Here is a 57,671-nt window from a genome sequence, read left to right as displayed (position 1 = left end):
GATCAGAGTCTGCGGCTGTTCTGCCATCCCGGGCCAGTTCATCTTCGATGAAATGGAACCGTTTGGTGAATTTGTGGTTGGCACCGCGCAGTGCGACTTCGGGATCAACACCGATCTTGCGGGCCAGATTGGCCATGACAAACAGCATGTCCCCCAATTCATCCTGCAAACGCGCCGGATCGGGGTTTTCGGTCATTTCGGCTTTAAGTTCGTCAATTTCCTCGTGAAGTTTGTCAAAGACTTCGTCGGTGCTGGGCCAGTCAAAGCGAACGCGGGCAGCGCGTTTGGTCAGTTTTTCAGCGCGCATGAGTGCGGGCAGGGCGCTTGCGACACCGTCAAGGGCGCTGTGGCGTTCGTGGCCTTTGTCCTCTGCCTTGCGGGCGCGTTCGGCAGCCTTGATCTTTTCCCAGGTCTGATTGACGCCATCGGTCGTGGTGGCGTCGCCATCACCAAACACGTGCGGATGGCGGCTGATCATTTTTGAAACGATGCTGTTGGCAACGTCTTCGAATTCGAAATGGCCGGCTTCCTTGGCCATCTGGGCATGAAAGACGACCTGAAGAAGAAGATCGCCTAACTCGTTGCAGAGTTCGGGCATGTCGCTATCGGCGATGGCGTCGACGACTTCGTAAGCTTCTTCGATGGTGTAGGGGGCAATAGTAGAGAAATCCTGCTCCAGATCCCACGGACAACCACCATCCGGGTTGCGCAGCTTTGCCATGACGTCGAGAAGTTCGTTGATGGCTTTGCTGTTATGCGTGGTCATGGTGAATGTCCCGTCTGCTTTGTTGGTTTTGCCCTGTTTGCTTCTTTAAGTCCTATCGCGCTGCACCACGACTGACAAGCAGATGATGCAGGCAAAACAAAACCCGCAAGGCCGGAATGGCACTTGCGGGTTTTGCTGTGATGTCAGGATGCCCAATGGCTGTGGTTGGCTTATGCTGCCTTGAGCTTTTCCTGTGTGGTAGCGCTGTCATCGTTGGTTTTCTTCGATGATGCGCCACTCTCTTTCTTGCCTTCGACGAGGCCGCGATGCAGGGCAACGATTGCCTTGTTGAAGTCACCTTCGGCAACAACAAACTGCAGATCAACGCGGCGGCTCGGATAGTGGGAAGCCACCAGTTCAACACCGGCATCATCTAGGATCGATACCGCACGGGCAAACAGACCCGGCTGTTCGATATTGGCACCGATGACCGAAACAATCGCGACCTTGCGGGTCTGAACGGTTGCCTCGGGCTGGTTTGCCTCGATCTCGTCAACGCAGCGGCGGATCTGCTTGAGCGGTGCCGCAACATAGTGCGTGATCGTATTGGCATTCAGGTTCTTGGTGACGGTCGGAACCTTGTAACGTTTCAGAACGTTCAGGAGCGCTTCCTCGCCACCTGGAACACCAACCATGTCCTGATTGAAGACTTCAATCTCGAACGCGGTCGGGACACCGGTCACGATTTCTACACGGCTGTTTTCCGGCTCCCAATGATCGTCAATTACCGTACCCGGATGTTCCGGTTCAAAGGTGTTGGCAATCCGAAGCGGAATGTCGTTCTGGCGAAGACCTTTGGCTGCACGCGGATGGATGGCCTCCATCCCCATGTTCGACAGCTGATCGGCAACGTCATAGCTGGTGCGGCCAATCGGGCGTACGGCATCTTCACCAACGATGCGCGGATCGGCACTCGACAGGTGGAATTCCTTGTGAATGATCGCTTCGCGCGCCTGGGTCAGGCAGGCAATCCGCGAGAAGGTCACTTCACTGTAACCGCGGCCATAGATGCTCATCAAACCTTCGCTGCACTGGGCGTAACCCGTTGCAATCGCAAGCTGGCTTGAAAGGTCGATGTCTTCAAAGACCTTGTTGATGCGACCATCAAGGGTGGATGCTTCTGGCTCGCGCCAGCCCGAAAGGTCGGCGAACACGGCGTTCACGCCCTTGGCGCGAAGCAGCAGCATGGTGTTATGCGCACTGTGGGCTTCACCAATGGCCGAAAGCATTTCGCGCACGGTCAGAAGGTGCTTTTCGAGCTTGAAATGACCGAAGCTGCACAGGCGATGAAGGTCCATCAGGCAGCTGCGCGTGCCTTCGATGCGTTCCTGCACAAAGGCATTGGCCAGTTTCAGTTCCGGTGCGTCGCCAAAGATTTCTTCGTTGATCGCGCACATTTTTTCGGAAACTTTGGTCAGGGCATCGCCCCAGGCCCAATCGGTCTCCGAACCGGCGTAAAGCTGATAGACGCCTGCTTCGCCGGTCTTTTTGTTTTCAAGCAGAAGGTCGGTAAAGCCGCCATATGCCGAAACGACAAAGACACGGTTATAAAGTTCGTCTTCTTTGCGATTGCCGACCAGAATGTTGTCCATGACCGCATCAACCTGGGTCATCGACGTACCACCGATCTTGTGAACGCTATGCCCAGCGTCCTTATTTTTCTGGGCTGAAAGCATGTTGCCTCCTTTAGGGGCGTTTCCTTTAAAAAATATGCTCAGTGTTCGGGGCGGTCATTGGCTGGCCGCCCCGAACGAAATGTTTAGCTGGCGAGTGCTTCGCCATCGAGCGGGTAGACGCCGTTTTCATCATGGACTTCGCGACCATTGAGCGGCGGGTTGAAGGCACAAGCCACAACCATGTCCTCGGTGCCGCCACGCAGATAGTGACGGTCATGTTTGTCGAGGATGTAAACCGTGCCCGGCTCGATCTTGTATTTCTTGCCATCGGCGATAGTTTCAACTTCGCCGTTGCCCGAAATGCAGTACACCGTTTCAAAATGGTTGGCGTAGCAGATCTCGGTTTCGGTGCCGGCATAAATGGTGGTGATGTGGAACGAGAAGCCCATACCATCTTCGGCAAGCGACAGACGGGTGCTTTCCCAGTTATCCGAAACCACGCGGCGACCGGATGCTTCACATTCTTTCAAAGTACGAACAATCATTTTTAACTCTTTGATCTAATTAAGTTGTGGGGCGGGGCGGCACACACAGCGCCGCCCCAACTTTTGTTACTCAGCGGCTGCTTTGGCCGGGGAGACTTCCTTGCCCATGGCTTTGGCGGTTGCCAGTTCAAGGATTTCCAGACCATGTGCAAGATCCTGCTTGGAGATGATCAGCGGGACAAGACATTTGACCACTTCATCTTCCGGGCCACTGGTTTCGATCACAAGGTTATGCTTGAAGCATTCGTTGGTGACCTTGGATGCCAGTTCGCCACTTTCAAAGCAGATACCCTGCATCAGGCCGCGGCCCTTGCGATAGAGTTTGCCATCGCCATAGCGATCAACGATCTCCGTCAGGCGCGTTTCAAGGAATGCAGCCTTGTCGCGAACATCAGCGGCAAACTTGTCATCCGACCAGAAGTGCTCAAGGGCAGCAGCGGCAGTGACAAAGGCGTGGTTGTTACCACGGAAGGTGCCGTTATGTTCACCCGGATGCCAGACATCAAGTTCCGGCTTCATCAGCAGAACAGCAAGCGGAAGACCATAAGCCGAAAGCGATTTCGACAGCGTGATCATGTCAGGCTTGATGCCTGCGGGCTCGAAGCTGAAGAACGTACCGGTACGACCACAACCTGCCTGAATGTCATCAACAATCAGAAGGATGTCGTGCTTGCGGCAGACCTTCTCGAGGTTCTTGAGCCAACCGAAATCAGCTGCATTCAGGCCACCTTCACCCTGAAGGGTTTCAACGATGACCGCGGCAGGCAGGGCAATACCACTGGAGTTGTCCGAAAGGACACGGTCCAGATATTCGGTGGTATCGGCACCATCACCCATGTAACCGTCAAACGGGACGGCTACAGCGTTATCAAGCGATACGCCAGCAGCGCCACGATGGTGTTCGTTACCGGTGATGGCAAGCGAACCCAGGGTGCAGCCATGGAAACCATTGGTGAATGAAATCACGGTTTCGCGGCCTTTGACGCGGCGGGCCAGCTTAAGGGCGGCTTCGACGGCGTTGGTGCCGGTCGGGCCGGTAAACTGAACCTTGTATTCCATGTCACGCGGCTTGAAGATTTTGCTTTCAAGCGCTTCAAGGAAGGCTGCCTTGGCCTTGGTGTGCATATCGAGACCATGGGTCACGCCGTTTGATTTAATGTAGTCAATCAGCTTTTCCTGCAGGACAGGATGGTTATGGCCATAGTTCAGGCTGCCGGCACCGGCAAGGAAATCAAGATAACGGTTGCCGTTATCATCGGTCAGCCAGGCGCCTTCTGCCTTTTCAAAGGTTACGGGGAAGGAGCGTGCATAGCTCTGAACTTCCGATTCAAGGCGATCAAATACAGTCATGGTTCCCTCTTTCATATTGGGAAAAATCAAGTCCACCTGTCATGCCAAACGTTCCGGCCTGCCGGATGTTCCAAAAATGGCCGTGCCATTTCGTGCATGAAAGGTGGGGAAAGTTGGTCAGCCGGCTTAGGCGGCGACGCGTTCGACGTCTTCGCGCTCGAACGGACCGATCTGCCACAGAATTTCGCTGGCAGCGGCGCCTTCAAAGTGCGTTTCGCGTTCGAACTGGACCTTGCGTTTGACGTCAGCACCCAGTTCACGTGCAACAGAACGGAAGACACCCTGCGACGGTGCGTTCGTCGAGGTGATCGTCGTGTTCAGCTGCGAGACGTCATGGCAGGACGGACGATCCAGAATATCAAGGATCAGACGCTTCGCCAGACGCAGGCCACGGGCCTTGGGCGAAACGGCAACCTGCCAGATGAAAAGCTGTTCAGGTTTATCAGGAACGATGTAACCCGAAACGAAGCCGACAGCTTCGCCATTCAGTTCGGCAATCGCGCATGTGTCCGCGAAATGCGAGCACTGCAGCAGATTGCAATACATCGAGTTTTCATCCAGCGGCTTGCAGTCGGCGATAAGGTTGTTTACCGCAGCGCCGTCTGTGGCCTTGGGTTTTCGGATAATCAGGTTGGCTTTCTGGCCGGTATTGCCGTTTGTGTTGGCAATTTTCATCGGTCTGCCTGCTCTGTTATTTCGATACACGATCATTTATGTCGCGAAGGATATATAGAACAACGATGGAAATGGATCAACCCCTTCTATGTGACTTTCCTGTGAAATGCAGTAATATATTGAAAATCAACAAAACAATGATAGATCGCCCTTCGATAGGGATAATATTCTTTCGATGAAATATTGTTTCCTCAATGAAGCGAATATCGATGGAATAAATGATCGGAATTCGATATAAAAGTGTCTTAAAGCGTTGCACAGCCCACTGTCTGCGGCTAAAACAGCGTTTGCTACAGGAAACAGAAGATGCCCGGAAAATAACAATGGATAAATTGCATGAAGCGTTGATCTCGATCCGCCGTATTTTACGCGCGAGTGATATCCACGCCAAAAAGCTTGGCAAGATTACCGGACTGAAAACGTCCCAGCTTCTTGTTTTGCAGTCACTGGAGGAATTCGGCGAGATGACGGTTGGCCAGATCGCGGCCAAGGTCAATCTGGCCCAGGCTTCAACCACCGCCCTTGTCGACAAGTTGCAGGCGATGGAGCTTGTCACGCGCGAGCGTGGGGATAGTGACAAACGCAAAGTCTTTGTGCGATTGACCGATCAGGGCAGGGCAATTCTGGATCGTGCGCCGATGGCGCTTCATGACCGTTTCTCCGAGAATTTCAACGGCCTCGAGGAATGGGAGCAGACATTTTTGATTGCAGCCCTTCAGCGTGTTTCGGGCATGATGGATGCCAGTGACATCGATGTTGCCCCGGTTCTTGATCACGATGTGATTGTCGAACGCGTGACAGATCGCCGCTGAAGAGGGCACTTTTGAAGTTTCTGCCAAGGCGCTGCAATTAAACAAGAAAGCCAAAGAGTAAACGTCGTCGCGACAACTGGATATTGATGAAATATCCGGTGCGTTTGGTGTGCGCATGTTTCGGCAAAGTGTGTTTTTAGGTTGACCAAATCAACCATGAGTGCATTCATTCAAAAAAACATATATGTGGAGGATGCAATGTCTGGAAACGATTTTTGGTCGCGTCGTGATGTTCTGAAATCTTCGCTGGCGCTGGCCGGCATGGGGGCGGCCGGGATGTTTCCCGGAGCCGCATCGGCGCTTGGATCCCTGAAACTTGGGGCGTCTGACATCACGGTTATCTCGGATGGTAATCTGATGTTACCGCTATCATTTGCCTTTCCTGACGTGGCCCAGGATGAACTTGTTGCCTTTCTGAAAGCCGCGGGCCAATCGACCGATGCGTTGTTGCCCGATTGCAATATCACCGTGTTGCGGCATGGCGACCGGGTGGTGATGTTTGATGTCGGTGCGGGGCCGAATTTCATGCCATCGGCGGGCAAGCTGATGGACAACATTGATGCGGCCGGCGTCAGCCCCGATGAAATCACCGATATTGTCTTTACCCACGCCCATCCCGATCATCTGTGGGGGCTGATCGATGATTTCGATGAGCTGATCTTTGCCGATGCGCGCTATCACATGAACCGGGTCGAGTGGGAATACTGGCAGGCTGAGGATACGCTTGAGAAAACGCCAGAAGCGCGCAAAAGCTTTGTTGTCGGGGCGCGCAACCGTATGGCGTTCCTCGAAGACCGTATCGAGTTGTTCGAATATGGTGCCGAAGTGGTATCGGGTGTCGAGGCAGTTGATACCGCCGGTCATACACCGGGCCATACGTCTTTCATGATCCATGACGGATCAAACAGTGCGCTTGTTGTTGGGGATGCCATCACCAATGTGGCAGTATCGCTGGCGCATCCTGAATGGCCAAGCGGATCGGATCAGGACGCTGAGAAAGGCATCGCCACACGCAAGATGCTGCTCGATCGCCTGGCAACAGATGGATCGCGGATTATCGGCTTCCATATGCCACATCCGGGTTTGGGCATGGTCGAGCGGGATGGTGCTGCCTACCGGTTTGTCGCGGCCGGGTAATTGATTGGCCTTCGGGTCTTGGTTGTTAACCGTGCCAGCGCAGGGAGATCGCGCGCAGGAAGCCAAATGGTGATCCTTCAAGCAGAACGCCAAGACCCACACGCGCGCCGATTGCGATCGAGATCATGACAATCGGTGATGAGATCGCCAGGGTGGAAAAGGCACTAACCCCTTGGCCGATGGTGCAACCGAGGGCGAAAACGCCACCCGTACCCATCAAGAACGCGCCCAGAAGATGGCGGCCCAATTCACGTGCATCGTCGCAGGCTTCCCAACGCAAATCGTTGCTTTTCCAGGCCGCCAGTGCCGCACCAAGAAACACCCCGATCACCAGACCAACCCCGTAATCGGGCAGAATGCCGGTGACGGTGATGATCTGCATGATGGTATCGCCGACCGGGGTGACGAAGGATCCGGCTTCGATCTGTGTTTCAACGAAGCGATACTGCGCAAATGTCGTCGTCCAGACCCAGCCAAGCGAAATGCAGGCCCCGATCACAATAGCGCCAAGCGCCTTGGCCCGTTCAGCGCGGAAATCAGAACTACGAAACACCCACCAAAGCCCGACAGCGCTGGCCAGCAAGGCAATCGGGTAGTGCAAATCAACACCGCTTGCATGCGACAGGATGGCACCGATGGATTGGGACCCGGCAGAGGTAAATTCAATCGATAGCGGGTCAAGGAACCAGACGCGAAAATGGCCGGTTACCCCGCGCAATGCGGCAATGGCGGCAAGCCCGATGCCGGTCAGGACGACCAGTGCGCGCAAATTACCACCGCCCAAACGAATGATGGCGCCAAAGCCGCAGGTGCCGACAAAGGCCATACCAAAACCAAACATTAACCCGCCCAGAATGCTGCCGGCAATTGGCAGGGTCGGGGTGATGTAAAAACTGTTGGAAAGATTGATCACGCCAAGGGCGACGAATGTTTGGGTGCAAAGCAGGGCGGTGATCGCCGCCAGAACCCAGGCGCGCAGGCCGATGCTGTTGGCGGCAAACCAATAGCGTTCAAGAGCTGCCATCGTGCAAAAATGTTGTCGGCGTGCGACAAATCCCACCACAATCCCGGTCAAGATACCGGCAAGCGGCAGGGCCCAGGGATTATCCAAACCCAGCATGACGTTTTCCTCCCGCCTTGTTGATTGTAATTTTTTGCCAAGGCGCTGGCGGAATCGTGACGTTTTTTTTGTTCTAATTCAAGAGAGCTTTTCGATCAGTGGTTGCTGCTTATTCAGCAGCAGCTTTTTCGTCTTCGCGGACCGGGGCACAGAACAGGTCATAAAGCGTGCCAATGATCGTCGCCATTTCGGTATCGACAATGCGGTAATAGATCATGCGTCCATCACGCCGGGCCGAGACCAGACCATCAATGCGAAGCCGTGCCAGTTGCTGGGAAACAACGGCCTGGGGCATGGAAAGAATTTCTTCGAGATCCGATACCGATTTTTCGCCTTCCTGCAGGATGCACAGAATCAGCAAGCGCGTCTCATGCGACAGCGCCTTGAGCATTTCGCTGGCCTTGCGCGCCTGTTTGAGGAGAGCTTCGGCTTCGGTCGAGTCCATGTCTTGCTTGAAACGTGGTAGGGCCATCGTTTGCTGTGCTCATTGGTTGTGGGGCCAAAGCCGTTAATGTCCAAACTATACGGACATCTAGGTCAATACACGATCCGTAGCTGTGCTTCAAACCGAATATACAGTTTTCCTAATCGTTCGGCAATTGGGAGAGCATGTCATCAAGCATGGGCCAGAAAAAATGATCGCCGGGATAGCCGCGCAGACGGGCGACTTCCTGATTGTTGCTGATCAACACGAATGTCGGTGTAACACGTTCGCGCGCGATGTGGTCAAGGTCTTCGGGCCATTTATGGATATCAACCCGACGAAGAGGGGCCTGCTTGCCCTGATTGGTGTTGGGATAGGCTTCGCCGATCTCCTGATGCCAGCGCACGCACCATGCACATCCCTTTTGTTCAAGCATCAGTAATTCGGTCGCAAACGCCGATCCCATCCAGATCTGGGATGCGAAAAATATGGTTAAAGTAAGCCGGATTACACCGGAAATGTGCGGTTTTTTCATGTGTTTAAATTCTACAGAAACTTGTGATTGAATTATATATATGAAAAAGACTATGCTTTGAAAAGGCGCTGATAAACAAATTGCAAAATCAGCTACCCACAGCGCCGGGAGGAACATGCATTGCTTGATATCGGTTTCGGCGCAGCCTTCCTTGCGGGGGTGCTGTCGTTCTTTACGCCATGTGTTTTGCCGATTGTTCCGCCATACCTTGCCTATCTGGCCGGGGTTAGTGTTGCGGATCTTGATGATCGTACGGTCGCGAGTGCGAAGTCACGTCAGGTGTTCTTTACCGCACTGGCATTCGTTGCGGGCTTTAGCACGATTTTTGTCGCACTCGGGGCGACGGCAAGCGTCATCGGCCAGTCGCTGGCCAGCTATTTCGACATTTTATCGATCATTGCCGGGATCATGATTGCCATCATGGGCCTGCATTTCATGGGTGTTTTCCGGATATCGCTTTTGTATCGCGATGCGCGGATCAATGTTGCGAACAAGCCTGCGGGGCTGGTCGGGGCCTATGTGATGGGGCTTGCCTTCGCCTTTGGCTGGACACCATGTGTCGGGCCGGCACTGGCCGCGATCCTGTTTGTTGCCGGGGCCGAAAGCACGGCACTGCGCGGGGCAGGGTTGCTTGCGGTCTATTCGCTTGGTATCGGCTTGCCCTTTGCTTTGGCGGGGCTGTTTGCCGGCCAATTCGTGGGCTGGTCGCGGAAATTCAAACGTCACATGCACAATGTTGAACGGGCGATGGGGCTGTTGCTTGTGCTGACGGGGATTCTGTTCATGACCGGACAGATGTCTGCCATCGCCCAGTGGTTGCTTGATACTTTCCCTTCGCTTTCGACCCTCGGATAGGAGTTGCGTCATGAATATGCGTCATCTGTTGCGTGGAGTGCCTTTGGCGAAATACCTGGTTGCCGGATTTCTGTTGGTCAGTTGGCCGCACGGATCAGAAGCAGCCCCGGTCGGCGAAGACGGTCTGCACAAGCAGGACTGGTTTTCGATCACCTTTCGTGACATTGCCGATGATATTGCGGCTGCACGTGATGAGAACAAACGTCTTGTGATGATCTTTGAGCAGCGCGGCTGCATCTATTGCGCCAAGATGCATACCGATCTTCTGAGTGATCCTGAGGTCTCAGACTACATCAAGGAGAACTTCAAGGTCGTTCAGTACAACATGTTTGGCGACGAAGAAGTCATCGACCTTGATGGCGAGGTGCTTAGCGAAAAGACAGCCGCGCGCAAATGGGGATATGTCTTTACCCCGACCATCGTTTTCCTGCCGGAAGAAGCGCCTGAAGATGGCAAAAGTGCCGCGGAAGCAGCGGTTGCGACCATGCCCGGGGCGTTTGGCAAATGGACGTTTCTGAACATGTTTCGCTGGGTAAATGAGAAGGGCTATGAAACCGACGAGCACTTCCAGAAATACCATGCCCGCATCATCCGCCAGCTTCAGGAAGAGGGCCGTTTAGGGCAGTAGCAAACGCCCGGAGAGCCTTGAAAAATCATAATTCAGCACATAACACATTAAAAATATCATATTTATGTGTTGAATTAAAAGTTGAGTTTGAATAACTTGAAGTAAAGGCGCCGTTAGAGCAGCCACATGTCAGACCGGGGATGTTCATATGCCACACAGAGGGCAGGGACATCGTCACAGGAGGAAACACAACGCCATGTCTTGGAAACCAAGAGCCTTTCTTGCGTGCCTGCTCGTTGGCCTTCCGGCCCTTGCCGCAGCTGATGAACTTGCACCCGCCGATGTCAAATTCGATGACATGTCTGTATCCCAGCCACTGACCAGCCAGCCGGGGGACCCGGAAAACGGGCGCAAGGTCTTTGCCAATCGCAGCCTTGGCAATTGTCTGGCATGTCACGCAGTCAAAGAGCAAATCGAACAGCTGTTCCACGGCGAAGTGGGCCCGCCCCTTGACGGTGCTGCTGATCGCTGGAGCGAAGGCGAACTTCGCGCAATTGTTGCCGACGCCAAAGAGGTCTTCTCTGAAGAGACCGTGATGCCGGGCTTCTATTCACTGAATGTCGGCGTCGATGTCCGCGAGGATCTGGTCGGCAAAACAATCCTGACAGCCCAGGAAGTTGAAGATGTCGTGGCCTATCTGACGACGCTCAAAGAATAACAACCACCGAGGAAACAAGATGAATCTCACACGACGCCAAATGCTTTGCGCATCGGTCGGTGCAGCTGCAGCCGGAGTGTTCGGCTTCTCGCTGTCCGCCTCTGCCACGCCGGAAGCCACAGCCGAAAGCATCAAAAACTTTGCCGGTGGTAAAGAACCCGCGATGGGCGGCGACCTGACATTGAATACGCCGGAAATTGCCGAAAACGGCAACACCGTGCCGGTTGAAGTTTCTGTCGCAAGCCCGATGACCGATGACGACTACGTTGAATCGGTTGTCATCTATGCCGAAGGCAACCCCAACCCTGATGTCGCTGTCTTCCACTTCACGCCGATGAGCGGTGTAGCCGAAGCGAAAACCCGCATGCGTCTTGCGAAAACCCAGAATGTGGTTGCTGTCGCCAAGACCAACAAAGGGCAGGTTTTCATGGATAAAAAAGAAGTCAAAGTGACCATCGGTGGTTGCGGCGGCTGATCGGATCGGGAGCAAGTCAAATGGATAATATCAAGCCGCGTGTAAAAGTGCCGAAATCCGCATCGGCTGGTGAGGTCATCACCATCAAGACCCTGATTAACCATCCGATGGAATCAGGTTTGCGCAAGGGCAAGGATGGCAATCTCATCCCGCGCCAGATCATCAACAAGTTCACATGTGAATTCAACGGTAAGCCGGTGTTTTCCTGTGAACTCGAGCCGGCAATTTCCGCCAACCCCTATATCGAGTTTTCCGCCAAGGTCACCGAAGCGGGAACATTCAAGTTCAGCTGGTTGGATGATGACGGTTCTGTCTACGAGACTGAAAACAAGATCGCCATAAAATGATTCGGGACGGGTCCGTTGGTCAGGTGATCACGGGCCCGCCACTGTATCGGGAGGGAATGTCTTGAGAAACCAAATCATAGCCAAAGCTGTCGCGGTTGCCATGACCGCACTTGTGCCGGGGATCGCCTTTGCCGGTGGGCCGGTTGACGATGAACTCGTCATTGACGGCGAAATCCAGATGATCACCCGGGCTGCACCGCCAGAGGGACACCCACTTGACGAGGTGCTGTCAGGCTGGTTGTACCGCACCGACGAAACGCGGATGCTGGAAACCGACACCTTTGAAAACCCTGGAATGCTTGAAGTGCAGGATGGTGCCGATCTTTGGAATACGGTTGACGGAACGGCCGGGAAATCCTGTGCATCTTGTCACGGTGATGCCGAGGAAAGCATGGCCGGTGTCGGGGCACGCTTCCCGAAATGGGATGAAGCATCCAACCGTCCGATCAATGTGGAACTTCAGATCAACAAGTGCCGCACCGAGGAAATGGGGGCTGAGGCCTACAAGTTTGATGCCCGTGAGCAAAAGGCACTGACGGCCTATGTCAAACATCAGTCTTTGGGAACGCCCGTCGCGATCGATCTTGCCGAAGGCCACATGCAAAGCTGGTGGGATCGCGGGAATGAGCTTTATTACACCCGGACCGGACAGCTCAATCTGTCTTGTGCGTCCTGTCATGAACAGAATAACGGCAACTACATTCGTGCCGACCATCTCAGTCAGGGCAATGTGAACGGGTTCCCGACCTATCGCCTGAAGCAGGCCAGCCTGGTGTCACTGCATAACCGTTTCCGCGGTTGTATCCGCGATACCCGCGCGGAATTCCCTGCGGCGTTTTCTGACGAACTGATGGCGCTTGAGGTCTATGTGACCTGGCGTGGGACCGGCCTGTCTGTTGAGACACCGGCGGTTCGCCAATAAGGCCAAGCAAGTTACTAAAGGGGTGATTGGTTTATCCTCCCGGTTGCCCCGCCTTTTTTCTTTAAATGCCTCGGCCGTGCTGCCGAACAGGTGAATATTGCCCGGAGGCCACCAATAAATGTTTTCGCGCCGTCAATTTTTGCAATGGGCTGCTGTGACCACCGCAGCGACCGGCTATATGGGCAATTTGACCCGTGTGGCTGCCCAACAGCGTCTGACCCAGGACGATCTTTTGAAATTTGATAGCAAAGGCACCATCACGCTTTTGCATTTCACAGATGTTCACGCCCAGCTAAAGCCGGTTTATTTCCGTCCACCATCAGAAAACTATGGTGTCGGGGCGTTTGAAGGCATTCCGCCACATCTGGTTGGTGAGGAATTCCTGTCTCACTTCGGTATCAAGCGCGGCAGTCCGCTGGCTTATGCGCACACCATGGTCGATTACGTCGATATGGCGCGGACCTATGGCCGCCTTGGTGGCCTGGATCGCACGGCGACCTTGGTTAAGGCGATCCGTGCGGAACGCGGGGATGGCAATGTTCTGTTCCTTGATGGTGGCGATACCTGGCAGGGGTCCTATACGTCGCTTAAGACCAACGGGCAGGACATGGTTGATTGCATGAAGCTGCTCAAGCCCGATGCGATGGTCGGCCACTGGGAATTCACCTTTGGCGAAGATCGGGTCAAGGAGATCGTCGAGGATCTCGGCTATCCGTTCCTGGCCAGCAACGTCTTTGACACTGAATGGGATGAACCGGTTTTCGAACATACTGCGTTTTATGAGACCGGCGGGCACAAGGTGGCCGTGATCGGGCAGGCGATGCCTTATACCCCGATTGCCAACCCGCGCTGGATGATCCCGAACTGGTCGTTTGGTATTCGCCCGGAAGTCATTCAGGCCAATGTCGATGCCGCGCGCGAAGCAGGGGCCGCTGTTGTGGTCCTGTTGTCGCATAACGGATTTGACGTTGACCAGAAACTGGCAACCGTTGTGAACGGCATTGATGTGATCCTGACCGGTCACACCCATGACGCGGTGCCCGAAGCGATCAAGATCGGCAAGACCTTGCTTTTGTCGTCAGGCTCGCACGGCAAATATCTGGGCCGTGTTGACCTGGAAGTTAAGGATGGTCGTGTAACGGATTATAATTCATCACTTATTCCAGTCTTCTCGGACGTAATTGATCCTGATCCGGAAATGACCGCCAAGATCGACGAGGTCCGTGCACCTTACGAGGATGAATGCAATCGCGTTCTGGGCAAGACATCTGGTCTGCTGTATCGCCGTGGCAATTTCAACGGCACCTGGGATGACCTGATTTGTCAGGGCATCATGGAAGAACGCGATGCCGAGCTGGCATTTAGTCCGGGCTTCCGTTGGGGAACGACGTTGCTTCCGGGTGACGATATTACGGTCGATGATCTCTATAACCAGACCAGCATGAATTACCCGTCGGTGTATCGTCTGGAATTCACCGGTACGCAGATCAAGGAAATCCTCGAAGACGTTTGTGACAACCTGTTTAACAAGGATCCGTTCTTCCAGCAGGGTGGTGACATGGTCCGGGTTGGAGGCATGGCCTATAGCTGTGCACCCAAGGAAAGCATCGGCAACCGTATTTCGAACATGACCGTGATCAAGACCGGCGAGGCGATTGAAGCCGATCGCAGCTACGTTGTCGCCGGCTGGGCATCCGTCAACGAAGGTGTTGAAGGACCGGCTGTCTACGATCTGATGGAAAACTACATCACTCGTCACAAGGTCATTGATATTCCACGCAATGACACTGTGAAAGTGATTGGAATGAACTAGGTGAAATCACCTGGCCGGTTCCAATGACCGGGCAGGGCATTTTTCGCCTCAATATATATAAAATTTGGAATATGTAGGGAGGACACAAAGAGCCATGTCCCAACAACCAGAAAAAGATAAGAATTTTGTGCCAAGCCGGCGCAGTTTTCTTCAGGGTGGGCTGACTGCTGCCGGTGGTGCGGCTGTTGCTGCAATCGGTGGTGGTGCTGCGTTGGCGGCCGGAACACCGGACCCGGCGATTACGGAACTTAAGGACTGGAACCAGTATTCCGGTCCGGGCGTGGATGCAGCCCCCTATGGTGTGCCGTCACCGTTTGAAGCCCATGTTGTGCGTCGTGATGTGCCTTGGCTGACGGCTGATCCGATATCATCGATCAACTTTACGCCACTGCATGAACTTGATGGCATCATCACGCCGAATGGTCTTTGCTTTGAGCGCCATCACAGCGGGGTTGCCGAAGTGGACCCGGCCGAGCATCGACTGATGATCAATGGTCTGGTGGACAAGCCGCTTGTCTTTACCATGCAGGATCTGATGCGGTTCCCGCGTGAAAACCGGGTTTACTTCCTTGAATGTGCGGCGAACTCCGGCATGGAGTGGCGTGGTGCACAGCTTAATGGCTGCCAGTTCACGCACGGCATGCTCCATAACGTGATGTATACCGGCGTTCGGTTGCGCACCCTTTTGGAAGAAGCGGGTGTAAAACCATCCGGGAAATGGATCCTGGCCGAAGGTGCCGATGCTTCGGGGATGGGTCGTTCGATCCCGATTGAAAAGGCGCTTGATGATTGCCTTGTTGCTTTCAAGATGAATGGCGAGGCGCTTCGTCCGGAACAAGGATATCCGGTTCGTCTGTGCGTTCCCGGTTGGGAAGGCAATATGTGGGTGAAATGGCTGCGCCGGATCGAGGTCGGCGACAAGCCATGGCAGCTGCGTGAAGAGACGTCGAAATATACGGACCTGATGCCGGATGGCCGTGCGCGTCGCTTTACCTGGGCGATGGATGTCAAATCCGTCATCACCAATCCAAGTCCGCAGGCACCGATCACGCATGGTCGTGGCCATACGATCATCACCGGTGTTGCATGGTCCGGTCACGGCAAGATCAAGCGCGTTGATGTGTCAATTGACGGTGGTCGTAACTGGCAGCATGCCCGGATTGATGGCCCAAGCCTGAGCCGGTCATTGCATCGGTTCTATTATGAATTCAACTGGGATGGATCGCCGCTTTATCTGCAATCGCGTGCGATTGATGAGCATGGCTATGTCCAGCCGACCAAGAATGCCTTGCGCGCGGCGCGCGGCGACAACTCGATCTATCACAATAACGGTATCCAGACCTGGTATCTGAAGTCGAACGGAGAGGCGGAAAATGTCGAAGTTTCTTAAGTTTACCGCAAGCATCGTTCTGCTGGGGGCAGCATGGGCAAGCAATGCCGGTGCACAAGATGCCGATGCCGGCGAAAAGGTTTTCCGCAAATGTGCTGCCTGTCATGCTGTGGGTGACGGTGCCAAGAACAAGGTTGGCCCGGAGCTTAATGAGATCTTTGGCCGTATTGCCGGGTCGCATGAGAATTTCAAATATTCCAACGCGATGGTCAAAGCAGGCGAAGAAGGTCTGGTCTGGGATCATGACAGCCTGACGCAATATCTGGCCAAGCCGCGTGACTTCGTCAAAGGCACGCGCATGGCGTTTGCCGGTCTGAAAAAGGATGACGAGATCGCCAATGTGATTGCCTATCTCGCCACCTTCTCAGCCAGCGCCGAGCAGGCGGCAGCGGAACCCGCGCCAACAGCAGCCGAAGGTGGTGAAACCGCACCAGTTGAAGCCGCCGAGGCACCGGCGACGAACGCAGCGGATGCCGTCATCCCGGAGCATGGCATTTATCACCTTGGGCGTGAAGCACTGCCGGAAGAGGTGGCTGCTTGGGATATCGATGTCCGTCCCGACGGTGTCGGGCTGCCGGTTGGTAGCGGCACCGTGGCCGATGGCGGTGTTCTGTATGATGAGAACTGCGCGGTGTGCCACGGCGTGTTTGGCGAGGGCGAGGGACGCTGGCCAGTATTGGCAGGCGGTTATGATACCCTGACCGCGGATCGTCCGGTCAAAACCATCGGGTCATACTGGCCATTTGCATCGACGATTTTTGATTATGTCCATCGGGCGATGCCGTTTGGCAATGCCCGGTCGCTGGATGCGGATCAGACTTACGCGATCACCGCTTATCTGTTGTATCTCAACGATATTGTTACGGACGAGGATTTCGAGCTGTCCAACGAAACCTTTAGCGAGGTTTCCTTGCCCAACGAAGAAAACTTCTATCCCGATGATCGTCTGGAAGAGGCCAACTTCGCGACCAATGTCGAACCCTGCATGGAAAACTGCGGTGATGGTCCGGCCGAGATCGTGATGCGGGCGCGTATTCTGGACGTGACGCCCGATGGCGACGATGAAAGCGGTGCCGGGGGCATTGATTAATGCGGACCTGTCACCGGAAACCATATGAAACCGATGGTGGCGACAGTAAGACAGCGCGCGGATTTAGGGCGTTGGGTATCCATAAAATCTGGCTGTTTGCGGCGTGCGGGATCTTTTTGATCCCGCACTTTTCGTTTGCTGACTCAGGTGCGCAACCGCCGATCCCCGATATGCCGCTGGGCGAGGCCATCGGGCAGGTATTGGCAATTCCGGGTGACGGGGAATACGGCGCGTATCTGGCGAGTGAATGCGTGACATGCCACCAGCAGCATTCAGCCAACCATGCGATCCCGGTGATCGACGGACTGCCGCGCGAGTATTTTGTCGAGGCGATGCTGGAATACAAATACCGCCTGCGCGACAATTCGGTGATGCAGGCCATCATGGGAAGCCTTGGCATGGAGGAACTTTCTGCGCTGGCAACCTACTTTTCGACCAAGGACTAGAAGCTTGAGTTTGTGAAACGTCATTAATCAACGGATCAGGAACAAGAAAATGAGCAGTGTCACAAGGAGAACGTTCAACAAGTTGCTGGGTGCCGGGGCAGGTGCCATGGCAATGCCGGGGTTTTTGCGTGCGCAAGAACGCAAGAATGTCGTGATTGTCGGTGGTGGCGCGGGCGGTGCAACGGTCGCACGCCATCTGGCGGAAAAGGCCAACGGTGCGATTAACATTACCCTGATCGAGGATTCCGAGAAATACACGACCTGCTTCTTTTCCAACCTGTATCTGGGTGGGTATCGCGATTTTGCGTCGATCACCCATGGCTATGATCGGCTGGTCAATGATTATGGCATTCGCAAGATTACTGCGCGGGCCGAGGAAATTGATCGCAACAACCAGCATGTCCGCACATCAACTGGTGAAACCATCCCTTATGACCGACTTGTGCTGTCGCCCGGTATTGATCTGATGTTCGATAGTGTGCCGGGATATTCGAGGGAATTGGCAGAAATCGCCCCACATGCCTGGCAGGCGGGGCCACAGACGCAGTTACTGAAATCAAAGATCGATGGGCTTAAGAATGGCGATCAGGTGGTGATGGTTGCGCCACCCAATCCGTATCGCTGTCCGCCGGGACCGTATGAGCGTGTTTCCATGATCGCCCATACCCTGAAATCTCGCGGGCTGAATGACTGCACCATCGTGGTTTTGGACCCAAAAGAGAAGTTCTCAAAACAAGGGCTGTTTACCGCAGGGTGGGAAAAATACTATCCGGGTATGGTCGAATGGTATGGACCCAATATCCATGGCGGGATCAAGGGTGTGGATGTTGAAGCCGGAACTGTTGAAACCGACTTTGATACCTTTAGCGGTGCGTTGCTCAACATCATTCCAGCCCAACGGGCCGGAACTATTGCCATAAGTGCGGGGCTTTCCGATGACAGCGGTTTCTGCCCGGTGGATGCCGAAACCATGCGGTCCAAACGGGATGAAAACATCTTTGTCATAGGGGATGCGTCGATTGCCGGTGCCATGCCGAAGTCGGGGTCTGCTGCCAACAGTCAGGCGAAAGTGGTGGTGATGCATCTGATGGGCGATCTGACCGATGCGCGCGTGTTCCCGGCGCGCTACCTTAATACCTGCTGGAGCCTTGTTGAAACCAATGACGGGATCAAGGTGGGCGCACAATATGCCAATGTTGATGGCGCAATTGCCAGCACATCGTCCTTTATCAGTCAGCCCGATGAAAGTGCCGATATCCGCAGGCAGACCTTTGAAGAGTCTGTTGCCTGGTATGACGGGATTACCAAGGACATGTTTGGCTGATCAGCCAAAGGCCACGGCGGGATCAGTTTAATTCCTGCCGGGCGGCCTTCTTTTGCATGTGGCGTTGAAACCACTTGGCGAGGATCGGCGCAAGCAGAACGATCTCGAAAATGCGCACGATATGGTGGAAGGCGACAAAGCTTGGCTCGACATTCAGGGCCAATGCAATCAGCGACATTTCGGCCACACCGCCCGGTGCGAAGGCCAGCAACACGGCAATAAAATCAAGCTCAAGCCATTGCGACACAAACCATGCGACACCGCCGGTAAAAGCCAGAACAACAATTGTTGCCAGCACGGAATAACCGGCAAGCCGGACAAGAACTGCCATCTTGACGCCAGAAAAGCGGCTGCCGATGGCTGATCCCAGGATCAGAAGACTTCCCGCCAGCAACCAGCCCGGCAGGTTTCCCTCGACGACACCCGTGACATGCAGAACCATACTGGCCGCCATGGCGCCGGTCATATAGGACGCGGGCACGCGGAGCTTGCGAAACACCAGAACGGTGACGATGGCGCAGGCTGCGGTCAGAATGCCGTCACCGAAAGTCATTTGAATGGCTTCGCCATCCCCGTGCCCGTTTGCCACCACACCCGTGATCATAAGGACAATCAATGGGGCCGACATCACAAGCAGCAAAACACGCAGACCCTGGGTCAGGGCGATTTCCTGTTCATTGCCGCCTGCAGCAGCGCCGAGAACAACCATCGGTGTCAGGCCGCCCGGTGTGGCGGAAAACAGGGCGGTCGCCGGATCAAGGCGCGCGATGCGCGAATAGAACCAGGTGATGACAAAGGTAATGATCGGCACATAAAGCAGTACGGCGATCATGCTGATTGGCCAACGTGCGGCCTGATCCAGCGTATCGGGGGTAAAGGACGCGCCTAGAAAAATACCAATGATCCCCAGAATGCCGGAACGAAACTGCATCGGTACACCCATTGGCACCCGCATCAAGCTGGCGACAAAAGTTGCCAGCATCGGGCCCATCATCCAGGCAAGCGGCATATTGATGAAATGGGCAATCAGGCCGCCGATCAGGCCAATCCCCAAAGCAACGGACAGTTTTTTGAAAAACTGGGGTGTCAAAACACCGGAAATGCGATTGATCCAACGGGTGTTTGAAGGATCGTCCGGTGTTCTGCTCATTATGCTTGGGCCTTGTTCTTTTCGATCTGATCAAGGAAGCCATCAATTGCGTTGCGCAGTTTGGTGGCTTCGTCATTAAGGGTGCTGGTCGCACGGGTCACGTTTGCTGACCCGTTGTGAACGCGTGCAGTTTCACCATCAAGGGCGCCAACGGCCTCTGCCACGGTGCGCATGCCGCCATTGGCATCCTGAATGCTATCGGAAATGCCAGCTGTCGATGCCTGTTGTTCTTCGACCGCAGCCGCAATGGCCGCAGCGGATTGATCAACCTCGCCAATCACATCGGCAACACCGTGCAAGGCATTGACAACATTATCAGTAAGGCCCCGGATTTCTTCGACCTGACTTGCGATGTCTTCGGTTGCACGCGCGGTCTGGGAGGCAAGGTTTTTGACTTCACCGGCAACCACGGCAAAGCCCTTGCCGGCGTCACCGGCACGGGCGGCCTCGATTGTGGCGTTAAGGGCTAGAAGGTTGGTCTGGTTTGCGATGTCTTCGATCAGGCTGACGATGTCGCCAATCCGCTGGGTGGCGCCGGTCAGCTGTTCGAACAGGGCGCGCGATTGTTCGCTTTCGGAACGGGCACGACCGGCAACCTCGGCCGAATTTTGCGCCTGCTGGCCGATTTCGGCGATGGCATCAGACAGGCTTGCGGTTGTTTGCGAAACCGCTTCGATGTGACGCAGCACCTGTTCGGAATGCTGGTTGGCATCGGCGGAACGCGCACTGGCAAGGGTCGCGATCTGTTCCATGTCACTGGCAGAACCGTTAAGCGAGCCGAATTCCTGGTCAAAGCCGGAAAGGGCTTCCTGCACAACGCGCTGGAAATGGTTGGTGGCATCAATCAGGTTTTGCTGACGCTGGCCTTCAAGGTTGCGGACACGTTCGCGTTCCTTGCGCAGCATTTCGGCTTCTTTGGACTGATCGCGCAGTACCGTGACAGAGCGGGCAACCTTGCCGATTTCATCGGCACGCTGACTGCCGCGAATATCTACATCGAGATCACCATTGGAAATCTGTTCGATCAGTTCGGCCAGATCGGTCATCGGGCGCGAAATACGGCGCGAGACAAAGACCGAAACGATCACTGCAACAACGACCACGATCAAGGCAACGATGACAAAGACACGCTGCAGTGCTTCGGCCTGCGTGTAGGCATCTGCAAATGAGGTCGTAGCGATTTCGTGGGACTGGGCAAGAATATCGTTCAACGGAACCTGAAGGGCCTGGAAGGTTTCATCGGCCTGGGCAATGACTTCAAGCGCGCCATAAATGTTCATTTCGCTTTCAACAAGGAATTGGCTGACCTGTTCCATGTATTTGGCGTAGTTCTGGGTGAAGGCATCACCGCCAGCCGCGGCAAGGCGTTCGGCAAGCGGGGCCAGTTCGCCTTCAAGCATGGCGACCTGTTCACGCAGATCGGGGACCACGGCGGCATTAATGCCGTTTGAGTCCCAGGTCAGAATACGAAACAGCGACCCGTGCGCTTCGTTCAGTGCATTGCTGAGCGTCAGTGCATCGGATCGCCGTTCATAGGCTTCGACGCGAAGGCTGGTAAGCGTGTCTTTCTCGCTTTCGAGCGTTGCGACAGTGGCAATCCCCATTGCGATAATGACGATCATCAGGAAGACCGGGACCAAAAGGGTTTTGGGCCCGATCGAGAGATTGTCAAGAAAGCGCATTCCAGTTTCCTTCGCGTCGCTTAGAGACAGATTTTAGATTTCACCATCGTTCGGAACAGTCGCCTTGCGATTGGCCAACCAGCTGCGCAGGTTGCCAATAAGCGGGGCGGCCAGGAACAGGATGCTGATGATCAGAATGACCAGGGTGATCGGACGTTCCCACAGGAAGGAAATCGAACCGTCACTGATCGCCAGTGCACGACGCAGGTTTTCTTCCATCATCTTGCCGAGAATGAAGCCAAGCAGCATCGGCGCCATCGGATAGTTCAGAAGTCGCAGGCCGATCGCGATGCCTGCGGCAATCACCATCATGTGGATGTCCATGGTGTTAAAGGTCACCAGGTAAACACCAACCAGCGAGAAGAACAGAACGAACGGCACCAGAAGCTGCTGGGGCAGGGCAAGAAGACGCGAGATATACGGGATCAGCGGCAGGTTCAGAACCAGCAGCACGATGTTACCGATATACATCGAAATGATCACCGACCAGAACACGTCAGGCTGTTCAACAAACAGACGCGGGCCCGGCTGAACACCATAGGAAATCAGCGCGCCCATCATGACGGCCGTCGTACCCGAACCCGGAATACCGAGGGTCAGAAGCGGTACGAAGGAGCCGGAACATGCTGCGTTGTTTGCGGTTTCCGGTGCAGCAAGACCACGGATAGAACCCTTGCCAAAGCCGAGTTTTTCCTTGGCAGACGCAATGTTGCGTTCCATGCCATAGGCTAGGAAGGATGCAATGGTGGCACCAGCACCCGGCAAAACGCCGGTAAAGAAGCCCAGAACCGAGGAACGGCCAATGACCGGCACCATGGTTTTCACTTCTTCTTTCGACAGCTTCATGGAGCCCAGGCTTTTCAGCGCCTTTTCTTCTTCGGAACGGGTGTCTTTGGTCGGACGCAGGATCGAAAGAAGGGCTTCGGACAGCGCGAAGGTCGACATGGCCAGCAAAAGGAAGCTGATGCCGTCAACAAGGTCCATGCTGCCAAATGTAAAGCGCGCAACGCCGGCGGCAGGATCCGTGCCGATGGTCGACAACATGATCCCGAACAGGGTCATGGTGATGGCTTTCAGAACCTGACCCTTGCCAGCGAAGGCAGAAACAGCCGTCAGGCCGAGCACCATCAGGGCGAAATAGTCACCGGACTGGAACGAAAGCGATACTGAGGCCAGTGCCGGAGCGGCAACCAGCAGGAAGATCGCAGCAATCGTACCGCCAGAGAAAGACGAGTAGGCGGCAATGGCAAGTGCCTTGCCAGCCTGACCTTTCTGCGCCATCGGGTAACCGTCAAAGGCGGTCGCAACCGTACCGGCAACACCCGGCGCATTGATCAAAATAGAAGAGGTCGAGCCGCCAAAGATCGCCCCGTAATACACGCCCGCCATCAAAATAAGGCCGGTGGACGGATCAAACCCGTAGGTGATCGGGATCATCAGGGCAATGGCGGTGATTGGGCCAAGACCGGGAAGCATCCCGATAAAGGTGCCTGCGAAACAGCCGACCGCAACCATCAGAAGGTTGATCGGCATAACAGCGGTCGAAAGACCGGAGAAAATTCCCTCAAGCATCGTTTGACATCCAACCGAGATAATAGAAGAAGTCGCCCGGGGTCAGATAGATGCCCATGGCATACAGCAATCCCCAGAAAGCAAGCGTGACACCAACAGACGTCAGGATCAGAACCAGCGGGCGGCGTTCGCCAAGCGTATAGAAACCGCCCATCAGGAAGAGCGATGTCGAAATCGGGAAACCAAGCTGGCGGATCGTGAGGCCATAGAAGACCATCAGCGCAGCAAGGATGACCACGCGTTTCCATTTAAGGCCACGGAACGCGTGTTCGAGACTGCCAGCCTCTCTGTTGGTCGGCAGTATCAGTTGAACGAAGGAAACCACACCAAGCAACCATGCAAGGGCGTTAGGGAGGGTTCTGGCATTGAACGGGGCATCCTCGTCGCCAAACAGCAGCGGAATGTCACCGACATAGAAGCCATAAATCAGCGCAAGGCAAAGAAATAGCAATGCGCCGAATTTGTCGCGATTGATGGACATGGCGTGGTTTCCTTCGGAGGTCTTTTTACTTGTGTTTTAGTGGCTTATTTCAGGAAGCCAAGGTCTCGCATCAGGTCGCCAACGACCTTTTCCTGTTCTTCCATGAAGGCAGAGAACTCAGCACGCGGCTTGTAGATTTTTTCCCAGCCATTACGGGTACGAACGGTTTCCCATTCCGGGGTCGCCTGAACGTCCTTGAGGATCGCCGCATAGGCATCGGCTTTTTCAGCCGACAGGGACGGCGAACCGAAGTAACCGCGCCAGTTGATGAATTCAGCATCAATGCCGAGTTCGCCAAGCGACGGAACGTCCGGAGCAGCTTCAACGCGTTCTTTCGAGGTTACAGCCAGAATGCGAACCTGACCTGCTTTTGCAAGTTCAAGCAGTTCGCCCAGACCGGTCGACAGAACTTCGGTTTCACCCGACAGAAGGCCAGCGATTGCTTTGCCGCCTGCGTCATACGGAATGTATTTTACCTGTTTGGCATCGCCGCCGCCCTGCTGAACAGCGTAGGCTGCAACGATATGGTCCATACCGCCACGAACCGAACCGCCACCGAATTTAACCGAAGACGGATCAGCTTTGACCGCTTCGACAACGTCGGTGAAGGATGCATACGGGCTGTCAGCCGGTACTGCGAATGCAGCATATTCAGCAACAACGGCTGCAATCGGGGTCAGGTCGCGGAAGGACTGCGGGAAGACACCGGTCAGCGAACGCACGATGATCGGGGTGGAGTTGACCATCAGGGTGTTGTCAAGGCGATCAGCAGCTTCGATCATGTAGGCAATGGCTTTACCGCCGCCGCCGCCAGACATGTTTTCGTAGGACGCGGTGCCAACCAGACCGGATTTGGTCAGGGCTTCACCGGTACCACGTGCCGTGCCATCCCAGCCGCCGCCTGCGCCGCCCGGAATGACGAAGTGAATTTCGTCCATTTCTGCAGCTTTGGCATCCATTGCACCAAAGGCAGCAGTCGAAACAGCAACAGCCGTGGCTGCTGCGATAAATCCGCGACGCGAGAACATCGACAGTTTGTTCATCAGGGTCTCCTCCAGACACTAAAGCAATTTCCCAGCCACCCGATTGGTGGCAGGCCGATCAATGGAACAAAGCTTTCAGCAAGGGCGTATCCGAAAACCGCTTTCAGAGGCGAATTGACCAACTGACCCCGGAATTTTCACCGTCCTCCCTTGCCGAATTTTATTCTTGTTTGTTCCGGGGCCAATTTATGACTCACGGATCGGCAGTGGCGGGACGGTAACAGGCAAACCTGTCACCAACCTGTCATTGGCAAAAAATGGGTGAAAAAAGTTCACATGATTTATGCGTTCAGGGAAAAAATAAGCGATTACTTGTGATCACGATGACATGCGTTTGCCGCAATCTTCTGCACGTGATTGTAGAGATTGCAGGCATTTCAGTCGCTTTTCAGGGGTAAACCGACTGATCGGACCGGAAAGGGCAAGCGCGCCCAGAAGATGGTTCTGTCGATCAAGAACAGGAACGGCAATTGCGGAGATATCCGGGTCACGTTCACCTTCACTAAGTGCGAATTTGTCTTCAAGGACCTGCAGCGATCTGTCATCGACACCATCGCCCCAGGCGCGGATGACATGGCCGGCAGCCCCGAACTCACAGGGAAGGATCGCACCTTCTTCTAGATGGTGACGCAGGCTGCTTGGTGAGTTTTCGCGAAACAGGCACAAGCGATTGGGGCCTTCGGGAACATAAAAGGACGCGGTTTCACCGCTTTCGGAAACCAGCATGGACAGGTGCGGGCGGACAATATCATCCATGCGGTATGATCGCTGGTAAATAGATCCCAAACGCCAGAGAGCCGGGCCCAGACGATACCGACCACGCCCGGAGAGCATCAGGAAACCGCAGGACTCGAGTGTCCCAGCCAGTCTGGAGATCGTGCTTTTATACATTCCGGTACGCTCTGACAGGTCCTTAAGCGACAGGTCAGGGTCCTGATCGGTAAAGGCATCAAGAATTCCAAGTGCCCGTTCGACTGCCGTAACGTTTTGTTCTGACATGGGTAAATCCGTTTCAGTTCGGTGTGTCGCCTTTGCAAAGCCTCCAACACCATTTTGCTCAAGCCTAAAATTCTATATAATAGAACATAATTCTACTAGACAGAATTTAGGAAATCTCCATGAGCGGACCAAACTCTCTTTCCGGAACCACGGTTCTTGATCTGACCAATGTGCTGGCCGGACCATTTTGTTGTCACCAACTGGCCCATATGGGAGCGGATGTCATCAAGGTCGAAGCGCCGGGGCGCGGTGATCTTGCCCGCCAGCTGGGTGCAGATATGGAACTGAATGAAAAGCTGATGGGCGTTTCATTTATGGCGCAGAATGCCGGGAAACGTTCGATCACGCTGAACCTCAAGGATCCGCGCGGCAAGGAAATCCTCAAGAAGCTCGTGGCCAAGGCCGATGTGCTGGTCGAGAACTTCCGGCCCGGTGTGATGGACCGACTTGAGCTTGGCTATGACGTACTGTCAAAGGTTAATCGGGAGCTTGTTTATTGTGCGATTTCCGGATTTGGGCAAAGCGGTCCGATGAAGAAACTGCCGGCCTATGACCAGATCGTTCAGGGTCTTTCGGGCATCATGACCATCACCGGCGAGGAAGATACCGGAACCTATCGCGTCGGTTATCCGATGGCCGATACCATCGGCGGCATGACCGCGGCCTTTGCCATCAGTTCGGCCCTTGCCGGGCGTGCGATGGGCAACAAGGATGCCAAGGGCAGCTTCATTGATATTTCGATGCTGGAATCCGTAATTGCCACGATGGGGTGGGTAGTGTCGAACTATCTGATTGCCGGCAAGGAACCGACGGCCAATGGCAACGACAATTTCACGTCTTCACCATCCGGCGCATTCGCGACAGCCGATGGTCAGATCAATATCGCAGCAAACAAACAGGAACAGTTCGAGGCCCTGTGTGGTGTTCTTGGGCTTGAGCCGCTTCTGGAAGATGCACGGTTCGTAACGCGCAAGGAACGGCTTGAACACAGATCAAACCTGACAGAGTTGCTGGAAGAAGTGCTGGTGACCCAGCCAACGGATTACTGGGTAGAAAAGCTGAATGCGGTCGGGGTTCCGGCCGGTGCGGTTCTGACCGTGCCGCAGGCGCTTGCCCTGCCGCAAATTGCCGATCGCGGCATGATGGCGTCTTTTGACAACGTTCCGGGTGCCGATCGCGATATCCGAATTCTTCGGACCGGGATCAAGATGGATGGTAAAGCGCCGTTGGTAAATTCACCGCCGCCCGAACTTGGCCAGGACAATAATGACATTCTGTCGTCGCTGGGCTTTTCCAATGACGAGATCGATAACCTTGCCAAGGAGGGCGTGCTGTGAGTTCGAAAACCGTTGAAGACGTTGAAAACGAAGTACGCGACTGGTGGCAGACCGGCATCATCGATATGGAGCCGGGCAAAATTCATTACGGCGGGTACGCGATCGAAGAACTGATCGGCAATATCAGTTTCCCGACCATGATCTGGCTGATGACACGCGGTGACTTACCGTCCGCACCACAGGCCAAATTGCTTGAAGCCGCCCTTGTTTCCGCCGTTGACCACGGACCACAAGCGCCCAGTATTGCAATTGCCCGTATGGCAGCGACCTGTGGTGTGGGCCTGAATAATGCAATGGCCAGTGCGGTCAATGTGCTTGGCGATGTGCATGGCGGGGCCGGCGAACAGGCCGTGGCCCTATACCATGACATCGCGGCACGCATGGATGCCGGTCAGGATTTGGCTGCGGCGGTTTCAGATGGCCTTGATCATCAGATTGCCGAACATGGCAAGCATGTGCCGGGCTTTGGTCACCGTTTCCATCCCATCGATCCGCGTGCGCCGAGGTTGCTCGCACTTGTCAGCGAAGCGGCAAAAGAAGGTCATGTTTCAGGACGATTTGGCGAGATTGCGAGCGGGGTAGAAGCAGAACTTCTGGCACGCAAGTGCAAGCGCATCCCGATGAATATTGACGGTGCGACTGCTGTTATCTATGCCGAATTGGGCTTTGCCGCCGAATTGGCACGCGGGCTTTTCTGTCTGTCACGTTCGGTTGGCATTCTTGCTCATGCTTGGGAGCAAACCCAGCAAGGCGTGCGGAATAAGGGCCCGATCCCGCGTCGGATGATCTGGAACTATACCGGTCCGGATCGCCGTCCGGTGCCCGATAGTGCAAAGTCCTGACCGGATTACCAATCAGGTGGGCAGGGTGTGTTATCTGCGGTTTAGCAGTGCATCCTGCCACCGGCGCAGGAAACGCTGGCGCTTGGCCTGATCAAGGTAAACCAGCAAGCCCGGGCCAACCGGGAAGGAACGCACGCGTTCGCCATAGCGATCAAAGATCAGCGAAGAGAACGTGCTTGGCGGCACGTCGGAGCGGACCGGGTTGAAGTTGCCTTCATTTTGCAGGACGCTTTGCCCCTTGATTGACAGCATGAAATCAAGAAAACGTCCGCCAAGGTCGGGGTTGCGTGCGCCGCGCGGAATGATGGCGATGCGTGAATAAACGACAATGAAATCATCCGGCAGGATGACGCCAAGGTTTTGATTTCGCTGATTGAAGGTTTCCGCATACGATCCCAGCAAATTGTAGCCAAGCACCACCTGGCCAGACGCGATCTTTTCAAGCATCGGGGATGTGTTGGAATAAAGCTTTACCTTTGCTTGCCCAAGGGTGCGGACAAAATCCCAGATACCGGGAAAGAAGCGTTCATCACGGGCCAGAAACAGGAATCCGACACCGCTGCGTTCGATGTCATATGTCGTGACTTTTTCGCTAAACAGCTCGTCATGGTTAACAAGCAGGCTGATGAAATCTTCGCGGGTTCTGGGCGGTTCCAGATCATTCTCGCGGAAAAACTCGCGGTTATAGGCAATGACAGCCGGCTCCTGGGTGACGGCAAAGGCCTCGTTGCGCCAGCGGGCCCAATGGGGCAGGGCGTCTGTCTCGCTGCTTTGATAGGCTGTGGCATAGCCATCATTGGCAAGCTTCATCTGCAGATCCATCGAGGAGCTGATGATCAGGTCTGCATTTGCTTCGCCATTGGCACGCTGGCTTTGGGTAATGTCATACATTTCAAGCGTTTGCAGCTGATGATACTCAACACCGATAAACGGGTTTTCCTGCTGAAATGCTTCGATCACCGGCACAAACGCACCAATATCGGCGGATCCATAAACAATGGCCGTGGGTTGGGTATTGGTCAGCAGGGATTGTTCGGGATCAGATGCTTGCGTCGTACGAAGGGCCGGATAGGTGAAAACTTCGGCCATGGCAGAAGAAACTTGCATCGCGAGCGCGATGAAACTTAAACCAATACAGATACGGCCCGAAATCATGCTGCAATACTCTGTGTCGCGGATGGTCATTGGCATATGGTGCGAGAACGATGATATCGCTTGTTCTCAAATGCCTTTGCCGGGAAAATGCCGGAATGTAAAACACCTCTAACGAGGTTTATCAGGGAAAAGTCACGCAAACAATGAGAGTCCTTGTCGTCGAAGATCATGCTGCATTGGCCGATGGAATTGCGCGCTCCTTGCGCCAGTCCGGCTATGCTGTGGATTTGATTGCCGACGGCGAGGAAGCCGATGATGTTTTGCGCACCCAGGAATATGACCTTGTGGTTCTTGATCTGAACCTTCCAAAGCTTGACGGGCTTGAGATCCTCAAACGTTTGCGCCATCGCGGGGCGGAAAGTGCTGTGCTTATCCTGACAGCGCGCGGCGATATTGAAGACAGGGTCAAGGGGCTGGATCTTGGCGCGGACGATTATCTTGCCAAACCGTTTGAACTGGTGGAGCTTGAAGCACGGGTGAGGGCGCTGATGCGGCGCAATGCCGGCACGCACAACACCCAGCTTAAATGCGGTACGCTGAGTTTCGATACCGTGGCGCGCCGGGTAACGATAGACGGTGCTGATGTCGATATCCCCAAGCGAGAGCTCAACATCCTTGAGATCTTGCTGATGCGGATTGGTCATGTTCTGAGCAAGGAACAGATCGTTGATCAACTTGCCGGGTTTGAAGACGATATCAGTGCCAACGCGGTAGAGCTTTATATCAGCCGGTTGCGCAAACGTGTTGAGGCAGCAGATGTTAAAATCCAGACCGTGCGTGGTTTGGGTTATCTGTTGAAAAAGACATGAAATGGCGTAACCGGTCGCTCCGGCGCAGGCTTGTGATTTCGCTCCTGATCCCGCTTTTGGTGGTCAGCTCCCTGATGCTGCTTGAAGTTCGTAGTAATGCAGTTAACTCGACAAATCAGGCGTTTGATCGTGCACTTTTAAGTTCTGCATTAGCTATTGCTGATCGTGTTGTCCTGATCGGTGGCAAGATCGAAGTCGATGTGCCGTATGTCGCGCTTGAGATGCTGACCAGTGCGGCAGAGGATCGTGTTTTCTATCAGGTCAGTACCGCACAGGGCGAATTCATTACCGGATATGAAGACTTGCCGCCGGTACCCGAACGGTTCCTGCCGCTCCGGGAAGAACCGGTTTTCTATGATGCGGTCTATAATGGCGAGACTGTACGGATTGGGGCGCTGTCGCGTTATGTGGCCAGTGTCCGAAAAGCCACGCGTTTTCAAGTGCTTGTTGCCGAAACGATGGGAACGCGCACGCGATTGAGTGAGGATATTCTGGCCAGTGCTGCGGCCCGGCAGATTTTGCTGATTGTGATTGCGGCGATGATCGTCTGGTTCGGGATCGGGCAGGGCCTGAAACCGTTGGCACGGCTTGAAGAGGCACTTAACCGGCGTTCACCTAGCGATTTGCGGCCGATTTTACACGATGTGCCGATCGAGGTGCGTCATTTGGTTGGTGCGATCAACCAGCTTTTCGGGCGACTGGAAAACAGCCTCAAGACCATGCAGCGCTTCACAGCGGACGCAGCACATCAGCTCAGAACGCCGTTGGCAGCGCTGAGAACCCAGGCAGAACTTGGCCAACGAGAAGAAGATCCGGAGAAAGTCCGTCAGATCATGGAAACTATCGCGGCCTCGACGCGCCAGACATCGCATCTGGCCAATCAGTTGCTGGCGTCTGCACGCGCAGCCCCGGAAGGCCTTGCTGGCCGGCCGTTTAACAAGATTGATCTTTATGAAATTACCCGTGCGGTAACCGGTTCAAAGGTTCCGGTCGCAATCGAACGCGGCATTGATCTTGGCTATGAAGGCATCACGGAGCCGACATTGATCATGGGCGATGCGACCCTGATCGAGGAGCTTCTGAAGAACCTTGTCCACAATGCGCTGACATATTGCCCAACGGGCAGCGCTGTGACAGTGAGACTTGAACAGGATGAAGCGGCCAACAAGGTGACATTGACCGTTGAAGATAATGGCCCGGGCATTCCCGTCGAACATCGCAAGGACGTCTTCAAGCGGTTCTACCGGATGAGCGACGCAGGATATGACGAGGGATGCGGTTTGGGCTTATCCATTGTCAAAGAGATCGCCGCACGTCACGACACCAAGGTGAGGTTGACCCAGCCTAAAGACCACAGCGGGTGCATCTTCAGTATCCGTTTTGATCTGGGAGCAGAAAACAGAAGTGCTGGTGTTTAGCCGCTATGAGACGGGTGCACGTGAGAGCAACAGATCGTAAGATATTGATTAGTTTGATGAATGCCACGTATCCGGGTTAATCATTATTTGTCATAATATATATTATAGAACTTATGATAGAACTTAATGGTGTGGCGTTTGGGGGAAGATATGCTGACCTCACCTCTGGCGTTTTGACGCTTAATTCACTTCAATAACCAGGCCGTCATAAGATGGTTCGACGTGATCTGGGGTGTCGGCCATTGCCTGTGCGTAATCGAACTGGATGCTCATGTGGGTCATGTAGACCTGCTTGGGTTTGAATTCCTCGACCCAGCCCAGAAGCTTTTCGAGATGTGCATGTGTGTTGTGTGGACGATGGCGCAAGCAATCCACCACCCAGACATCCAGATCATAGAGATGCTGTTTGGACTCTTCGGGGAATTCCACCACGTCGGTTGAATAGGCAAACTTCCCTATTTTAAAGCCAAGCGTCTCACCATAACCGTGATCCTGGGAGAAAACGGTTATCGGCACCCCTGCTGGCGTGATCGGTCCTGTGATGACATGCGGGATCAAAACAGGCTTGAAATAGAACTCAACGCCTTCTGGCAGCGGTGTGAAGACGTAATTGAAGCGATGATCAATGTCAGAGATCGTTCGCGCATTGGCATAGATATCGATTGGACGTTCCATCGCGACATTCAGCCAGCGCACGTCATCAATGCCATGCACGTGATCTGCATGCGAATGGGTAAACAGGATCGCATCAACATGGTTGATATTATGCGTTAATGCCTGCTGACGAAAATCTGGCGTTACATCGACAAGGATCTTTTTGCCCGCCTCCTCGATCAGGATCGAGCTTCGCAAACGCCGGTTTTTCGGGTTGTCCGGGTCACACTTGCCCCATCCAAGGCCAACCGATGGCACACCGTTTGAGGAGCCGCAGCCAAGAATGGTTACTTTGGTCACTGTTACTCTGCTCCCAGCGCCAGCAGATTTTTGCGGTCTGCCTTTGTGAACAGTTTGAAGAAGTTATCGGTCGTGATCTGCGTGATCTCTTCGACAGTAACGCCCTTGATTTCCGCCAGTTTGGCAGCTGTGTGGGCGACATAGCTGGGTTCGTTCGGTTTGCCGCGTTTGGGCACAGGAGCCAGATACGGCGCATCTGTTTCCACCAACAGTCGGTCCAGCGGCACATCTTCAAGTGCAGCGCGGATTTCCTTGGCTGAATTGAAGGTAATAATACCCGAACAGGAAATATAGAACCCGATCCTAAGCGCGCGCTGTGCCAGCATGGCCGAACTGGAAAAGCAGTGAATGACGCCGGTAAACGGCCCCTTTTCATATTCTTCTTCAAGAATATCCATCGTGTCATCGTCCGCGTCGCGCGTATGCACGATCAAGGGCAAACCCGTTTCACGACACGCCGCGATATGTGCACGGAAGCTTTCCTGCTGCGCGTCGCGCGGGGCGTTGTCATAGAAATAATCAAGCCCGCTTTCGCCAATGCCGATGACTTTCGGATCAGATGCCTTTGCGATCAGGGCATCGGGGCTTGAAAGCCCCTCCTCGCCCGCTTCGTGCGGATGAACGCCAATCGTGCAATAGATATGATCAGATTGCTCAGCGACCGCGCGAACCTTGTCAAAGGTCGTCAGTTTGACGCCGATGCTGACCATCATGCCAACACCGGCATTTTTGGCGCGCGCAAGCGTTCCGCTCAGATCATCGGAGAATTGCGGGTAGTCCAGATGGCAGTGGCTGTCGACAAGGGCGACATTCATGCCTTCTCTCCTTCGTCTTCGGTCTCGACATAGCGCGGGAAAACACCGGCCGGTTTCGGGATTTCCGAACCCGGTTTCAGGGCATTGTCCGGACCAAGTGCTTCAAAGCCGCGCTGATCATCGCCCAGCACCAGAAGATCCAGAATCTTCGCGGCCGAGTCCGGCATGATCGGCTGTACAAGAATACCGACATGGCGAATGACTTCCGCCAGGACATAGAGAACTGTCTCCATGCGTGCCGGATCGGTCTTTTTCAGCCCCCATGGCGCCATTTCATCAACATAGCGGTTGGCATCGCCAACAAGGCTCCAGATCGCTTCAAGCCCCTTGTTAAAGGCCTGTTCGTCAAACAGCGGACGCACGGTATCAAGCATGCCATGCGCCTTGCTGAGGATTTCCTTGTCTGCATCGGTGAGCGCGCCCGGTGTAGGGATCGCCGCGTTGCAGTTCTTGTGGATCATCGACAACACGCGCTGGCACATATTGCCAAGGTCATTGGCAAGTTCGCTGTTCATGCGGTTGACCATGGCACGATGGGCAAAGTCGCCATCATTGCCAAATGGTACTTCGCGCATCAGGAAGTAACGCGTCTGATCCAGACCGTATTTTTCGGTCAGATCGTACGGATCAATGACGTTGCCGATCGATTTGGAGATCTTCTGACCTTCGTTGGTCCACCAGCCATGGGCAAAGACACGCTTGGGCGGCTGAATACCAGCTGCCAGCAAGAATGCCGGCCAATAAACGGCGTGGAAGCGCAGGATATCCTTGCCAACCATATGAAGGTCTGCCGGCCAGTATTTTTCAAGCTTGGCCGGATCCGCATCGGGATAGCCGATGGCAGTCAGATAGTTGGTCAGCGCATCCAGCCAGACATACATGACATGGTCTTCATCACCCGGGACCGGAACGCCCCATTTGAAGCTGGTGCGTGAGACCGAAAGATCATGCATGCCGCCCTTCACAAAGCTGATCACTTCGTTGCGGCGCGACTGCGGTGCGATGAAATCCGGGTTCTGCTCATAGAATTCCAGTAGACGGTCGCCCCAGGCAGAAAGCTTGAAGAAATAGCTGGGCTCTGACACCCACTCGACCGGTGCGCCAGTGGGCGCGATTTTTTCGCCGTCTTTTTCGATCAGTTCCTTTTCGGCGTAGAATGCCTCATCCCGGACTGAGTACCAGCCATCATAGGAACCAAGATAAATCTCGCCCTTTTCAAGCAGTGTATTCCAAAGCGCCTGGCAGGCCTTCTTGTGACGTTCTTCCGTGGTGCGGATGAAGTCATCATTGGAATAATTCATATGAACGGCCAGATCGCGGAAGTTCTGCGACACCTGATCGGTGAAGGTTTGCGGATCAATGCCCTTGGCCGCGGCCGATTTGTCGACCTTCTGACCATGTTCATCGGTTCCGGTCAGGAACATCACGTCATAACCGTCCAGGCGCTTGAACCGGGCCAGAACGTCACAGGCAAGCGTGGTATAGGCATGGCCGATATGGGGCTTGTCATTGACGTAATAGATCGGTGTCGTGATGTAATAGGGCTGTTTGTGCCCGGTCATGATCGCAAATCCTTCGCGCAAGTCGTGAAACAAAACGGCCCGAAATGGGCCGTGATGGTCATTATTTCGGTATGTGGGCAGTGATGTCAGGTTCGCATGGTTTCTTCAAGCATGAAGAATGCATTCAGCAAGGCCTGCTTGCGATCAAGATGCAAACCGCGGGTCGCGCCCATCAGTTCGTTGATCTTTTCCCATACCTCCAGCCATTGATCAAGCGGTTGCGCGGCAGCCATGCGTTGCATGGCGGGCAATTCACCCTCAACGACCTCGCGGGGCGCCTGCCCCGTGGCGGCAAAGCGGATCATGCGGGCAAGCCACCAATGCAGAAGTTCGGTGATGGTGGCAAAGGCTGCGTCCTTGTCTGCAGGTGAAAATCGTTCCGCAAACTTGTGTTGGGCTGCGACATCGGCGTTGGGAAGTGCCGCGATGATATCGACAAGCTCTGTATAAAGCTCCAACCCGCCAACATCGTGAAGCCGAAGCGCCCGCCCGATACTGCCTTCGGCCAGACCAGACAGCGCGTCCCGCGCACCGAGATCCATCTCCGGGCAATAGCGGCCCAGAAGATCAACAACCTGATGATCTTCAAGCGGACCAAGGTTAAGACGCCGACAGCGTGAGCGTATGGTTGGCAGCAGCCGCCCCGGATGATGCGCAACCAGAATCATCATCGCGTTTGATGGCGGTTCTTCCAGAACCTTGAGGATTGCGTTGGCTGCGTTGCGGTTCAGCTCATCAGCCGCATCGACAATAACAATTCGCCAGCCCCCCTCGGCAGAGGTCTTGGACATGAAATTGCCAACGGTACGAACATTGGCGACCGTGATTTCACCCTGCAGACGCTTTTTCTTGTCATCGTACTGGCGTTCAACAACCTTGAGATCGCCGTGCCCGCCACCGGCAATACGCCGTGCTACCGGATCTTCGGGATCAACATAAAGGCCGTCGCTCTGATCGCCAAATAGCCCTGCACCGCCATTTTCGCCGCCACCTGACAGGATAAAACGTGCCATGCGATAGGCCAGTGTCGCCTTACCTATCCCTTTGGGACCGCATAGCAACCAGGCATGGTGCATGCGTTTGCTGTTCCAGGCATCGAGAATGACCTTTTCGGCCTCTTCATGCCCCAGAAGCGCGTCATTGCGGCGGGGTTCAAACGGGTTTTCTTCTTCGGGAAGGTCGTCCTTGGCCATATCGCGTTCAGGCCCCCTGCCCGGCAATTCGGTTTTGCACGGCGGCAATCACGCGTTCACTGACCGCCTCAACGTCACCGCTGGCGTCAATGACAGAGCAACGCTCAGTTTCATTTGAGGCGATTTCACGAAAACCATCGCGCAGGCGCTGATGAAATTCCAGCCCCATACGTTCAAAGCGGTCCTCGGCAGCACTGACATTGGCAAAACGTGCGCCAGCGCGTTCAAGACCAAGCTCGATCGGCAGGTCAAAAATCAGGGTGAGATCGGGCTTGAAGTCACCAATCGCAAGCTTCCAGAGGTTGCGGATATAGTCCGCGCCAAGGCCATGCCCGTATCCCTGATAGGCAACCGATGAATCGGCAAATCGATCACAGAGAACAACCTTGCCGCAATCAAGGGCCGGGCGAATGGTCCGTTCGACATGATCCCGGCGCGATGCGAACATCAAAAGCGCTTCTGTGACGGCATCCCAGCGGCCCGGATCCCCGGTCAGAAGAAGATTGCGGATTTCCTCCGCACCCGGCGATCCGCCAGGTTCGCGTGTGACCACAACATCCTTGCCCTGATCGCGAAACCACTTTTCGAGACGGCGTATCTGGGTGGATTTTCCGCTGCCTTCACCGCCTTCAAAACTGATGAACAAACCGGGCTTCGATGTCACCCGTTTGCCCCCCAGAGAAGGTATTTAATCGCAGCACCGATACGGCCGACAAAGCCAAGGCGGCCGACATCATGTGCAGCATAAAGCGGGAATTCGATGGTGTCCTGATCGGGAACTTCGACCTTGAGCGTTGCGATCTGATCGCCCTGCGTGATCGGGGCCGGTACTGGTCCGTCATAAACGACCGAAACCTTCATGTCGCGGCTGGCACTGCGCGGCAAGGTCAGAAGAATGTCCTTGTCTGCAACCAGATCAACCTTGGTTTCCGAGCCAAGCCAGACATTGGCGGAGCTGACGGTTTCGCCTTCAGCAAACAGGTCATAGTTATCAAACTCGCGGAAACCCCAATCAAGGAGCTTTTGTGATTCCGTGCGACGTTCACGCACAGAGTCCAAGCCGTTTACGACAATAATCAAACGACGGCCATCGCGCTCTGCCGAGGCCGTAAGACCGTAACCGGCTGTTTCGGTATGACCGGTTTTAAGGCCATCAACGCCGGCACTGGTTCCCAGAAGCGGGTTACGGTTTGGCTGGCGGATGCCGTTATAGGTGAATTCCTTAACGGAATAGAGCTCGTAAAGATCCGGGAAGTTGCGAATGGTGTCGCGGGCAAGGATCGCCAGATCATGAACTGTGACAAGGTGCCCTTCTGCCGGCCATCCGGTGGCATTTTTAAAGACCGACTTGGTCATTCCGATTGCGCGCGCTTCTTCTGTCATTGCCTCGGCAAAGGCTTCTTCCGAGCCGCCAAGGCCTTCGGCAACCACGATGGCCGCGTCATTGCCAGATTGAACGATAATACCGTGCAGCAGGTCAGAGACCGAGACGTTGGAGTTCACCTCGACAAACATTTTCGATCCACCCTTGCGCCAGGCTTTCTCACTGACGTGGAAGGTGTCGTCCATGGAAACACGACCGTCCTTGATATACTTGAACAGCATATGGACGGTCATCATTTTGGTCATCGAGGCTGGCTCGGTAAGGGTATCCCCTTCCTTGTCGAGCAACACGGCCCCGGTATCAAAATCCATAATGAAGGCTTCGCGCGCATTGGTTTCAATTGCCTGTGCGCTTGCGGAAGTCATCGATATTGCCATGACGGAGCCAAGAATAACGGCCCCGGCCACTACCCGGTTCAGAGTGTTTTTGAACGGAACTGGCGGCATAAAAGTCATGGCATTCAAACCCTGTAAAATAAATTCTCTAACCACCGGGACCCGGTGTATCCGCTATTTTGCTTATGTCGCAAATTCGGCAGAATTGTGCAACACCGCATGGTCAGTGCGTTAAAGCGGTAGCATAACCAGCTTTTTTCGATCAACACCCAGATGTTGCAGAGCCGCCATCCGCGCACTCAACAACAACTTTTGCGCCATTCTGACCAGTGGCAATTACACGTTCCAAAAGAATGTCTGCTTCGGGCACGGTTTCAAGCGGGCCGAGGCGTACACGGTAAAAGGTCGTGCCTTTTACGTCGATCGGTTCGATCTTGCTGGGGGCAAGATCATAAAGGCGATTACGCAGGTTCAGCGCGTTGTCATAGATCGAAAAGGCACCGGCCTGAACATAGATTGACGATGATGTGACCGGTGTGACTTCGACAATAGCTGCTTCCTCGACCACACCATCAAGCGGTGCGGTTTCGACACTCGCACTTGAGGATGGTGGTGTCAGTTTGATGTGGGAAGTTGTGGGTTCCCCGCTGTCGGTGATCGGGCCATCATCGAGGCGCACGGTTTCGACAACATCACGCGGAGCGGCACTGACGGTATTCTGTTCGGCGACAGTTACTTGTGGTGCGGCTTTGCCCTGCGCGATTGCAGCGATCTGGCGGCTTTCGGCCTCAATCACTTCAACCATCACCTTCGCCGTGCCTTTACGTTCAAAGCCCAAAAGTTGGGCCGCGCGGCGGGACATATCAATGATGCGGCCATGGGCAAACGGTCCGCGATCATTGACCCGGACCTTGATGGACTTGCCGTTTTCAAGGTTGGTCACGCGAACGATGCTTGGAAGCGGCAGAGTACGATGGGCTGCGGAAACTTCGTATTGATCGAAGATTTCACCGTTGGCCGTTTTCTTGCCATGGAATTTCGGCCCATACCATGATGCGATACCGGTTTCGGTATATTCATAATCCACTGCCGGATAGTACCACTGACCGGCAATCTCATAGGGATTGCCGATCTTGTAATTACCAACCTGTGCCGGTTGGGACTGCCCACCAAGTCTTTTGACGCCATGAACGGCAAGCTGCGTTTCAGCGCAACCTGCCAACAACATGCCGAAGGCTGCAACTGCCAGGGCAATACGACCTTTGGTCTGCAGGTGTGCCAAGGCACTTTTTACTGGTTTGGGCATCAAGGTGTCCCCGCTTGTAGATGCTCTGTCCATGCTCGTTCAGACATGAAGTCCGTTGTTCGGACGGGTATTGTTAACGGCCAGCAATTTTATCGGCCAGTGTGCCAACCGCAATCGCGAAGTATGTCGAGCGGTTCCAATGCATGATGGTGTGGAAATTGTTATAAACCATATACGCAGGACCTTCACCGTCATTTACGATGACAATTGATGCTTCCATGTCCGCGGCCGGCAAATCAGACCCGTTCGGCATGCGCACACCAAGCTTTTGCCACTCAGCAATCGGCTTGCGGATATCGCGGCCTTCAAGTTCCATGTCGAAGTTTTCCGGCAGGGAAATCTTGCGGCCCCAGCGCTCATCTGCGTGCCAGCCAACAGTCGAGAGATAGTTCGCAGCAGAAGCAAATACATCTTCCTTTGCGCCCCACAGATCAATTTTGCCATCACCATTTCCGTCACGCGCATAGTTCAGGAAGGTGGACGGCATGAACTGCGCCTGCCCCATTGCACCTGCCCAGGAACCAGACATCTTTTCAGGTGCAATATGACCGGCATCGATGATGGTCAGTGCATTCATCAACTCTTTCCGGAAATATTCCGCACGGCGACCTTCGAATGCGAGGGTTGCAAGAGAATCAACAACCGAATACCCGCCCGTGAAGCGACCAAATCCGGTTTCAATGCCCCAGAAAGCGGTCAGGTAATGGCCCGGGACGCCGTATTTTTTGGCAGCAGCATCTATGATTTCGCGGTTTTCCGCGTATTTTTGGCGACCTTCATTTACGCGGGACTGCGGTACAACACGATCAAGATACTGTTCAAAGGTCAGTTTGAATTCCGGCTGGCTACGATCATATTCGATCACTTTGGGGATCGGTTGGGTATTGGCAAAGGCAACTTCGAGTGTTGCATCGGAAATGCCTTTGCTTGCGGCTTCCTTCTTGAATTCAACGAGCCATTCGTCAAATCCCTCGGTGGTGAATTCTGGAAGTTTCTCATCGGTCTGTGCAAAGGCCGGTGCATGTGCCGCCATCACGGCAACGACGGAGGCGGCGGTAAGCAGTTTCCAGAATTTCATCTAAGCCTCATCCAATCATGTAATCAGTTTTCGGCCCCGGGTGCTTGCGGTCCGGGGAACCACGCATCTGTTCGACCGGTCCAGTAATAGGCGGTCAAACCAACCCATTCACGCAAAGCACGGCCAAGGGATTTGATAGCCCCTGAGACGTTAAGACTTGCTAAATGAAGCTCATCAGAGGTGAATCTGTCTACCGGATATGGGATCACATTCCAGCCCGCCTGACGAAACGCCCCAACAGCGCGCGGCATATGTTGCGCCGAAGTGATGAGAACCCAAGGCTTTCGGGCAAGTTCAGGCCATTCGCGATAAACCATTTCAAGGGATTTTGTGGCGTTCTCATGCGTGTTACGTGATTGCGCCTCGAAATACATGTTTGGTGTTTTAAGGCCCGAATCGTTCAGCCAGTTTTCAAGGACAACGGCTTCGCTAAACCCACGCTCTGCCAGGTTACCATCCCCGCCGGTGAACAGGACGGGTTTATCGGGATACAGGCTTGCCATCCGAAGCATTGCGAATATCCGGTCTGCCGAATAACGAACGTTCATCTCTCCTCGTTCCAGGTAACTTTTGGGATAAAGACTACCTGACAGCGTTACCGCGCCAGCAAAGTTCACGTTCGTTAGGTCTGGTTGCTCAAACCGTGTTTCTAGGGTGCGGGACAGCATTGTTCCAACCGGAATAACCGTAATCAGCAACGAAGCCCCGGTGAGGGCTATCAGTCCACCGATCGCAAACCGGCGCGTTCGTTTTAGGATCAACAGGCCAAACAAAATGGCGAGCAAAAGGCTATGCATGAAAGCGGTATTGATCAGAATGCTAAGCGTTTTGGACAGGAAGTAGAACACGTCTGGAAATTCCCAAAAGAAATGGTTGGGGCAATTCGCTTACCATACTGAAATCCGGATAAATCACCAGCATTCGCTGCAATATGGGATTGCCCTATTGACAGGTCATCCTCCTCAATTTATTGAAAGCGCCCAGAGCACAATGTGCTCCAACCGGTTTTGCGGAGAGGTGGCAGAGTGGTTGAATGCAGCGGTCTTGAAAACCGCCGTGCCTTTACGGGTACCGTGGGTTCGAATCCCACCCTCTCCGCCATTTATTCCAGGACAGAGCAGAACCAGTTCAGCAAACGCAAGGCGATGTTCCTTGCTAGCTACCTAGCCGTATCTGCCGTGACGTCACCATCGTCGAAAGGTCATTGATATGAGCGAACTGCCACCCTGCCCCAAATGTGAATCCCCCTACACCTATGAAGATGGCGAATTGCTGATTTGCCCGGAATGTGCCCATGAATGGTCACTGACCGCAGGACAAATAGATGCCAACGTCGTTCGTGATTCCAACGGCACGCCGCTTGCCGATGGCGATACCGTTTCGGTGATCAAGGATCTCAAGGTCAAAGGTTCATCGGCTGTCGTGAAAGTCGGCACCAAGGTCAAAGGCATCCGCCTTGTTGATGGCGACCATGACATCGACTGCAAAATCCCGGGAATCGGTCAGATGGGGTTGAAGTCCGAATTCGTTAAAAAGGTTGCTGAATAAGCGATCGAACAACGAGCTATCTAAAAGAAAAAGCGCACCGAATGTGGTGCGCTTTTCTTGTTTTGCCTCGACTACGTGGCGCATTTAATCCGCTCCACCACTCCGCAGGGTTGATCCTGGCTTCGGTTTCAGGACGCGCTGAATGAAGAGTGTGCCAATCGCCATGCCGACACCAATGATATCGGTGATCAGGCCGCCCGAAATCATGAAGAGGGCCGCGATGATCAGAAGAATGCGCAGGAACCAGACAGCCGAGCCACCAAGGAACCAGCCCTGCACGCCAGCCGACAGCAGGAACACGCCAACAACGGCGGTGACCAGTGCCTGGCCGATCTGGAGGTAGGAGCCATCCATGAGAATTGCCGAGTTATAGAAGAACATGAACGGCACGATGAAGGCGGCGATACCAATCTTGAACGACGCAACCGATGTTTCCATCGGGTTGGCGCCCGATATCCCGGCAGCGGCATAGGATGCCAGTGCCACCGGTGGTGTAATGGCCGAAACGACGGCAAAGTAGAACACGAAGAAGTGTGCGGTAAGTGGTTCAATTCCAAGCTCAATCAGGCCCGGTGCCACCACGGACGCTGCCACGGCATAGGCCGCCGTCGTCGGCATCCCCATGCCCAGCAAAATCGCGATCAGCATGGCAAAGACCAGTGCCAGAAGCTGGGATGCTTCGGCCAAACCAAGCAGCAGGTTCGAAAAACGTGCACCAACACCGGTTAGCGCTATAACACCGACGATAATACCGGCACACGCACAGACCGCGATGATCTGAATCGACATGCCGCCGGCCAGTTCAAACGCCTTGGCAACAGCACGAACACCAACGCGGTTTGGCGTCAACCAGCTGACAACCACAGCCGCAACCGTGGCAAGTGTCCCTGCCCTGATCACGGAGTAACCTAGGAACAGCGCAATGATCAGAATGATGATCGGCAGGAACAGGAAGACCTTTTTGACCATCGCATCAAAGCGCGGCAATTCGTCTTCACGCATGCCGCGCATGCCAAGTTTGGCGGCTTCGAAATCGACCATGAAATAGATCGATACGAAATAAAGGATGGCCGGAATAACCGCCGCAATGGCGATGTCGGTATAAGGAATACCGGTAATCTCGGCCATGATGAAGGCACCTGCCCCCATGATCGGCGGCATGATCTGGCCGCCGGTGGAAGCCGCGGCCTCAATCGCGCCAGCGGTTTTCTTATGATAGCCAACCTTTTTCATCAGCGGGATGGTCAGCGACCCGGTGGCAACCACGTTACCGGCGGAGGTACCGTTGATCATACCCATCAAACCGGATGCAAAGATCGCAACCTTTGCCGGGCCGCCACGCGCACGGCCAGCGACCGAGAAAGCAAAGTTCACGAAATAGTCGCCAACTTTGGACGCCTGAAGGAAGGCCGCAAAGATGATGAAGAGAATGATGTAGGTCGACGATACGGCCGTCGTCGGGCCAAGGATACCGGCATCGGTGTAAACCTGGCTAAAGAAGCGCTGCCAGGTGATCGACGGCGACTGCAGGAAGCCCGGCAGGAATTCACCAACAAAGACATAGACCAAGAAGATCGTGGCAATGATGACAAGCGCCAGACCCGCAACGCGGCGCGTCAGTTCCATAATCAGCAAAGTACCGGCAACGGCCGCGATGGAAATACCGATCGGCGCAAACGGGGTGCCGGTGGAGTTGCGCATAAGTGTGCCGTAAATCGTGATCAGATAGACGGCAACGGCGAGCCCACAGACGCACAAGACAAAATCAGGTGCCGAATATTTATCGCGAGATGTCTTGTGGAACCATGAAAGGACAATGCCGCCGATCGTCGCGACCATTAGCGGTGCGCCAAACAGCCATGTTTCATTGAACTTGATTGTGGCATCAATGCCGTTCCACATCACGCCATTCTGGATATCCATGGCGAAACTGAATGCCATGCCTGTTGCCATGAAGGCCGGGACCAGAAGGACATAGGACAGATAGCCCAGAAGCGGCGTGCTTGTGCCCGGGCTGTCATTAAAGCTGTTGGCCGAGTACCACAGGAAGCCAAGCGCCAATGCACCGGCGACGTGAACAATGCGGAAGTTCCAGGTTTCAAGCGGGAAATCGGGTAGGAATGGCAAATTAACAAAGCCGCCGGTCATGCCAGACAGCGAGACACCGTTGAGTGCGAGCATATGGAATGCCGCATAGATCGCAGCGGAGATCGTGATGAAGGTCAGGCCCCTGCCCTCAAACAGGCGTCGGTTATGTTCAACCGGCTCCTCGTCAACACCATCGGCAATAAGGTGTTCGTCTTCGACCTGGCTTTTATCTGTCATTTGTTCCCCCGCACTCACGCAAGATTGTTTTTGGCCACAGGCAAGCTGGAATTGAAATATGGCGGACCGTCCATCAGGACAGTCCGCCTTTTAAGTGTCTAACAGACAGGGATCAGTTGATCATGTCTGCCGGAATGGACGCACCATTTTCATTGAACCACTTGGCAGCACCAGGGTGCCACTTCATGACCTTGTTCTTGTCCCAGTTTGCCGGAACAGTCGAACGGGCTGCACGGTGGATTGAAACCATCCGCTCGTTGTCAGACATCACAACATCGGTGACGGCATAGACAAAGCTTTCCGGAAGGTCACAGTTGGCAATGGCGAAGTTCCACATCGAAACCGAACGTGCCGGCTCAGTCAGCGTGGTGTAGGTATCCGCTGCGATGTCGAACTCGGATACCGGGAAGGCATCCATGATCTGTTTCTGTTCGTCTTCGGTAAACTCGATGATGTTCACGTCGGTCTGGACTTCAAGCTGGCTGACGGCCGGAACCGGGACGCCTGCAGCGAATGCAATCACGTCAAGCAGACCATCCTGCAGCTGACCACCAAGGTCGGCCCAGCCGCCGTTACGACGTTCGAAGTCAACACCGAGTTCTTCAAGCATACGCGGGAAATAGGTGTCCGAGGTCGAACCTGCCGGACCGAAGCCGATTTTGGCACCTGCCGGAATGTCGGCAACCGAAGCAATCCCGGAAGAAGACAATGCGGTGATCGAGAACGGCGTCTGATACATCGGGAACATTGCACAGGCATTGGTCATCTGAAGACCCGGTGCGATCGGGTTGGTACCAGCAAGCGATTCAGCAGCCGGACCCATGGTGGTCATGCCAAAGGCAGCTTCACCGGTATGGACAAGTGCCATGTTCTGCATCGGGCCGCCGGTGACTTCACCGCCGCCGGAAATGCCAAGCTCTTCAGCCACAAGGTTCGCCCAGCCAGAGCCATACGCGAAATAGGTCCCGCCTTGGGACGCCGTGCCGACGGTGAAGCTTTCCGGCCAACCGGCACGATCCTGAGCTACGGCAGCGGTGCTCCCGAACGCGAACGCGACCGCCATCCCTGCAAATAATGCGCGTTTCATTAATTTCCTCCGTTTATCGGTATTTTGTGAGAGTTCGCCACAAGTCATTTCCTCATATGGGGAAACTCGAGGTTGATGGCAATGTGGTTCTTAATCAATAACGAAAACGGTGGGATTTCATAGTGATGTCGATCTCTTGTGTGGTGCTACTTTAGTATTATGCGGTCCAATTTTCCGTTACGTAATGATTGCTGCGCGATGGTCGAGGTATGTGGATTATCCTTCCTGACGTTTCATTGCTGAACGATCAGGTTTCGGAGTCTACAAAGTGCCTGTCTGGCGTTTTGAACGGGAGTCCGGCTGTATTCCGAGAAATACCTGTAGTTTTTTATTGCGTAAAATCCCTTACTGCTGCACGATTTGTGCAATGCGGTCGCTAATGGTGATGTGTAACCGTCTGAAACCGCAGTTTTCTTCATAAAACTGCAAAATATCAGTGGAAATGCTCTCGTTGGACAGGCAATTATTGACGGAATGAGAGGCGCTTTGGCGTGTCTTGTGGGGGAGCATCCGTTTTCGGATGCTAAGACGAACGAAAAATGAAGACTCTCAACAGGGATAATTTAAACTCGTTATGAGCAAAGACATACCCGCCCTACAGGTCGAAGGGATGTTCAAAAGCTTTGGGGAGCATGAAGTTCTCAAAGGAATTGACCTTACGGCCAATACCGGCGACGTGATTTCGATTATTGGCTCGTCCGGTTCGGGCAAAAGCACGTTTCTGAGATGCATCAACCTGCTTGAAACGCCAAATGCCGGCAAGGTTCACGTCAAAGGTGAACTGATCCGCATGAAGACGCTAAAGGACGGCTCACAGGAAGCCGCCGATAAAAAGCAGCTTCAGCGTATCCGCACCAAGCTAGCGATGGTGTTTCAAAGCTTCAATCTCTGGAGCCATCTGACCATTCTTGAAAACGTCATCGAAGCACCGATTCATGTGCTTGGCGTTCCAAGAAAAGAAGCAATCGAGAAGGCAGACGCACTGCTGAAAAAAGTCGGTATGTATGAACGTCGGGATTACTATCCCGGTCATGTATCTGGCGGCCAGCAACAGCGCGCAGCGATTGCCCGCGCGCTTGCGATTTCACCGGACGTCTTGCTGTTTGATGAGCCGACTTCGGCACTTGACCCCGAACTGGTGGGTGAAGTTCTCAGGGTCATGACGGACCTTGCTGAAGAAGGCCGCACGATGCTTGTGGTGACCCACGAGATGGGCTTTGCCCGCGGTGTATCAAGCCATGTCATGTATTTGCATCAGGGACGGGTCGAGGAATTCGGCAACCCGACTGATGTATTCGAGAATCCAAAATCAGAGCGCATGAAGCAGTTTCTTCAGCGCGATTTCTGATTTGGGCAGACCAGGGTCTGGTTGGCCCTGGCCGCAAGAATGGGAGCACGTCGTTGCGCGCCATTCCAATCAACAAGGGAGACTATGAATGAAAAACTGGATCAAGGTTGCATCTGCCGCAGCAGTTGGCATTGCATTGAGTGCTTCGGCAGCAAGTGCTGCCTGGGATAAAGTCGTTGTGGCGACCGAGGGTGCCTACCCTCCGTTCAACATGATGGACGACAATGGCAACCTCATCGGTTTCGACGTTGATTTCGCCGTCAAGCTTTGTGAAACCGCAAAGATCGAGTGCGAAATCGTTGCTCAGGACTGGGACGGCATGATCCCGGGTCTTCTGGCCAAGAAATATGATGCGATCATCGCCCAGATGTCGATCACCGAAGAGCGCAAGCGCTCCATCGACTTCTCCGACTATTACAGCAACACCCCGGCGGTGTTTGTTGGTAAAGACGGCATGAGCATCACCGCCTACAAAGACGGCGAAGTCATCGAAGACGCGCTTGATGGCATGGTCATCGGTGTTCAGCGTTCGACCACGCACGCAAACTTCCTTGAAGACAACTTCCCGGGCATCGAAATCCGCATGTACGGCACGCAGGACGAAGCTCTGCTTGACCTGACTGCTGGCCGTGTTGATGCCACCCTTGCTGACTCCGGTACCCTCGAAGCTTGGGTAAACTCGGATGAAGGTAACGGTTACGGCTTCGTTTCCAACCAGTTCGCTCCGAGCCAGTGGTTCGGCGAAGGTGCCGGCATCGGCATCCGCAAGGAAGACCAGGACCTGAAGGAAATCTTCAACAAGGCTCTGGCTGAAATGCTGGCGAACGGTTCTTACGAAGAACTGAACAAGAAATACTTCCCGGCGATCGATCTGCATCCGAATTGATCTGCCTTATCTATCCGGGGCGGCGAATTGTTCGCCGCCCTTCCCTTATTGTTGGGTGATGCTTTTAATCAGGGGTGAAAAGCACACTCAGCATCAAGGAAAGCTGGAGATACCATGCTCGATTTATACGGCCGCGGCTGGCAGATGCTTGAAGGGGGACTGGTCACAGTTCAGCTTTGCCTTACCGTTTTGCCATTCATGATTGTTATTGGTTTATTAGGCGCATCAGCAAAGCTGTCGCGCTATCGCACGCTGCGTGTGATCGGGGAAAGCTATACCGTTCTTATTCGCGGTATTCCCGAGCTTCTTGTTATTTTATTGATTTATTTCGGCGGCACGATTGCCGTTCAAAGCCTTGCCGAGCTTATTTCCGGTGAGGAAACCCGCGTTGATATTCCGGCCTTCTGGTCGGGTGTCGCGGCCTTGGCCCTTGTGCAGGGCGCATTCGCATCGGAAGTCTTCCGTGCGGCCATGCAATCAATCCCGATTGGGCAGATCGAAGCTGCGACCGCCTGTGGCATGACGCCGATGCAGATTTTCATGCGCATCAAGCTGCCGCAACTTTGGCGCTTTGCCCTACCGGGGCTCAATAACCTGTTTCAGGTCCTGATCAAGGACACCGCACTTATTTCCGTTGTCGGTGTCGAAGAGATCATGCGCAAGGCCGCCATTGGTGCAGGAACCGAAAAGGCACCGTTTACTTTCTATCTGGTAGCGATGCTGATGTTTCTTTCATTTACAACGGTTTCGCTACTGGTCTTCAACTATCTTGAAAAGCGGGCCGCCCGCGGTGTGGCGAGGGCGTAACAGATGTTTGAAGATCTCTTATACGTTCTTGGCAAATATGACACCTGGCTGTGGCGCGGCTTTTTGCTGACCATCGAGTTGCTGGTCATTTCGGTGACGCTCGGCACCCTTTTGGCCATTCCGCTCGCCGTGGCGCGCGTGTCGAAAAAGGTCTGGATACAGGCCCTTCCCTTTGCCTTCATTTATGTGTTCCGTGGCACACCGCTGATCGGGCAGCTGTTCATGATGTATTATGGCGTCGGGCAGCTGATCGCGAATATTGACGGCATTCAGGATCACTGGACTTGGACCTATTTGCGCGATCCTTACTGGTATTGCCTTCTGACCTTTGTTCTGAACACGGCGGCCTATGTTGCCGAAATCATGCGCGGCGGTATCCAGAACGTCCAGAATGGCGAGTTGGAAGCAGCACGTGCCTGCGGCATGTCGCCGTCGACCACCTATCGCCGCATCATTTTCCCGCGCATGTGGCAGATGATCTGGCCGGCTTATACCAACGATGTGATCTTTACGCTTAAGGCGACGTCGCTGGCATCGACCGTGACCATGATGGAACTGACCGGTGCTGCGCGTAAAATCGTTGCTCGTACAGCCCTTCCCTATGAGGCGTTTATTTCGGCAGGTGTGATCTATCTGATTATTGTCTATACGCTGACGTTTGGCTTTAAGGGCATTGAGCGCTATCTGCGTCGCAGCGAGAAACGCAAGGAACCGAAATCCGGCAAGCCCAAAGCGGCATCCGCCTGATCGAATACCCATATCAAACCCGGCATTCGGAGATGGATATCGTCAACCATAATGGTTGGATGTCCTGATCCGGCCGGGTTGTTTTGCCCCACGTCCCACCTTTCAGGATTTCGAAATGCAAGAAGAAAGCATTGAACTCGTCCGCCCGCAAATGGGTACATCGCGCGCCCTGACCGTCCGCCGTTATGGCAAGCCCGGCAACGGGCCAAAGGCCTATTTCCAGGCGGCTTTGCATGCCGATGAATTGCCCGGCGTCATTACCCTGCACCACCTTGAGGCGCTTTTGAAAGAAGCCGATGTCAAGGGTGACATCACTGGTGAAATTGTTGTCGTTCCCTTCGCCAACCCGATCGGTTTTACCCAGTATGTCGATATGAAGCCGCTTGGCCGGTTTGAGATGCGCAGCGGTCAGAACTTTAACCGTCACTATCCGGACCTCAGTGCGGCACTGATTGACGCCGTTGACGGAAAACTGGGCCAGGATGCCGACGGAAACGTTGCGCTGATCCGGGCTGAATTGCGCCGACTGATCAAGGAACACCGCAAGGATGTCAGCCCGCTGACTGATCTTCAGGATTTGCGCCTGACACTCGCCGAACTGGCGATTGATGCGGATTACGTGATGGATTTGCATTGCGACTGGGAAGCACCGATGCATCTTTACATCAGCGACCATAACTGGCCGGATGCCGCCGACCTTTCGGCACAGATCGGGTCGGAATGCAGTCTGATAGCAGAAATCAGTGGCGATAACCCGTTTGACGAGGCGTTCAGCCGCCCGTGGGTCGAGCTGCGCCGTGCTTATGGCGACAGTTTCCCGATCCCGATGGCGACGTTGGCGACTACGATTGAACTACGCGGTGATCGTGACGTCTATGACGAATACGCCATCAAGGACGCCGAAAACATGTTCAAGTTCCTGCAGCGTCGCGGTCTGGTCGTGGGCGATCCGGGGCCTCTTCCGGAAGCCAAATGTGACGCCACCCCGCTTTCGGGTGTTGATCGTGTCATGGCCCCGCATGGCGGCATGGTTGTGTTTGGCATTGAGGCCGGTGCAAAGGTCAAGGCAGGACAGGAACTTGGTTACGTTCTTGATTGCGAAACCGGCGAGAAGACGCCTTTTTCCAGCCGGACAGACGGTGTGTTGTATTCACGCATTGGAATCCGCCTGATCGTGCCGGGCGGGTATCTGTGCTCGGTCGCGGGTGATACGCCGCTCGAAGGACGTGAAGGACAGCTTTTGTTGTCCAAATAGCGCACAAGAACGCTTATCCGTGTTCTGATTGAAACTGTGTTTTGAGACGGATCGATTGATTGCCGGTTGAAGGTTGGATACCTTTCAGGGCAGCTGATTGATCCGTCTTTCTCGTTCGTGCCAGATGGTGCCGGACGCTTTGACGGACTAACTGCACCAGACACATTGCCGGTGCATTACAAGGAATGTTTGATGTTTGATCCGAATACCGTTTCAGAAGTGATTTCTGCTGCAAAGGACAAGGCTGTGGCAGATGCCGATACGGCCCGTCGCGCCATTTCTGTTCTGGATCTGACGAGCCTGAATGATGATGACAATGAACAGGTCATCGAGGCCCTTTGCAAGCGCGCGCAAACCCCGGTTGGCAATACAGCCGCCGTTTGTGTTTATGCGCCGTTTATTGAAACCTCCTGGCGGGCCTTGGGCCAGTCGGGTGTTAAAACCGCGACCGTGGTGAATTTCCCGGAGGGCGGTATCAATGCCCAGCGTGTTGGCGATGAAACCGCCAACTGCGTTTCCAAGGGTGCAGACGAGATTGATCTTGTTTTTCCTTACAAGGCGTTCCTCGCTGGCGATGTTGCGACGGCAACCGAGGTGGTCGATGCGACCCGCATGGCGTGCGGCACCATGACTACTATGAAGGTCATCCTTGAAAGCGGCGAGTTTGATGATCTTGCCAAGTTATATGAAGCAGCCCGTCTTGCCATCAAACATGGTGCAAACTTTGTAAAAACCTCGACCGGCAAGGTGCCCGTCGGTGCCACGCCAGAAGCTGCAGTTGCGATGCTGACTGCCCTTCGTGATGCGCGAGACGAGGACGGGATTAATGCCGGTTTCAAGGCGTCTGGTGGGGTGAAAACGACCGAGGACGCAGCGCTTTATCTGGCGATTGCCGATCACATCATGGGTGATGGCTGGGCAAAACCGGAAACCTTCCGTTTCGGGGCCAGTGGCGTTTTGACTGCATTGCTTGAAACCTGCGGTGCGAAACCTGGTGATGCACCGGCTGCGACTGGCAACTACTAGAATTTATGACTATCTGCGGGTGATCACATTGCCCGGACAAGGTTTGAAGGAAGACATCAATGGCACGTGCCATCATTATCGTGGCGGACAGTTTCGGGATCGGTTCGGCACCGGATGCGGCAAAATTCGGTGATCAAGGTTCCGACACGCTTGGCCATATTGCAGAACAATGCGCCAAAGGCCTTGCCGATAGCGACAAGCGCAGCGGGCCACTGAATGTACCGAACATGGTTGCTCTTGGTCTTGGCGAAGCTGCCAAGGATGCCACGGGGCGCGTTCCGCCCGGGCTTGATCATGGTGGTGCGATGATTGGTGCCTTTGGTCATGCCAAGGAAATCTCACGCGGTAAGGATACGCCAAGCGGTCATTGGGAAATTGCCGGTGTGCCAGTCGATTTCGACTGGGGGTATTTCCCCCTTTCCGTTCCGACCTTCCCGGCTGAACTGACCGACGCACTGATCAAGCAGGCCAAACTGCCCGGCATCCTTGGCAATTGTCATGCATCGGGTACGACGATCATTGCCGAGCTTGGCGAAGAGCATATCAAACCCGGCAAGCCGATTTGCTATACCTCAGCCGATAGCGTGTTTCAAATCGCCGCCCATGAGGAGCATTTTGGTCTGGACCACCTGTATGAGGTCTGCGAGATCGCCTTCAAACTGGTGGAGCCCTACAATATCGGGCGTGTAATTGCCCGCCCGTTTGTGGGTGAAACGCCGGCTGATTTCAAGCGGACTTCAAACCGTCGTGATCTTGCGGTTCCGCCGCCCAAGCCAACATTGCTTGACCAGTTCAGTAATGCTGGCGGCAAGGTGATTTCTGTTGGCAAAATTGCCGATATCTATGCACATCGCGGGATTGCCAAAAAGGTCAAGGCATCGGGGAATATGGCACTGTTTGATGCCATGATGAACGAGATTGCTGAGGCCCCGGATAACAGCATTGTGTTCACCAACCTGGTGGACTTCGACATGGAATTCGGTCACCGTCGCGATGTTGCCGGATATGCCAACGCGCTTGAGGAATTTGACAAACGTATTCCCGAATTGCGTGCGGCACTTCAACCCGGTGACTTGGTGATCATTACGGCCGATCATGGATGTGATCCGACCTGGCGTGGCAATGACCATACGCGTGAATTCGTGCCTGTCCTTGCTTTCGGGCCGGCGATTGCGCCTGGTCCGTTTGGAATGCGCGAAACCTTTGCCGATATCGGGCAAACGGTTGCCGACCATCTCGGCATTGCACCGCTGGCCACCGGGACGTCCTTTTTGAATGGATAAAGTGGAATGAACTGGCAGTTCGGACAAAGTGAACCTTCAAATTCGCCGATCAGGATCGAGGCTATTGTCGATACGATTTGTCCTTGGTGCTATATCGGTAAGAAGCGCCTTGAAAAGGCCCTGGCGCGTGAAAAGCTCGATAACATGATCATTCACTGGCGCCCGTTCCTTTTGAACCCCGATATGCCAAGTGGCGGGATTGATCGAAAACTTTATCTGTCAGCCAAGTTTGGTGGATCGGAAAGTGCCGAACGGGTTTACAAGGCGATTGAGGATGCTGGTGCCGCCGTTGGTATTCCGTTCAAGTTTGACCAGATCAAAGTCACCCCGGACTCAACGGACTCTCATCGCCTGATCTACAAGGTTTGTGCAGAACGCCCCGCCGTGGGCAATGATTTGGTTGAAGACCTGTTTGTCGCCTATTTCCTTGAAGGTCAGGATATCGGTGATCAGGAACTGTTGGCCGATATCGCTGTCCGCCATGGTGAGGACCGAAACGAAATCCTTGAATATCTGGCCGGTGATATGGACCGCGAGTTTGTTGGTCAGGAAAACCGCGTTGCCCATCAGATGGGTGTCACCGGTGTACCGTGTTTCCTGTTTAACAGCCGCCATGCCCTTTCGGGGGCGCAGGAGCCAGACATCCTGCAACGCATGATCCGATTGGCACGACAGGAAGAAATTCCGGTTTAAACTGTGCGGGAACGATTAAAAAGAAAGGCGGGATAACAATATGTTACCCGCCTGTTCTTTATGTCGCGACTGCAATATCTGACAGTCGTTTCATCAGTCGTTTGAGCCCCTCAAGCCGATCCGTCGGTCCGTCCCATCCAGCGGAATAGACCATCTTGTGATCCGGGCGCAGGCGCGCGACGCCCACCTGCTGCTGAATAAAGCCAATCAAGCCTGCCGGGTTCGGGAATTCGTTATTGCGAAGCGTGATCAGGGCACCTTTCGGGCCGGCATCGAGCTTCTCGATATTGGCAACCCGGCACCATTGTTTGATGGTGACAACATCCAGAAGGTTTTCGACTTCCTTGGGCAGTTTGCCGAAGCGGTCGATCATCTCGGCTGCGAACTGGTCGACTTCTTCGCGGGATCTCAGTTCCGAAATACGGCGATACAGACCAAGGCGCACTCCAAGATCCGGCACATATCGGTCCGGGATCAGAACCGGCATGCCGATATTGATCTGCGGGACAAAGCTTGCTTCTTCGGACGCGTCGATCTCGCCCTTGGCCTCGGCCACGGCTTCTTCGATCATCTGTTGATAAAGCTCGATCCCAACTTCCTTGATGTGACCGGATTGCTCTTCGCCCAGAAGGTTCCCTGCCCCGCGAATATCAAGATCGTGGCTGGCCAGATTGAAGCCGGCACCCAGGCTATCAAGCGTCTGCATGACTTCGAGGCGCTTAAGCGCGGTCGCTGTCAGCTTCTTGCCATTCGGCAAGGTCAGATAGGCATAGGCACGCTGCTTGGAGCGCCCGATACGTCCGCGCAGCTGATACAGCTGTGCCAGACCAAACATATCGGCCCGGTGGATGATCATGGTGTTGGCGTTTGGCACATCAATACCGGATTCAATGATGTTGGTGGCCAACAGCAAGTCAAATTTCCGGTCGGTAAAGTCGGTCATGACCTGTTCAAGATCACGCGCGCCCATCTGCCCATGCGCAACGTCAAACTTGATTTCCGGCACAAGGGCCTCAAGTTCCTTGGCAACCCGCCCCAGTTCATTAACCCTCGGGCAGACATAGAAAATCTGACCGCCACGGTGGCGTTCGCGCAAGATGGCCTCGCGCACGACCACCGGATCATAGGGCGTGATATAGGTCCGAACCGCAAGACGGTCGACCGGCGGTGTCGCAATGATAGAAAGTTCCTTTACCCCGGTCAGGGCCAGTTGAAGGGTTCGAGGAATTGGCGTCGCCGTCAGGGTCAGGACATGCACATCCGATTTCAGCTCCTTGAGCCGTTCCTTGTGCTTCACGCCGAAATGCTGTTCTTCATCGACGATCAGAAGGCCGAGATCCTTGAAATGCACACCGTTGCCCAAAAGTGCATGGGTGCCACAAACGATATCGACATGACCGCTTTCGATGTTGTCCTTCACCAGCTTGGCGTTCTTGCCGGTAACAAGGCGCGAAAGCTGTTCTACCCGAACCGGCAGTCCTTCAAAGCGTTCCTTGAAGTTCAGGTAATGCTGACGGCACAAAAGGGTCGTTGGCGCAACCACAGCCACCTGTTTGCCCGACATTACGGCGGCGAAGGCGGCACGCATGGCGACCTCTGTCTTGCCAAAGCCGACATCGCCACAGACAAGTCGATCCATCGGTTTGCCAGCCGAGAGGTCATCAAGCGTATCGCGGATGGCGCGTGCCTGGTCTTCGGTTTCGGCAAACGGGAAGCCGGCACAGAATTCGTCATAGGCGCCTTCGGGTGCCTGAAGCGTTGCACCCTTGCGCAGGTGACGTTCAGCGGCAACCTTGATCAGCTTGCCTGCCATGTCGCGGATGCGTTCGCGCAGCTTGGCCTTACGGGCCTGCCAGGCAACCCCGCCCAGCTTATCAAGAATTGAGACACCTTCATCCGAGCCATAGCGCGACAGGACTTCGATATTCTCAACCGGGACAAACAGCTTGTCACCGCCGTCATATTCAAGTTCAAGGCAGTCGTGCGGCGCGCCGCCGGCCGTAACGGTTTTAAGGCCCAGATACCGCCCGATACCATGTTCAAGATGAACGACCAGGTCACCTTCGGAAATCTCGGAGGCTTCGCGCAGGAAGTTGTCTGCCTTGCGCCGTCGGCCGCCCGGGCGGCTCATGCGATCGCCAAGGATATCCTGTTCGGTAACGAACCAAAGGCCCTTGCGCCGGAAACCGCGTTCGATATCAAGGATGACGACGCAGACATGCTCGTGCGTCAGATCATCGGTAACATCTTCCCAGCATTCGCAAGGCACGACCTTGCCAACACCATGTTCACGCAGAAGCGATACCATACGGTCGCGCGATCCGTCGGAATATGCTGCAATGACAACCTGGTTTTCCTTGCCGCGCTGGGCGGTGATGAAATCACGCAGTTCGTCATAAAGATTGACGTCCGCACGCGCGCGGATATCGCCAAAATCACGCCCTGCCCGCGCACCAAGGTCATAGATGCCGCGTTCCGGGTTTTCATCATCGTAATAAGGCGAGAATTCCAGAACCGGGCGGTCTGACAGCATGCGGTCAAACTCTGCCTGATCAAGGTAAAGCCGTTCTGGTGGTACCGGTTTATAAACGTTATCGCCGGAAAGGCCACCACCCTTGATGTTCAGGCGCGCCTGATAATAATCATCGATCATCTCAAGGCGGTTTTCGATCACTTCGCCATATTGATAATCAAGGCTGACGATGGTTTCGGGCAAATAGGCAAAGATCGTATCAAGGCCATCATGGAACAGTGGTAACCAGTGTTCCATCCCGCCATATTTCAGGCCGTTGGAGATTGATTCATAAAGCGGATCGGTCTGTGAAACCGCCCCGAAAAGCTCGCGATAGCCGCTGCGGAACCGTGAAATGCTGTCCGGATCAAGATAGACCTCGCCCACAGGCAAAAGGGCAATTTCCTTGATCTTGCCAACGGTGCGTTGGGTTTCGACATCAAAGCGACGGATGCTTTCGATTTCGTCACCAAAGAAATCAAGACGCACCGGTTCTTTCATGCCCGGCGCAAAGATATCGACTATGTCGCCGCGAACCGCATAGTCTCCCGGTTCCATCACCTGTTCGGCGCGGTTATAGCCCATCCGTTCGAAATAGGCGGTCAGTTCAGCGCGGTCATATTCACTGCCGGCTTTGAAGGCCAGTTTGCCCTTGCGCATCACATCGACGGTCGGGACACGCTGAATGGCCGAAGCAGCAGTTGTCAGGACAATACGCCCGTTACCAGTGGTGGATTCAGTACCGTCCGCAAGGGTCGTTAGTGTTTCAATGCGACGCGACGTTACCTCGGAAATCGGTGATACCCGGTCATATGGCAAGCAATCCCATGCCGGCAGGGTCAGGACTTCGATTTCGCCAGCAAAGAATTGCAGTGCTTCGGCCAATTGGGCCATGCGCTTGTCATCGCGAGCAATGTGAAGAACGGTCTTGTTCTTGCCTGCACTCTCAAGCAGCTCGCGCAGGATCAGGGCATCGGCACCTTCTGGCACCCCGCCTACCCGTTTGCGACCGGTGGTCGATATGATTTCTTTTAGTTTGTTCAATGTCTTGTCAGGCGTTGCTAAGCGCGCGGATCATGCGCAGGACATCGGTGTCATACTGCGCGGGGGCTTCTTCCTTGCCGGTCGCCCATTTGAAGAAATCGGCATCCGGAACTTCGTTGATCAGGGCTTCAAATGTATCAAGCTGCTCTTCAGTCAGGGTCGCGAGGTGGTTGTCCATGAAACGGCCCATCAGGATATCGTTTTCCTTGGTGCCACGATGACTTCCCCGGAACAGCAGCTTTTTACGGCGCATTTCAAGGTCCGATACGTTGTCGGTCATTATACGATCTCCTGACTTCCTCGGCAGTGCCTTGCGGGCGGCAACTGCGGCCTGTTCTGTGGCATGGTTTGTACGGTAAAATTCCCTACGGGTCCATGCCGTGATCGGGTCATTTTGCATCAAATGATGACTTGATGGTTGTGGCGGGATAGTTTTGTTGTATACCCGTGCCATAAACGCAATTGTTCTATTAACGTTCTCATCGAAAGTTTCAACGAAAACCGTCATGCGTCCGGAAATTCTGTTCCCGCTTTTTGCTGAAATTGACACGCTGGCCGGTATCGGACCACGCTTAAAGCCGCTGGTCGCGCGCCTGATCGGTGGGGAACATGTCGCCGATCTGTTGTGGCATTTGCCATCGGGCATCATTGATCGCCGGTTTTCGCCGGACCTTTCGGACACCATCGACGGATCGATCGTCACCATGGATGTCTGGGTCGAACGCCATGACCCTGCACCCAACCGTCGTCGTCCCTATCGTGTGATCTGTAAAACCCAAAGCGGTACGCTTGTTCTGGCGTTTTTCAATGCACGTGCAAAATACCTGAATGACGTGCTTCCGGTTGGCGAAAAGCGGATTGTTTCGGGCAAGATTGACCATTACCGAGGTGAATTCCAGATCACCCATCCCGACCGGATCGGCACAGAGGCAGAACGGTCTGAAATCCAGACGGTCGAGCCAGTCTATCCGATGTCCGCCGGGGTTACGGGCAAAACCCTTACCAAGGCGGTACGCAGTGCGCTTGAAACGCTTCCCGATTTGCCAGAATGGCATGACCCGGCACTG

At 54.4% G+C, this 57,671-nt stretch carries 54 protein-coding genes, 1 tRNA gene and 1 pseudogene (1 of these 56 running past the window's edge); 28 read left to right on the top strand and 28 right to left on the bottom strand.

Features of this window, described 5'->3' with window-relative positions; translation table 11 throughout:
* The 5 genes from mazG to ectA form a co-directional block, all read right to left on the bottom strand.
* A protein-coding gene (mazG, locus tag CMO10_RS05025) for a nucleoside triphosphate pyrophosphohydrolase (protein WP_297019238.1) crosses the window boundary here: on the bottom strand, positions 1–766 show its 5' portion. Its footprint begins 59 nt before the window's first position; 766 of the gene's 825 nt are visible here — the first part of the coding sequence; the start codon lies at positions 764–766; its stop codon lies beyond the left edge, outside the window.
* 170 nt (positions 767–936) lie between these two features.
* Positions 937–2,442: an aspartate kinase gene (locus CMO10_RS05020; RefSeq protein ID WP_044829149.1), complete on the bottom strand. Its 1,506-nt coding sequence runs from the start codon at positions 2,440–2,442 to the stop codon at positions 937–939.
* A gap of 83 nt (positions 2,443–2,525) precedes the next feature.
* Positions 2,526–2,927, bottom strand: coding sequence for an ectoine synthase (locus tag CMO10_RS05015; protein WP_008891076.1), 402 nt, complete (start codon positions 2,925–2,927; stop codon positions 2,526–2,528).
* Between the two features lie 66 nt (positions 2,928–2,993).
* On the bottom strand, positions 2,994–4,277 hold the full coding sequence (ectB, locus tag CMO10_RS05010) for a diaminobutyrate--2-oxoglutarate transaminase (protein WP_297019234.1): 1,284 nt from the start codon (positions 4,275–4,277) through the stop codon (positions 2,994–2,996).
* A gap of 126 nt (positions 4,278–4,403) precedes the next feature.
* Positions 4,404–4,952 (bottom strand): diaminobutyrate acetyltransferase, encoded by a 549-nt coding sequence (gene ectA, locus CMO10_RS05005; protein WP_297019232.1) that lies wholly within the window; start codon positions 4,950–4,952, stop codon positions 4,404–4,406.
* Positions 4,953–5,275: 323 nt separating this feature from the next.
* Here ectA and CMO10_RS05000 point away from each other — a divergent pair, with 323 nt between their 5' ends.
* On the top strand, positions 5,276–5,764 hold the full coding sequence (locus CMO10_RS05000; RefSeq protein WP_297019230.1) for a MarR family winged helix-turn-helix transcriptional regulator: 489 nt from the start codon (positions 5,276–5,278) through the stop codon (positions 5,762–5,764).
* Positions 5,765–5,962: 198 nt separating this feature from the next.
* Positions 5,963–6,901, top strand: coding sequence for an MBL fold metallo-hydrolase (locus tag CMO10_RS04995; RefSeq protein ID WP_297019228.1), 939 nt, complete (start codon positions 5,963–5,965; stop codon positions 6,899–6,901).
* 25 nt (positions 6,902–6,926) lie between these two features.
* On the opposite strand, the gene CMO10_RS04990 is transcribed toward CMO10_RS04995, so the two are convergent.
* The 3 genes from CMO10_RS04990 to CMO10_RS04980 all read right to left on the bottom strand — a co-directional run bounded on the left by CMO10_RS04990 (position 6,927) and on the right by CMO10_RS04980 (position 8,881).
* Positions 6,927–8,021 carry a YeeE/YedE family protein gene (locus tag CMO10_RS04990; protein ID WP_297019226.1) on the bottom strand — a complete coding sequence of 365 codons (1,095 nt, stop codon included), beginning with the start codon at positions 8,019–8,021 and terminating at the stop codon, positions 6,927–6,929.
* Positions 8,022–8,130: 109 nt separating this feature from the next.
* Positions 8,131–8,493: an ArsR/SmtB family transcription factor gene (locus CMO10_RS04985; protein ID WP_044829145.1), complete on the bottom strand. Its 363-nt coding sequence runs from the start codon at positions 8,491–8,493 to the stop codon at positions 8,131–8,133.
* A gap of 112 nt (positions 8,494–8,605) precedes the next feature.
* Complete coding sequence (locus tag CMO10_RS04980) at positions 8,606–8,881, bottom strand: thioredoxin domain-containing protein (protein WP_297019224.1); 276 nt, start codon at positions 8,879–8,881, stop codon at positions 8,606–8,608.
* Between the two features lie 219 nt (positions 8,882–9,100).
* Here CMO10_RS04980 and CMO10_RS04975 point away from each other — a divergent pair, with 219 nt between their 5' ends.
* The 11 genes from CMO10_RS04975 (at position 9,101) to CMO10_RS04925 (ending at position 18,928) form a co-directional block, all read left to right on the top strand.
* On the top strand, positions 9,101–9,835 hold the full coding sequence (locus CMO10_RS04975; protein ID WP_297019222.1) for a cytochrome c biogenesis CcdA family protein: 735 nt from the start codon (positions 9,101–9,103) through the stop codon (positions 9,833–9,835).
* Between the two features lie 10 nt (positions 9,836–9,845).
* On the top strand, positions 9,846–10,463 hold the full coding sequence (locus CMO10_RS04970; RefSeq protein WP_297019220.1) for a SoxW family protein: 618 nt from the start codon (positions 9,846–9,848) through the stop codon (positions 10,461–10,463).
* Positions 10,464–10,659: 196 nt separating this feature from the next.
* The gene (gene soxX / locus CMO10_RS04965; protein WP_297019218.1) at positions 10,660–11,121 is read left to right on the top strand and encodes a sulfur oxidation c-type cytochrome SoxX; all 462 of its coding nucleotides are present in this window, start codon (positions 10,660–10,662) and stop codon (positions 11,119–11,121) included.
* A 19-nt stretch (positions 11,122–11,140) separates the two neighbouring features.
* Positions 11,141–11,596: a thiosulfate oxidation carrier protein SoxY gene (gene soxY / locus CMO10_RS04960; protein ID WP_297019216.1), complete on the top strand. Its 456-nt coding sequence runs from the start codon at positions 11,141–11,143 to the stop codon at positions 11,594–11,596.
* 20 nt (positions 11,597–11,616) lie between these two features.
* Positions 11,617–11,943, top strand: coding sequence for a thiosulfate oxidation carrier complex protein SoxZ (gene soxZ, locus CMO10_RS04955; RefSeq protein ID WP_044829140.1), 327 nt, complete (start codon positions 11,617–11,619; stop codon positions 11,941–11,943).
* Positions 11,944–12,004: 61 nt separating this feature from the next.
* Positions 12,005–12,865: a sulfur oxidation c-type cytochrome SoxA gene (soxA, locus tag CMO10_RS04950; RefSeq protein ID WP_297019214.1), complete on the top strand. Its 861-nt coding sequence runs from the start codon at positions 12,005–12,007 to the stop codon at positions 12,863–12,865.
* A 118-nt stretch (positions 12,866–12,983) separates the two neighbouring features.
* Positions 12,984–14,678 carry a thiosulfohydrolase SoxB gene (gene soxB, locus CMO10_RS04945; RefSeq protein ID WP_297019212.1) on the top strand — a complete coding sequence of 565 codons (1,695 nt, stop codon included), beginning with the start codon at positions 12,984–12,986 and terminating at the stop codon, positions 14,676–14,678.
* A gap of 94 nt (positions 14,679–14,772) precedes the next feature.
* The gene (gene soxC, locus CMO10_RS04940) at positions 14,773–16,068 is read left to right on the top strand and encodes a sulfite dehydrogenase (protein ID WP_044829137.1); all 1,296 of its coding nucleotides are present in this window, start codon (positions 14,773–14,775) and stop codon (positions 16,066–16,068) included.
* On the top strand, positions 16,052–17,158 hold the full coding sequence (locus tag CMO10_RS04935; protein WP_297019209.1) for a c-type cytochrome: 1,107 nt from the start codon (positions 16,052–16,054) through the stop codon (positions 17,156–17,158). Before soxC ends, CMO10_RS04935 begins: the two co-directional genes overlap by 17 nt.
* Positions 17,159–17,229: 71 nt before the next feature.
* On the top strand, positions 17,230–17,604 hold the full coding sequence (locus CMO10_RS04930) for a c-type cytochrome (protein WP_297019207.1): 375 nt from the start codon (positions 17,230–17,232) through the stop codon (positions 17,602–17,604).
* Positions 17,605–17,653: 49 nt separating this feature from the next.
* Positions 17,654–18,928 carry an NAD(P)/FAD-dependent oxidoreductase gene (locus CMO10_RS04925; RefSeq protein WP_297019204.1) on the top strand — a complete coding sequence of 425 codons (1,275 nt, stop codon included), beginning with the start codon at positions 17,654–17,656 and terminating at the stop codon, positions 18,926–18,928.
* Between the two features lie 22 nt (positions 18,929–18,950).
* On the opposite strand, the gene CMO10_RS04920 is transcribed toward CMO10_RS04925, so the two are convergent.
* The 6 genes from CMO10_RS04920 to CMO10_RS04895 form a co-directional block, all read right to left on the bottom strand.
* The gene (locus tag CMO10_RS04920) at positions 18,951–20,078 is read right to left on the bottom strand and encodes an AbrB family transcriptional regulator (RefSeq protein WP_297019203.1); all 1,128 of its coding nucleotides are present in this window, start codon (positions 20,076–20,078) and stop codon (positions 18,951–18,953) included.
* Positions 20,078–21,760 (bottom strand): methyl-accepting chemotaxis protein, encoded by a 1,683-nt coding sequence (locus tag CMO10_RS04915; RefSeq protein ID WP_297019200.1) that lies wholly within the window; start codon positions 21,758–21,760, stop codon positions 20,078–20,080. The genes CMO10_RS04920 and CMO10_RS04915 overlap by 1 nt, the downstream gene beginning before the upstream one ends.
* 33 nt (positions 21,761–21,793) lie before the next feature.
* Positions 21,794–23,332, bottom strand: a complete 1,539-nt coding sequence (locus CMO10_RS04910; protein WP_297019199.1) for a tripartite tricarboxylate transporter permease — start codon at positions 23,330–23,332, stop codon at positions 21,794–21,796.
* Positions 23,325–23,813 (bottom strand): tripartite tricarboxylate transporter TctB family protein, encoded by a 489-nt coding sequence (locus CMO10_RS04905; RefSeq protein WP_297019197.1) that lies wholly within the window; start codon positions 23,811–23,813, stop codon positions 23,325–23,327. The genes CMO10_RS04910 and CMO10_RS04905 overlap by 8 nt, the downstream gene beginning before the upstream one ends.
* A gap of 44 nt (positions 23,814–23,857) precedes the next feature.
* On the bottom strand, positions 23,858–24,856 hold the full coding sequence (locus CMO10_RS04900; RefSeq protein ID WP_297019196.1) for a tripartite tricarboxylate transporter substrate binding protein: 999 nt from the start codon (positions 24,854–24,856) through the stop codon (positions 23,858–23,860).
* Between the two features lie 318 nt (positions 24,857–25,174).
* Positions 25,175–25,855 (bottom strand): IclR family transcriptional regulator, encoded by a 681-nt coding sequence (locus tag CMO10_RS04895; protein ID WP_297019193.1) that lies wholly within the window; start codon positions 25,853–25,855, stop codon positions 25,175–25,177.
* A gap of 119 nt (positions 25,856–25,974) precedes the next feature.
* On the opposite strand from CMO10_RS04895, the gene CMO10_RS04890 reads away from it, so the two are divergent.
* Both CMO10_RS04890 and CMO10_RS04885 read left to right on the top strand, forming a co-directional pair.
* Positions 25,975–27,192, top strand: coding sequence for a CaiB/BaiF CoA transferase family protein (locus CMO10_RS04890; protein ID WP_297019191.1), 1,218 nt, complete (start codon positions 25,975–25,977; stop codon positions 27,190–27,192).
* On the top strand, positions 27,189–28,034 hold the full coding sequence (locus CMO10_RS04885) for a citryl-CoA lyase (protein WP_297019189.1): 846 nt from the start codon (positions 27,189–27,191) through the stop codon (positions 28,032–28,034). The genes CMO10_RS04890 and CMO10_RS04885 overlap by 4 nt, the downstream gene beginning before the upstream one ends.
* Positions 28,035–28,064: 30 nt before the next feature.
* On the opposite strand, the gene CMO10_RS04880 is transcribed toward CMO10_RS04885, so the two are convergent.
* Positions 28,065–29,219, bottom strand: coding sequence for an ABC transporter substrate-binding protein (locus tag CMO10_RS04880; RefSeq protein ID WP_297019187.1), 1,155 nt, complete (start codon positions 29,217–29,219; stop codon positions 28,065–28,067).
* Positions 29,220–29,332: 113 nt separating this feature from the next.
* Here CMO10_RS04880 and CMO10_RS04875 point away from each other — a divergent pair, with 113 nt between their 5' ends.
* Together CMO10_RS04875 and CMO10_RS04870 are read left to right on the top strand one after the other, a co-directional pair.
* Entirely contained in the window at positions 29,333–29,998 is a 666-nt protein-coding gene (locus CMO10_RS04875) for a response regulator transcription factor (RefSeq protein WP_297019185.1), read from the top strand.
* Positions 29,995–31,416 carry a sensor histidine kinase gene (locus tag CMO10_RS04870; protein WP_297019183.1) on the top strand — a complete coding sequence of 474 codons (1,422 nt, stop codon included), beginning with the start codon at positions 29,995–29,997 and terminating at the stop codon, positions 31,414–31,416. Before CMO10_RS04875 ends, CMO10_RS04870 begins: the two co-directional genes overlap by 4 nt.
* A 180-nt stretch (positions 31,417–31,596) precedes the next feature.
* Here CMO10_RS04870 and CMO10_RS04865 read toward each other — a convergent pair whose 3' ends face one another.
* The 9 genes from CMO10_RS04865 to CMO10_RS04825 all read right to left on the bottom strand — a co-directional run bounded on the left by CMO10_RS04865 (position 31,597) and on the right by CMO10_RS04825 (position 40,891).
* Positions 31,597–32,370, bottom strand: a complete 774-nt coding sequence (locus CMO10_RS04865; RefSeq protein WP_297019182.1) for an MBL fold metallo-hydrolase — start codon at positions 32,368–32,370, stop codon at positions 31,597–31,599.
* A gap of 2 nt (positions 32,371–32,372) precedes the next feature.
* Positions 32,373–33,185 (bottom strand): TatD family hydrolase, encoded by an 813-nt coding sequence (locus tag CMO10_RS04860; protein ID WP_297019181.1) that lies wholly within the window; start codon positions 33,183–33,185, stop codon positions 32,373–32,375.
* The gene (metG, locus tag CMO10_RS04855) at positions 33,182–34,747 is read right to left on the bottom strand and encodes a methionine--tRNA ligase (protein ID WP_297019180.1); all 1,566 of its coding nucleotides are present in this window, start codon (positions 34,745–34,747) and stop codon (positions 33,182–33,184) included. The genes CMO10_RS04860 and metG overlap by 4 nt, the downstream gene beginning before the upstream one ends.
* Positions 34,748–34,833: 86 nt before the next feature.
* The gene (locus CMO10_RS04850; RefSeq protein WP_297019179.1) at positions 34,834–35,940 is read right to left on the bottom strand and encodes a DNA polymerase III subunit delta'; all 1,107 of its coding nucleotides are present in this window, start codon (positions 35,938–35,940) and stop codon (positions 34,834–34,836) included.
* Positions 35,941–35,947: 7 nt separating this feature from the next.
* On the bottom strand, positions 35,948–36,604 hold the full coding sequence (tmk, locus tag CMO10_RS04845) for a dTMP kinase (protein ID WP_297019178.1): 657 nt from the start codon (positions 36,602–36,604) through the stop codon (positions 35,948–35,950).
* Entirely contained in the window at positions 36,601–37,689 is a 1,089-nt protein-coding gene (locus CMO10_RS04840; RefSeq protein ID WP_297019177.1) for a D-alanyl-D-alanine carboxypeptidase family protein, read from the bottom strand. The genes tmk and CMO10_RS04840 overlap by 4 nt, the downstream gene beginning before the upstream one ends.
* A gap of 232 nt (positions 37,690–37,921) precedes the next feature.
* Entirely contained in the window at positions 37,922–38,965 is a 1,044-nt protein-coding gene (locus CMO10_RS04835) for a septal ring lytic transglycosylase RlpA family protein (protein WP_297019176.1), read from the bottom strand.
* Positions 38,966–39,038: 73 nt separating this feature from the next.
* A complete protein-coding gene (locus CMO10_RS04830) occupies positions 39,039–40,043 on the bottom strand; it encodes a lytic murein transglycosylase (RefSeq protein ID WP_297019175.1) in 1,005 nt (334 codons plus the stop codon).
* 23 nt (positions 40,044–40,066) lie between these two features.
* Positions 40,067–40,891: a YdcF family protein gene (locus CMO10_RS04825; RefSeq protein ID WP_297019174.1), complete on the bottom strand. Its 825-nt coding sequence runs from the start codon at positions 40,889–40,891 to the stop codon at positions 40,067–40,069.
* 163 nt (positions 40,892–41,054) lie between these two features.
* Between CMO10_RS04825 and CMO10_RS04820 the strand changes: the two genes are divergently transcribed.
* Positions 41,055–41,144 (top strand) — tRNA-Ser (locus CMO10_RS04820).
* A gap of 108 nt (positions 41,145–41,252) precedes the next feature.
* Positions 41,253–41,591 (top strand): zinc ribbon domain-containing protein YjdM, encoded by a 339-nt coding sequence (locus CMO10_RS04815; protein WP_297019173.1) that lies wholly within the window; start codon positions 41,253–41,255, stop codon positions 41,589–41,591.
* Between the two features lie 84 nt (positions 41,592–41,675).
* Here CMO10_RS04815 and CMO10_RS04810 read toward each other — a convergent pair whose 3' ends face one another.
* Together CMO10_RS04810 and CMO10_RS04805 are read right to left on the bottom strand one after the other, a co-directional pair.
* Positions 41,676–43,916, bottom strand: coding sequence for a TRAP transporter permease (locus CMO10_RS04810; RefSeq protein WP_297019172.1), 2,241 nt, complete (start codon positions 43,914–43,916; stop codon positions 41,676–41,678).
* 112 nt (positions 43,917–44,028) lie between these two features.
* Positions 44,029–45,003 carry a TAXI family TRAP transporter solute-binding subunit gene (locus tag CMO10_RS04805; protein ID WP_297019171.1) on the bottom strand — a complete coding sequence of 325 codons (975 nt, stop codon included), beginning with the start codon at positions 45,001–45,003 and terminating at the stop codon, positions 44,029–44,031.
* 574 nt (positions 45,004–45,577) lie between these two features.
* Between CMO10_RS04805 and CMO10_RS04800 the strand changes: the two genes are divergently transcribed.
* The 8 genes from CMO10_RS04800 to CMO10_RS04765 all read left to right on the top strand — a co-directional run bounded on the left by CMO10_RS04800 (position 45,578) and on the right by CMO10_RS04765 (position 53,048).
* Positions 45,578–46,351, top strand: a complete 774-nt coding sequence (locus CMO10_RS04800; protein WP_044829102.1) for an ABC transporter ATP-binding protein — start codon at positions 45,578–45,580, stop codon at positions 46,349–46,351.
* A gap of 88 nt (positions 46,352–46,439) precedes the next feature.
* Entirely contained in the window at positions 46,440–47,237 is a 798-nt protein-coding gene (locus tag CMO10_RS04795) for a transporter substrate-binding domain-containing protein (RefSeq protein WP_297019170.1), read from the top strand.
* A 114-nt stretch (positions 47,238–47,351) separates the two neighbouring features.
* Complete coding sequence (locus tag CMO10_RS04790; RefSeq protein WP_044829100.1) at positions 47,352–48,044, top strand: ABC transporter permease; 693 nt, start codon at positions 47,352–47,354, stop codon at positions 48,042–48,044.
* A 3-nt stretch (positions 48,045–48,047) separates the two neighbouring features.
* On the top strand, positions 48,048–48,791 hold the full coding sequence (locus tag CMO10_RS04785) for an ABC transporter permease (protein ID WP_297019167.1): 744 nt from the start codon (positions 48,048–48,050) through the stop codon (positions 48,789–48,791).
* A 115-nt stretch (positions 48,792–48,906) separates the two neighbouring features.
* Positions 48,907–50,046 (top strand): succinylglutamate desuccinylase/aspartoacylase family protein, encoded by a 1,140-nt coding sequence (locus CMO10_RS04780; RefSeq protein ID WP_297019165.1) that lies wholly within the window; start codon positions 48,907–48,909, stop codon positions 50,044–50,046.
* 192 nt (positions 50,047–50,238) lie between these two features.
* Positions 50,239–51,072 carry a deoxyribose-phosphate aldolase gene (deoC, locus tag CMO10_RS04775; protein ID WP_297019163.1) on the top strand — a complete coding sequence of 278 codons (834 nt, stop codon included), beginning with the start codon at positions 50,239–50,241 and terminating at the stop codon, positions 51,070–51,072.
* Positions 51,073–51,131: 59 nt separating this feature from the next.
* Positions 51,132–52,355 carry a phosphopentomutase gene (locus CMO10_RS04770; protein ID WP_297019161.1) on the top strand — a complete coding sequence of 408 codons (1,224 nt, stop codon included), beginning with the start codon at positions 51,132–51,134 and terminating at the stop codon, positions 52,353–52,355.
* Positions 52,356–52,361: 6 nt separating this feature from the next.
* Positions 52,362–53,048 carry a DsbA family oxidoreductase gene (locus tag CMO10_RS04765; RefSeq protein ID WP_297019159.1) on the top strand — a complete coding sequence of 229 codons (687 nt, stop codon included), beginning with the start codon at positions 52,362–52,364 and terminating at the stop codon, positions 53,046–53,048.
* A gap of 58 nt (positions 53,049–53,106) precedes the next feature.
* Here the strand turns inward: CMO10_RS04765 and mfd are convergent, their stop codons facing one another.
* Both mfd and CMO10_RS04755 read right to left on the bottom strand, forming a co-directional pair.
* Positions 53,107–56,604, bottom strand: coding sequence for a transcription-repair coupling factor (gene mfd / locus CMO10_RS04760; RefSeq protein ID WP_297019157.1), 3,498 nt, complete (start codon positions 56,602–56,604; stop codon positions 53,107–53,109).
* Positions 56,605–56,611: 7 nt separating this feature from the next.
* Complete coding sequence (locus CMO10_RS04755; protein ID WP_297019155.1) at positions 56,612–56,884, bottom strand: FAD assembly factor SdhE; 273 nt, start codon at positions 56,882–56,884, stop codon at positions 56,612–56,614.
* Between the two features lie 226 nt (positions 56,885–57,110).
* Here CMO10_RS04755 and CMO10_RS04750 point away from each other — a divergent pair.
* A pseudogene (locus CMO10_RS04750) lies at positions 57,111–57,671 on the top strand (ATP-dependent DNA helicase RecG); the annotation flags it as partial.

Origin of the sequence: Thalassospira sp., from assembly GCF_002709775.1 — a bacterium.
Lineage (GTDB): Bacteria > Pseudomonadota > Alphaproteobacteria > Rhodospirillales > Thalassospiraceae > Thalassospira.
Note: the sequence above shows the minus strand (reverse complement) of the source record. Positions and strands in the feature narration are given on the sequence as shown.

What these genes read in the sequence shown, in the direction of transcription:
- CMO10_RS05020 (WP_044829149.1), bottom strand. Translation starts at nt 2,442, where the DNA reads ATGCTTTCAGCCCAGAAAAATAAGGACGCTGGGCATAGCGTTCACAAG.
- CMO10_RS05015 (WP_008891076.1), bottom strand. Translation starts at nt 2,927, where the DNA reads ATGATTGTTCGTACTTTGAAAGAATGTGAAGCATCCGGTCGCCGCGTG.
- ectB (WP_297019234.1), bottom strand. Translation starts at nt 4,277, where the DNA reads ATGACTGTATTTGATCGCCTTGAATCGGAAGTTCAGAGCTATGCACGC.
- ectA (WP_297019232.1), bottom strand. Translation starts at nt 4,952, where the DNA reads ATGAAAATTGCCAACACAAACGGCAATACCGGCCAGAAAGCCAACCTG.
- CMO10_RS05000 (WP_297019230.1), top strand. Translation starts at nt 5,276, where the DNA reads ATGGATAAATTGCATGAAGCGTTGATCTCGATCCGCCGTATTTTACGC.
- CMO10_RS04995 (WP_297019228.1), top strand. Translation starts at nt 5,963, where the DNA reads ATGTCTGGAAACGATTTTTGGTCGCGTCGTGATGTTCTGAAATCTTCG.
- CMO10_RS04990 (WP_297019226.1), bottom strand. Translation starts at nt 8,021, where the DNA reads ATGCTGGGTTTGGATAATCCCTGGGCCCTGCCGCTTGCCGGTATCTTG.
- CMO10_RS04985 (WP_044829145.1), bottom strand. Translation starts at nt 8,493, where the DNA reads ATGGCCCTACCACGTTTCAAGCAAGACATGGACTCGACCGAAGCCGAA.
- CMO10_RS04980 (WP_297019224.1), bottom strand. Translation starts at nt 8,881, where the DNA reads ATGCTTGAACAAAAGGGATGTGCATGGTGCGTGCGCTGGCATCAGGAG.
- CMO10_RS04970 (WP_297019220.1), top strand. Translation starts at nt 9,846, where the DNA reads ATGAATATGCGTCATCTGTTGCGTGGAGTGCCTTTGGCGAAATACCTG.
- soxX (WP_297019218.1), top strand. Translation starts at nt 10,660, where the DNA reads ATGTCTTGGAAACCAAGAGCCTTTCTTGCGTGCCTGCTCGTTGGCCTT.
- soxY (WP_297019216.1), top strand. Translation starts at nt 11,141, where the DNA reads ATGAATCTCACACGACGCCAAATGCTTTGCGCATCGGTCGGTGCAGCT.
- soxZ (WP_044829140.1), top strand. Translation starts at nt 11,617, where the DNA reads ATGGATAATATCAAGCCGCGTGTAAAAGTGCCGAAATCCGCATCGGCT.
- soxB (WP_297019212.1), top strand. Translation starts at nt 12,984, where the DNA reads ATGTTTTCGCGCCGTCAATTTTTGCAATGGGCTGCTGTGACCACCGCA.
- soxC (WP_044829137.1), top strand. Translation starts at nt 14,773, where the DNA reads ATGTCCCAACAACCAGAAAAAGATAAGAATTTTGTGCCAAGCCGGCGC.
- CMO10_RS04935 (WP_297019209.1), top strand. Translation starts at nt 16,052, where the DNA reads ATGTCGAAGTTTCTTAAGTTTACCGCAAGCATCGTTCTGCTGGGGGCA.
- CMO10_RS04925 (WP_297019204.1), top strand. Translation starts at nt 17,654, where the DNA reads ATGAGCAGTGTCACAAGGAGAACGTTCAACAAGTTGCTGGGTGCCGGG.
- CMO10_RS04920 (WP_297019203.1), bottom strand. Translation starts at nt 20,078, where the DNA reads ATGAGCAGAACACCGGACGATCCTTCAAACACCCGTTGGATCAATCGC.
- CMO10_RS04915 (WP_297019200.1), bottom strand. Translation starts at nt 21,760, where the DNA reads ATGCGCTTTCTTGACAATCTCTCGATCGGGCCCAAAACCCTTTTGGTC.
- CMO10_RS04910 (WP_297019199.1), bottom strand. Translation starts at nt 23,332, where the DNA reads ATGCTTGAGGGAATTTTCTCCGGTCTTTCGACCGCTGTTATGCCGATC.
- CMO10_RS04905 (WP_297019197.1), bottom strand. Translation starts at nt 23,813, where the DNA reads ATGTCCATCAATCGCGACAAATTCGGCGCATTGCTATTTCTTTGCCTT.
- CMO10_RS04900 (WP_297019196.1), bottom strand. Translation starts at nt 24,856, where the DNA reads ATGAACAAACTGTCGATGTTCTCGCGTCGCGGATTTATCGCAGCAGCC.
- CMO10_RS04895 (WP_297019193.1), bottom strand. Translation starts at nt 25,855, where the DNA reads ATGTCAGAACAAAACGTTACGGCAGTCGAACGGGCACTTGGAATTCTT.
- CMO10_RS04890 (WP_297019191.1), top strand. Translation starts at nt 25,975, where the DNA reads ATGAGCGGACCAAACTCTCTTTCCGGAACCACGGTTCTTGATCTGACC.
- CMO10_RS04880 (WP_297019187.1), bottom strand. Translation starts at nt 29,219, where the DNA reads ATGACCATCCGCGACACAGAGTATTGCAGCATGATTTCGGGCCGTATC.
- CMO10_RS04875 (WP_297019185.1), top strand. Translation starts at nt 29,333, where the DNA reads ATGAGAGTCCTTGTCGTCGAAGATCATGCTGCATTGGCCGATGGAATT.
- CMO10_RS04870 (WP_297019183.1), top strand. Translation starts at nt 29,995, where the DNA reads ATGAAATGGCGTAACCGGTCGCTCCGGCGCAGGCTTGTGATTTCGCTC.
- CMO10_RS04860 (WP_297019181.1), bottom strand. Translation starts at nt 33,185, where the DNA reads ATGAATGTCGCCCTTGTCGACAGCCACTGCCATCTGGACTACCCGCAA.
- metG (WP_297019180.1), bottom strand. Translation starts at nt 34,747, where the DNA reads ATGACCGGGCACAAACAGCCCTATTACATCACGACACCGATCTATTAC.
- CMO10_RS04850 (WP_297019179.1), bottom strand. Translation starts at nt 35,940, where the DNA reads ATGGCCAAGGACGACCTTCCCGAAGAAGAAAACCCGTTTGAACCCCGC.
- CMO10_RS04840 (WP_297019177.1), bottom strand. Translation starts at nt 37,689, where the DNA reads ATGACTTCCGCAAGCGCACAGGCAATTGAAACCAATGCGCGCGAAGCC.
- CMO10_RS04835 (WP_297019176.1), bottom strand. Translation starts at nt 38,965, where the DNA reads ATGCCCAAACCAGTAAAAAGTGCCTTGGCACACCTGCAGACCAAAGGT.
- CMO10_RS04830 (WP_297019175.1), bottom strand. Translation starts at nt 40,043, where the DNA reads ATGAAATTCTGGAAACTGCTTACCGCCGCCTCCGTCGTTGCCGTGATG.
- CMO10_RS04815 (WP_297019173.1), top strand. Translation starts at nt 41,253, where the DNA reads ATGAGCGAACTGCCACCCTGCCCCAAATGTGAATCCCCCTACACCTAT.
- CMO10_RS04810 (WP_297019172.1), bottom strand. Translation starts at nt 43,916, where the DNA reads ATGACAGATAAAAGCCAGGTCGAAGACGAACACCTTATTGCCGATGGT.
- CMO10_RS04805 (WP_297019171.1), bottom strand. Translation starts at nt 45,003, where the DNA reads ATGAAACGCGCATTATTTGCAGGGATGGCGGTCGCGTTCGCGTTCGGG.
- CMO10_RS04800 (WP_044829102.1), top strand. Translation starts at nt 45,578, where the DNA reads ATGAGCAAAGACATACCCGCCCTACAGGTCGAAGGGATGTTCAAAAGC.
- CMO10_RS04795 (WP_297019170.1), top strand. Translation starts at nt 46,440, where the DNA reads ATGAAAAACTGGATCAAGGTTGCATCTGCCGCAGCAGTTGGCATTGCA.
- CMO10_RS04790 (WP_044829100.1), top strand. Translation starts at nt 47,352, where the DNA reads ATGCTCGATTTATACGGCCGCGGCTGGCAGATGCTTGAAGGGGGACTG.
- CMO10_RS04785 (WP_297019167.1), top strand. Translation starts at nt 48,048, where the DNA reads ATGTTTGAAGATCTCTTATACGTTCTTGGCAAATATGACACCTGGCTG.
- CMO10_RS04780 (WP_297019165.1), top strand. Translation starts at nt 48,907, where the DNA reads ATGCAAGAAGAAAGCATTGAACTCGTCCGCCCGCAAATGGGTACATCG.
- deoC (WP_297019163.1), top strand. Translation starts at nt 50,239, where the DNA reads ATGTTTGATCCGAATACCGTTTCAGAAGTGATTTCTGCTGCAAAGGAC.
- CMO10_RS04770 (WP_297019161.1), top strand. Translation starts at nt 51,132, where the DNA reads ATGGCACGTGCCATCATTATCGTGGCGGACAGTTTCGGGATCGGTTCG.
- CMO10_RS04765 (WP_297019159.1), top strand. Translation starts at nt 52,362, where the DNA reads ATGAACTGGCAGTTCGGACAAAGTGAACCTTCAAATTCGCCGATCAGG.
- CMO10_RS04755 (WP_297019155.1), bottom strand. Translation starts at nt 56,884, where the DNA reads ATGACCGACAACGTATCGGACCTTGAAATGCGCCGTAAAAAGCTGCTG.